Origin of the sequence: Halomonas campaniensis (assembly GCF_014193375.1) — a bacterium.
Classification (GTDB): Bacteria; Pseudomonadota; Gammaproteobacteria; order Pseudomonadales; family Halomonadaceae; genus Halomonas; species Halomonas campaniensis.
This window is the reverse complement of sequence record NZ_JACHZF010000014.1, coordinates 1-55,505: the sequence shown is the minus strand read 5'-3', so window position 1 is coordinate 55,505 and position 55,505 is coordinate 1. Positions and strand designations below refer to the sequence as shown.

Sequence of the window (55,505 nt, the reverse complement as noted above, 5' to 3'; positions counted from 1 at the left end):
GGCGCGTGACGGACGACGGATCGGCGCGTCACCGTCCTCGCGACGACGGCGCGGGGCACGCTCGGGGGCGCCGCGGTCCTCGCTGATCTCCAGGGGACGGCCGGCGACGCGGGCGCGGGCCATCTTGGCCAGGATGCTGGCCGGCAGCGAGCTCGGCAGCTCCACCACGGAGAAGGAGGTGCGGATATCGATGCGGCCGATGCGCGCGCCCTCGATGCCACCCTCGTTGGCCAGCGCCCCGACCAGCTGGCCGGGCTTGACGCCGTCCTTGTGGCCCACGGCGACGCGGTAGCGGGTCATGCCCTCGCTGGGACCGCGGTCCCGGGCACGCGGCGGCTTGCCGTCGCGGGTCGGGCGATCGTTGCGGGCCTCCTTGCGCGGCGCCTGCATGCGGCCGATGGGGGCCTCGTCGGCACGGGCCAGGCGGGCGAAGGCGCAGGCCAGCTCGATGGGGTCGTAACCCTCCTCGACCAGGCGGCCCACCAGGGCGCGCTGCTCCTCGGCACCGGCGGTCAGCGCGGCGATCACCTTCTGGTGGAAGACCTCGTCGCGATGGGCGCGAATGGCCGCCTCGTCGGGCACCTCCATCTCGGTCATCTTCTGGCCGGTGGCCTGCTCGATCCAGCCCGCCTTGCGGCCCTCGCGGAAGCCCACGAAGGTGATCGAGATGCCGGTACGCCCGGCCCGGCCGGTACGGCCGATGCGGTGGGTGTAGGCCTCGGAGTCCTGGGGCAGGTCGTAGTTGAAGACGTGGGTGATACGCGGCACGTCGAGGCCGCGGGCGGCCACGTCGGTGGCGATCAGCACGTCGACCTTGCCGCGCTTGAGGCGCTGGATGGTGCGCTCGCGCAGGCTCTGGTCCAGGTCACCGGAGAGGCTGGCCACGTTGACGCCGCGGGCGGAGAGCTGCTCCATCAGGGTGGTGCAGGCGGCCCGGGTACGCACGAAGACGATGGCGGCATCCACCGGCTCGACCTCGAGGATGCGCGACAGCGCCTCCAGCTTGGCACCGCCATCGACGCGCACCAGGCGCTGCTCGATATTCTCGCCGGTGGTGGTGCGCGACTCGATGGCCACCTTCACCGGGTCCACCAGGTAGCGGTTGACGATGCGCTCGATCTCGGTCGGCAGGGTCGCGGAGAAGAACACCCGCTGGGCGTCCTTGGGGGTATCGGCGACCACGCGCTTGACGTCGTCGATGAAGCCCATGCGCAGCATCTCGTCGGCCTCGTCGAGCACCAGCGAGGTCAGGCCGTCGAGCTTCAGGCTGCCGCGATCCAGGTGGTCGATCACCCGGCCCGGGGTGCCCACCACCACCTGGGCGCCGCGCTTCAGGGCACCCAGCTGCTCGCGGTACTCCTGGCCACCGCACAGGGTCGCCACTTCCAGGCCCTGGAGGTTCTGGCCGTACTTGCTGAAGGAGACGGCCACCTGCTGGGCCAGCTCGCGGGTCGGCGCCAGCACCAGCACCTGGGGCTCGCGACGGGTCAGCTCGAGGCGCGACAGGATCGGCAGGGCGAAGGCCGCGGTCTTGCCGGTACCGGTCTGGGCCTGGCCCAGCATGTCGCGACCTTCCAGCAGGGCAGGAATGGTCTGCACCTGGATCGGCGACGGGGTCTCGTAGCCCAGGGTCTGGACGGCAGAAAGGACGGCAGGCAGCAGGGCCAGATCACCGAAGCTCGGCGAGGCGACAGAAGTCGAGGTCATTAATCACACCTTGGTAGGCCGGGGTCACCGGCAGAATTTCATTGGCGTCCCTGACGCGAGCAATACGGTCAGGCGCGCTGCGCCCTCGAGGGTGGCAGCACGGGACATCGGAGTCGGGGACGCCGGTCGCACCTGGCATCGGGCCCGTGCCATCGGGGATGGCGACCAGGGGCCCTGTGGCGACCGTTTGCGCCGATCTCGCCCGGGTGGCGGGATCTCGGTGGCGCTCCATCTACACAATTCGAACGCTTGTGGCTGGCAGCGTTGGCGCTGGGCCTGGCGTTGCGGCGCCCATGCTGTGTTCGGTCGGTGACCGGCAGCGATGGCGTCGTACATGATGGTGGGGTCAACACATGCGAGGAGCGCGCATGCTACCATCGCCACCCTGCCCTGGCCAGCCTTTTCGGTGGCCGCCCGCGACTTCGAGGAGATGCCATGCCCAGCCTGTGGGTCGATGCCGACGCCTGCCCCAAGGTGGCGCGCGAGATCATCGTGCGCGCCGCCGAACGCACCGCCACCCCCACCTGGTTCGTGGCCAACCATACGGTACCCTTACCGCGCTCGAAGTGGGTCAGGTCGCTGGCGGTAAGCCAGGGCTTCGACGCCGCCGATGACGAGATCGTCGATCGCATTCAGGCGGGGGACCTCTTGATCACCTCCGACCTGCCGCTGGCCATGGCCGCCATCGAGCGCGGCGCGAAGGTGATGACCACCCGCGGCGAGGCCCTCAACGAGAACAACATCCGCGCACGAGTGCAGATGCGGGACTTCATGGAGACGATGCGCTCCAGCGGCGAGCATACCGGCGGGCCCAAGGCCTACTCCGACGGCGACCGCCGCGAGTTCGCCAACGCCCTGGACCGCTGGCTGGCCAGAAACACCTGACCCATGACGCATCTGCACTCGGGCCAGATGCGGCTGATACAAGAGCAGCATGGAGACGATGCGCGCCAGCGGCGAGCATACCGGCGGGCCCAAGGCCTACTCCGACGGCGACCGCCGCGAGTTCGCCAATGCCCTGGACCGCTGGCTGGCCAGAAACACCTGACCCATGACGCATCTGCACTCGGGCCAGATGCGGCTGATACAAGAGGAGCATGGAGACGATGCGCGCCAGCGGCGAGCATACCGGCGGGCCCAAGGCCTACTCCGACGGCGACCGCCGCGAGTTCGCCAACGCCCTGGACCGCTGGCTGGCGAAGAACGCCTGAGACTATTGGCAAGTCCAGTTCATCGCGCGATTGGCAGCTGTGGGAGCCCGGGTCCCCCGGGCGATGGAGGTGTTGGCATTGCCGATCACCCCTCAGACACTGGCAACCCATCCATCGCCCGATAAATCGGGCTCCCACCTGTCGCCTATTGCCTTGGCAGCACTGCTATTGCCGGGCAAAGCACAGTTCCCACCAGCAGGAACCAATGGCGCCGAAAACCGAGGCAGCCCTTTGCAAGCAAAGCAATGGGGCATCGCTGGCTGGCGAAGCACCGTTAACCCTTCTCGCGGATGCCCTGGCCCGGCAGGCGCTCGCGGTCGTGGGGGCGCTCGAGCTCCAGCAGCGGGCCGTGGGGCACGATGCGGGTGGGGTTGATGGTGTCGTGGCTGTAGTAGTAGTGGCGCTTGATGTGGTCGAGGTCCACCGTTTCCGCGATGCCCGGCCACTGGTAGAGCTCGCGCACGTAGTTCGCGAGGTTCGGGTAGTCCTCGATGCGGCGCAGGTTGCACTTGAAGTGGCCGTGGTAGACGGCATCAAAGCGGATCAGGGTGGTGAACAGCCGGATGTCGGCCTCGGTCAGCCACTCGCCGGCCAGGTAGCGATGCTCGGCCAGGCGCGCCTCCATGCGATCGAGCGCCTCGAACAGGGCCACCACGTGCTTCTCGTAGACCGCCTGCTCGGTCGCGAACCCCGACTTGTAGACCCCGTTGTTGATGTGGTCGTAGACGTCGGCGTTGACCGCATCGATGATCTCGCGCAGGTCCTCGGGATAGAAGTCCAGGCGGTTGCCGGTCAGGTCGTCGAAGGCGCCATTGAACATGCGCAGCAGCTCGGCCGACTCGTTGTTGACGATGCGCCCGCCCTGCTTGTCCCACAGCGCCGGCACCGTCACGCGCCCGGTGTAGTGCGGGTCGGTCAGGGTGTAGAGCTCGCGGTGGTAGGCCACGCCGTTGACCGGATCGCCGCTCGAGCCCTCGGACTCCTCATAGGTCCAGCCCTGGTCGAGCATCAGCGGGCTGACATGGGAGAGGCCGACCAGGTCCTCCAGCCCCTTGAGCTTGCGCAGGATCATGACGCGGTGGGCCCAGGGGCAGGCCAGCGAGACATAGAGGTGGTAGCGCCCCGCCTCGGCGCGCAGCCCCGGCTGGCCGTCGGGCCCCTCGCTGCCGTCGCGGGTCACCCAGTCGCGCAGCTTGGCGGACTCGCGCACGAACTCGCCGCCGTGCTTGTCGGTGTCATACCACTGGTCGTGCCACTTGCCGTCGATCAACAGGCCCATGCGTCACCTCCTCCTCGTCTGGCGCCGAACGCCGCTGGATTGAAATCTCCCACAGCATAGAGCGATTTCATCGACGCTTCAGCGCATATTCTGGGCTCAACCATTCGATAAAGACGAACCATCCCCGATCAGGCAGCGACCTGCCTCCCGGGTCAGGGCCGCGGCCATGGCTCGTGTCGCCGGCCCGGCCCGGTCACGGTCGCGGTGGATCAGCTGCACGGGAATCTCCCTCACCCCACCGGCGGAGAGCGGCAGCGGCTTCAGGTGCCCCGCCGCGAGGGCCGCCTGGATACGCGTCTCCGGCAGCCAGGCGAAGCCCAGGCCACGCTGCACCATGTCGATGGAGGTCTCCAGGTGGCTGACCGTCCAGCGCTGCTCGGCCTTGAGCCAGCCCGAATCGAGAGACTGCCGCTGCGCCGAGTCGCGCACCACCAGCTGGCGATGCTGCACCAGGTCGCGCAGGTCAAGCTGGCGATCGAGCCCGTGCAGGGCGTGGTCGGGATGGGCCACCGCCAGGAAGCGCACCGTGACCAGCGGCTCGCCCAGGAAGCCCTGGGCCGAGAGGCCGGAGATCACCAGGTCGGCGCTGCCGTCATAGAGCATCTCGATACCGCCGTTGAGCACCGTCTCGTGGAGCTGGACCCGCACGTGGGGGAACGACTCGGAGAAGGTCTCCAGGGCGCGGGCCAGGGCATCGGAGGGGAAGACCTGGTCCACGGCCAGTACCACCTCTGCCTCCAGCCCCTCCGCCAGTCGCCCGGCCACGTCCTCCAGGGCGGCGGCGCTCTCGATCAGCTGCCGGGCACGGCGCAGCAGCAGCTCGCCGGCCTCGGTCAGCCGCACCTGGCGGCCGACGGGCTCCAGCACCTGGACGCCGAGCAGCTCCTCCAGCTTGTGCACCGCATGGTTGAGGGTGGAGGGGCTCTTGTGGATCGCCTCGGCAGCACGGGCGAAGCCGCCGTGGTCGACCACCGCCGCCAGCATCTGCCATTGGGCCAGGGTGACGCGTGACATTTCGAACTCCTCGAATGAACCAAGCAAAACTATGCGCTTAATCTTCGAAAAAACCGGCCTAGAATGCCAGTCATATCCTCATCACCGTTCGAGGCACTCATATGACATCCCCAGTCCTTCGCCAGGTCGACCACCTTCAGCCCAGCCAGCCCAGCCAGGATGGCGACGGGGTCAAGATCCGCCGCATCCACGACTTCGGCGGCGGCCTGGACCCCTTCCTGATGCTCGATGAGCTGGGGTCGGACCGTCCCGATGACTACATCGGCGGCTTCCCGCCCCACCCCCACCGCGGCATCCAGACCCTCACCTACGTGATCCACGGTGGCCTGACCCACGAGGACCACCTGGGCCACTCGAGCACCATCAACGCCGGCGACGCCCAGTGGATGCATACCGGCCGCGGCATCATCCACTCGGAGATGCCGCTCACCGACCATCATGGGCTGCACGCCTTCCAGCTGTGGCTGAACCTGCCGGCGAAGGACAAGCTGAGCCCCGCCCGCTACCGCGACGTGCGCGCCAGCGAGATGCCGCGGCTGAGCGGTGGCGGTGCCGAGCTGATCGCCCTGGGCGGGCACTGGTCACGCGACGACGGCGAAAGCGTCGAGGGGCCGCTGGATGCCCTCGCCGGCCACGGCGGCGTGGCCCATGTGCGCCTGGACGCGGGTGGCGCCCTCCACCTGCGGGCCGATGCCCCCACCCTGCTGGTCTACGTGGTCGAGGGAGAGCTCGAGGTGGGCGATGCCGCGGTGCCGGCGGGCCACCTGGCACGGCTCGGCGGCGGCGACCAACTGGCACTGGCAAGCGCCGCAGGCGGCCAGGCCCTGCTGCTGACGGGCACCCCCCACCATGAGCCCGTGGCCCACTATGGCCCCTTCGTGATGAACACCCACGCGGAGCTCGAACAGGCCCTGCGCGACTACCGTGACGGCACCCTGACCGGGGCCTGACCCCCGGTTCGCCCGCCGCCCCGCCGCGGGTCGGGGTTGATTTCTCCCCCGACCCGCCCCACCATAGGGGTTGGAAAACAACGTTCTCTTACTCCGACGCCGCCCCCCTTTCCTCCCTGGATGCACGGCTCGGCACATCCCTGTACGTACGTACAGCCTAGGCAGACCATACATCATGGGTTATGGTTCTGATGCCTATTTTCGACTTTTTCATCTATTCACTGGCCTTTACCCATGCTGCGAATCCTCCATTCGCTGCCCCGCACGCACAAGCTGTTATTGTTGCCGGTCGCCACCATGGTCACCGTGCTGGGCGCACAGAAAATCGTCACCACCTACCAGGATGTCCAGCGCACCCATCAGACGCTCGACACCGTGCTCGTTCCCCTCGAGGCCGATGCCAGGCCCGGCCTCCCCTCACTGACCTTCGACAGAAGCCCCGTTGCCGACGCCATCGAGATCGCCACCCAGGCCCTCGATGCCACCCGCTCCCATGTGCCCCTGGCCAGCCTGACGGCCACGGAGATCGTCGACCTGGACCTCATCGAGTCGGCCAGCGCTGCCGGCGCCGACCCCGAGGTGCCGCTGGCCCTGGCCCGCCCCGCCGAGGCGCCCGGCCAGCCGCAGCCGTCACGGCTCGACGATGGCGCCGTGCACATGGCCGTGGTCATCGGCACCATCGGCAGCGGCATGCTCGACCACGACGGCGGCCTGGTTGCCGACGCCACCTCCTACGAGGAGGTGCCCGACGAGGAGCTGGCGCTGTTCGATGAGGGCCCGATCCTGCTGGAGCAGGAGATCGCCGCCGCCGAGCCCTACGTGCCGGAGTGGCAGACCTATACCGTCCAGCAGGGCGACACCTTCGCGGTGATGGCCCAGAACCACCTGGGGCTCGGCTACAGCGAGGTGCTGCGCCTGCTCGACCAGCTCCCCGACCAGAACGCCCTGACGCGCTGGCGCGCCGGCAACAGCTTCGACTACCAGCTCGACGAGGACGGCAGGCTGCTGGCCCTGCGCCTGATGCGCAACGCCCGCAGCGGCTTCCTGGTGGAGCGCGACGAGGCGGACGGCTTCGACGTCGCCACCATCGAGCGCGCCGGCGAGGCCACCCAGCGCCTCTTCGCCGGCACGGTCAGCGGCAGCTTCGCCCGCTCGGCCCAGGCCACCGGCCTCTCGAGCACCGAGGTCACCGAGCTGACCCGCGTGCTGAGCAAGAAACTCGACTTCCGCCGCGACACCCGTCGCGGCGATCGCTTCCAGGTCCTGGTCGAATCGGACATCATCGATGGCGACAGCTTCGACCCGCGGGTGCTGGCGGTGCAGTACGAGGGCGAGCGCCTCGACCTGACCCTGGTGCGCAACGGCACCGACAACAACTTCTACACCCCCGACGGCGAGAGCCTGGACCCGGCGTTCAACCGCTACCCCTTCGAGGGCAGCTACCGGCTGAGCTCGAACTTCAATCCGCGCCGCAAGCACCCGGTCACCGGCCGCATCAGCCCCCACAAGGGCACCGACTTCGCCATGCCCATCGGCACGCCGATCCGGGCGCCGGCAGACGGCCGGGTCGAGAAGGTCGGCAACCACCCGGCCGCCGGACGCTATATCGTGGTGCGTCACGACAACGGCTACCGGACCCGCTACCTGCACCTGTCCCGGCCGCTGGTCAGCCGCGGCGACCGCGTGACCATGGGCGAGCGCATCGCCCTCTCCGGCAACACCGGACGCAGCACCGGCCCCCACCTGCACTACGAGGTGCTGGTCAACAACAGCCAGGTCGATCCCATGAAGGTGAAGCTCCCCGAGAACAAGAGCCTCACCGGGGAGCAGCTGATGGCCTTCCAGCGCCAGGCCGAACCGCTGTTGGCCGCCCTGCAGAGCGGCCAGACCGGCACGGTGGTGGCGCAGGCCCGTCGCGACGAGGTCGACGACTAGCGTCCCGCCCGCCAGACGACCCGCCTGCGCCCCGCCCCGTGCGGGGCGCAGCGGTTGTGGCCCACCCCATCCTCGCTACGGAGTCCCCCGGTGTCTTCCCCCCATATGCGCCGCCCCCGCCCCGCGCCCCCGCCCGAGAATCGCCTGGCGGCCTTCTTCAGCGTGTTCCGCTACAGCCGTCGCGCGCTGGCGCTGGTGTGGCAGACCTCCCGGCCGCTGACCCTGGGACTGGCGGCCTGCACCCTGGTGGCCGGTGTGCTGCCGGCGCTGGCGGCCTGGATCGGCCAGCTGATCGTCGACTCGGTGGTGGCGGCCATGGCCCACCATGCCGAGACCGGCGAGGTCGACTGGTGGCCGGTGCTGCGCTATGTGCTCGCCGAGGCGGTGGTGATCGCCACCATCGCCCTGGCCCAGCGCGGCCTTTCCGCCCAGCAGTCGCTGCTGCGCGCCCTGCTCGGCCAGAAGGTCAACGTGATGATCCTCGAGAAGGCGGGCACCCTGAGCCTGGCCCAGTTCGAGGATTCGGAGTTCTACGACAAGCTGACCCGGGCCCGTCGCGAGGCGTCGATCCGCCCCCTGGGGCTGGTCAACAAGACCTTCGGCCTCGCCCAGAACGGCATCTCGCTGGCCAGCTTCGGGGTGCTGCTGGTGCAGTTCTCGCCCTGGGCGCTGCTGGTGCTGGTGGTCGGCGCCCTGCCGGTGTTCCTCTCCGAGGCCAAGTTCTCCGGCGATGCCTTCCGGCTGTTCCGCTGGCGCTCGCCCCAGACCCGCATGCAGATGTACCTGGAGACGGTGCTGGCCCGCGAGGACAGCATCAAGGAGGTCAAGCTGTTCGGCCTGGAACCGCTGCTGCTCGACCGCTACCGCCGGATCTTCGACACCCTCTACGGCGAGGACCGGCGCCTGACCCTGCGCCGCGAGAGCTGGGGCTTCGTGCTGGGGCTGCTGGGCACCCTGGCCTTCTACGGCGCCTATGCCTGGGTGGTGGTGGAGACCGTGACCGGCGGGCTCACCCTGGGCGAGATGACCATGTACCTGATGGTCTTCAAGCAGGGCCAGGCGGCGCTCTCGGCCAGCCTCACCTCGGTCAGCGGCATGTACGAGGACAACCTCTACCTGTCGAACCTCTACGAGTACCTGGAGCAGCCGGTGCCCGCCGACCGGGGCACCCTCACCGAAGGGGCGCGCCCCGGCGACGGCATCCGCTTCGAAGGGGTGGGCTTCACCTATCCGGGGGCCGAGCGCCCGGCGCTATCCGGCATCTCGGTGCACCTCAGGCCGGGTGAGAGCCTGGCACTGGTGGGGGCCAATGGCTCCGGCAAGACCACCCTGATCAAACTGCTGACCCGGCTCTACGAACCCACCGAGGGGCGCATCCTGCTCGACGGCAGCGACCTGCGCGACTGGGACATCCGCACCCTGCGCCGGCGGATCGGGGTGATCTTCCAGGACTTCGTGCGCTACCAGCTCAAGGTGGGCGAGAACCTGGGCGCCGGCGACGTGGCCGCCTTCGAGGACGAGGCCCGCTGGCAGGAGGCGGCGCGGCGCGGCCTGGCCGACGACTTCATCGCCTCGATGCCCGGCGGCTACCACACCCAGCTGGGCCGCTGGTTCAAGGGCGGCCAGGAGCTCTCCGGCGGCCAGTGGCAGAAGATCGCCCTGTCCCGGGCCTACATGCGCGAGAGCGCCGATATCCTGGTGCTGGACGAGCCCACCGCGGCCATGGATGCCGCCGCCGAGGCGGCGGTGTTCGCCGACTTCCGCCAGCACAGCCGGGACAAGATGACCATCCTCATCTCCCACCGCTTCTCCACGGTGCGCGCCGCCGACCTGATCCTGGTCATCGACGGCGGCGAGATCCTCGAGCAGGGCGACCACGAGAGCCTGATGGCCGCCAACGGCCGCTATGCGCGGCTGTTCCGGCTGCAGGCCAAGGGGTACGAGTAGCCGCCTGGCCGCGAGCGGGTCAGAGCGCCAGCGGCCGGTCGAGGGCCCGCAGCAGCGCCCCGTCGCGCTCGTAGATATCCGGGCGGAAGGCGAGCTCGCCATCCTCGTCGGCATGCACCGTCCAGTAGTGCAGGATCACTGGCATGCGGCTGGCCAGCGACACGTTGCGGGTCTCGCCGCTGGCCACCAGCGAACGCACGTCCTGGTCGCTGCCGGTATCGTCGAACAGCAGCTGGGCGAACTCCAGCACCCCCTGCACGCGGATGCAGCCGGAACTGAAGGCGCGCTGTTCCCGGGCGAAGAGCCCCTGGGCCGGGGTGTCGTGCAGGTAGACCAGGTGGTCGTTGGGGAAGCGGATCACCACCTGGCCCAGGGCATTCCGGGGCCCCGCCGCCTGGCGCAGCATGATGTTGCCGGGGTTCTGCCAGTCCACCTCCCAGGGGTCGAGGGGGCGGCCGGAGGGGCTGAGCACCTGGAGCCGCTCGCGCCACAGGTAGCCGATATCGCGACGCACCCGGGGCAGCACGTCCTCGCGCAGGATCGTGGGCGGTACCGTCCAGGTCGGATTGACGGTCATGTGGGTGATCTCCGAGCGCAGCGACGGTGTGCGCCGGTAGGGTCGCCCGACCACGATGCGCGAGCGCCAGATCTCGCCGCTGGGCCGAAAGTAGCTGATCTGGTAGCCGGCGATGTCCACCAGCACGAAGGCCTCGGGCAGGCCGTGCAGCAGCCAGCGGGCACGCTCCAGGTTGACGCGGATCTGGTCGATGCGCGCCTCCACCGGCACGTTGAGGGCCGCCCGGGTCTGGGGGCCGACGATGCCATCCACCTCCAGCAGGTGGCGCCGCTGGAAGCGCCGCACCGCCGCCTCCAGGGGAGCGTCGTAACGGTTCGCCGGCGGGGCCTCGAGCGCCGCTCCCGGCAGGGTGCCGGCATCCGCCACCATCACCTCGAGCGCCCCCTCCATCGCCAGCCGCTCGCGCAGCATTGCCACCGCCTCGTCCTCGTCCCCCGGGCGCAGCACCCGCGGCTGGTCGGGGAGCGGCGGCCAGCCGCCCAGGCGCTGGATGTTGCGGTAGCGGGCCAGCCCGCTGCGCAGCCGCTCGTAGGGGGCAAAGTCGGGCCGCGCCTCGGCAAAGGCCTGCTCGAAGCGCTGCCCATCCACCGCCCGGGAGATCATCGCCGGGTCGAGGGGAGGCGCCTCGATGGGCACCTCCCAGTCCGGATCCACCTCGCGGGGATCCAGCCGCCCCCGCTGCAGGTGATGCAGCGCGGCCAGCAGCACCCGGGTGGCCTGCAGGTCGAAGCGGGCCCGCGCCTCGACGGCGGCGCCCGCCTCCTCCAGCCGCCGGTGCTCGGCGACCAGCCGATCGGCCCGGTAGTCGCCCGGATCCAGGCCGTCGCCCTCCAGGGTCTGCAGGGACTCGGCGAAGGCCGCGAGCTTGCGGCGCTCGACCCAGGCGGGGCGATGCGCCCGGGCGGCATAGAAGTCGCGTAGCGGGGCTTGTTCATCGGCTGCCAGGCGGGCGATCTCGACCTGCAGCGGATCCTGCGCCGCCATGTGCCTGTCGTCTCCGGCCACGACGCCCGACAGCATGAGCGCAGTGACGGCGAGGATGGCGACAATTCCCTGCATGTTCGACTCCTTTTATCGTTGACAGCTAAATTGGCTTTCCCGCTGCCTCCCCCCATAATAGCGCCAGGTGCGGGGCCGCAGGGAAGTCGGCCCCGCCAGGCATCCTGACGGCCAGGGCGCGAGGGCGCGGCACCCCGCCCGGCCGATGTTGTTCAAGGTACCCTTCGCCATGACCCGATCGCTGCTTCCGCTTCCCCTGCTGGCCGCCGCCGCGCTGCTGGCCACCGCCCCGACCCACGCCGACACCTTTCTCGCCCAGGCGCTCCATCCCGAGGTACTCGACCACCAGCCCCTGGACCAGCGGCTGACCCGCCTGGCGCCGGCGGCCGACCCCCGGGTGCTGTCCCTGGCCGCCAATGCCCTGGCCTGCGCCGACCCGGAGGCCGAGCGCCTGGCGGTGATCGACTACTCGCTGCCCTCCACCGAGCCGCGGCTGTGGGTCTTCGACCTGGGCCGCGACGAGCTGATGTTCGAGGAGCTGGTCTCCCACGGCCGCGGCTCCGGCGATGCCATGGCCACCACCTTCTCCAACGTCCCGGAGAGCTACCAGTCGAGCCTGGGGCTGTTCCGCACCATGAACACCTACTACGGCCGCAACGGCTACTCGCTGCGCCTCGAGGGGCTGGAAACCGGCATCAACGACCTGGCCTACCAGCGGGCCATCGTCATCCACGGCGCCGACTACGTCAGCGAGTCGTTCATCGAGCAGACCGGCCGCCTGGGGCGCAGCCACGGCTGCCCGGCGGTGCGCCAGGAGGTCACCTACCCGCTGATCGACAGCATCAAGGAGGAGCAGTACCTGTTCGTCTACTACCCCGATCAGGAGTGGCTCGAGGGCTCCGCCTACCTGGCCTGCGACCGCGACGACCGCCAGCTGGCCATGCGATAGCCGCCCTGCCTGTCCCTCCAGGCCAGCCGGCGCTATCCTCTCCTGACGCGATGCAGCATGCTCCCCGGCGGAGCCACGAGCGAGGAGGCAGGATGAGCGCACGAAAACGAATCGACCTGGCCCTGCAGGGGGGCGGCGCCCACGGTGCCTTCACCTGGGGGGTGATGGACCGCCTGCTGGAGGACGAGCGCATCGAGATCGAGGGCATCAGCGGCACCAGCGCCGGGGCCATGAACGGCGTGGTGATGGCCGATGCGCTGACCCGCGGTGACCGCGACACCGCCCGCCAGGCCCTGCACGACTTCTGGAAGGCGGTAAGCCGCGCCGGGATGGCCAGCCCCATCCGGCGCACCCCGCTGGACATGGTCACCGGCAACTGGAGCCTCGACCACTCGCCGGGCTACATCGCCATGGACCTGATGAGCCGGCTGGTCTCGCCCTACCAGTTCAACCCCTTCAACCTCAACCCGCTGCGCGAGCTGCTCACCGAGCGGGTCGACTTCGATCGGGTCCGCCGCTGCCCCGAACTCAAGCTGTTCGTCACCGCCACCAACGTGCGCAGCGGCAAGCAGCGGATCTTCACCCGCGAGGAGATGAGCGTGGACGCGGTGATGGCCTCGGCCTGCCTGCCGACGGTGTTCCAGGCGGTGGAGATCGACGGCGAGGCCTACTGGGACGGCGGCTACATGGGCAACCCCTCGCTGCTGCCGCTGATGGAGCACTGCGGCTCCCGCGACATCGTCATCGTCCAGATCAACCCCATCTACCGCGCGGAGGTGCCCACCAGCGCCGCCGGGATCATGAACCGTCTCAACGAGATCACCTTCAACGCCTCGCTGATCAAGGAGGTGCGGATGGTCGCCATGCTGCAGCGGCTGCTGGGCGACCACGGCGTGGACATCGGCTGCTACGCCGGCACCCTCTTCCACCGCATCGCCGGTGACGAGACCCTGGGCAAGCTCTCCGTGTCGAGCAAGATGAACGCCGAGTGGCCCTTCCTTTGCCATCTTCGTGACGAGGGTCGCCGCACCGCCGCGGAGTGGCTTGCCGAGCACTTCGCGGATCTGGGCCACCGCTCCACCCTGGACGTGGAGAGCGTCTATCGCGACACGGAGGAAATGCGCTGACAGACCGTTGGCAGATGCTGCTGTGCAATATGCACATCCGCCGCCATGCTGAGGGTGCTGAGGGCGAGGCGGCACCCTGCCTTCCGGAGAGAGTCGGAAAAACGAGTGTCAAACATCGTGAGCCACACCACAGGAGGTGAGCAGACGCGCCGAGCATGACGGCACCGCCTTCGCCCCTGTCATCCTTTGGACATCGTGCGCCGGCAGTGTCGACGACAAGACGACACCTTGATGACGAGCAGGAGTGCTGCGCCGATGGTACGCATCGACAAGAAGGCCACCCGTCTGTACGTGCTGGACACCAATGTCCTGATCCACGACCCCGCTTCCCTCTACCAGTTCGACGAGCACGAGGTGGTCATTCCCATGACCGTGCTCGAGGAGCTCGACAAGCACAAGAACGGCGTCCGCGAGATCGCCCGCACCGCCCGCCAGGTCAGTCGCACCCTGTCCGACCTCACCGCCAACGTCGACCTCGAGCAGATCCGCGAGGGCATTCCCATCCCGCGGCTCACCGGCCCCGAGGGGCGCCTTCGCCTGCTCTGCTACACCGACCTGCAGCCGCTGGACCCGCTCGAGGCGAGCCCCGACAACCGTATCCTCGCCGAGACCTGCCGGCTGCGCGACGAGCGGCCGGACGCTTCGGTGATCCTGATCACCAAGGACATCAACCTGAGGGTCAAGGCCGCCGCCCTGGGCGTGCCGGTGGAGGACTACCTCAACGACCGCGCCTTCGACGACAGCGACGCTATGCTCGAGGGGGTACGGGTCTATCCGGATGCCGGCAACGAGCTGTGGAACGACCTGGCGCTGGACGTCAGCGTCGAGCGCGATGCCCAGCGGGTCACCTACCAGCTGAGCGGGGAGATTCCCGCCGAGTGGCACCCGGGCATGCTGGTGGCAGACAGCGACGACGAGGGCGGCTTCGAGGCCATCGTGCGCGAGGTGAGCAGCCAGCGGGCGCGACTGGCGCTGCTCACCAACTACCGCCACGGCGCCAGCGTCTGGGGCGTGCACGCCCACGACTGCCGGCAGAACTTCACCCTCAACCTGCTGATGGACGACGACATCGACCTGGTGACCATCGCCGGCAGCGCCGGCACCGGCAAGACCTTCATGACCCTGGCCGCCGCCTTCCAGCAGACCCTGGACACCAAGCGCTTCGAGCGCATCGTCTTCACCCGGGCGCCGATCTCCATGAGCGAGGACATCGGCTTCCTGCCCGGCACCGAGGAGGAGAAGATGTCGCCCTGGATGGGGGCCTTCCACGACAACATGGACAACCTGCTGCGCGACGAGAACGGCGAGTCGAGCTGGGACAACGGCGCCACCCGCCAGCTGCTCGGGTCACGGGTGCAGATCCGCGCCCCGGGCTTCATGCGCGGCCGTACCCTCAACGACACCTTCCTGATCATCGACGAGGCGCAGAACTTCACCCCCAAGCAGCTCAAGTCGCTGGTCACCCGGGCCGGGCGCAACACCAAGATCGTCTGCCTGGGCAACGTCGGCCAGATCGACACTCCCTACCTGACGGCCAACACCTGCGGCATGGCGGCGCTGGTCCAGCGCTTCCGCGACTGGCCCCATGCCGGCCATATCACCCTCAAGAGCGTGGAGCGCTCGCGCCTGGCCCTGGCCGGCGAGGAGCTGCTCTGACACACCCCCGCCCGCTACCGCCTGGGGCCCTCACGGGCCTCAGGCGGCGCTGAACAGCAGCGCCAGGGCGAGCCCCACGGCGACGACCATCATCAGTACCGCCGCATGGCGGCGCAGCCACGCCTCCCCGCGGGTCATGCCGTCCAGGGCCCGGACGGCGTCGCGCTCGCGCGCCACCCACCAGGCCACCCAGGCCCCCTGGGCGAGACCGAGCCGTGCCAGGCACGCCTGCCCCCGACGACGCGATGCCTGCCAGGCCCTCGCCAGCGGCCACCAGAGATCGCCGGGCGGCAGCCGCCAGGTGGCTCGCAGCGGCCGATGCCGCGCCACGCCCCAGGCCGTGACCGAGGCCACCAGCCCCACGGCCAGCGGCCACAGCAGCCCGGGTAGCTCGGCAGGCGGCGGCCCGCCGGGGGTGGCGAGCCCCTCGCCCAGCCACCAGGGCAGGGTCAGCGCGGCCAGCAGCGTCGCCAGCCAGGCCAGCGGCATCGGCGCCACCAGCGGCTCAAGGCCATCCTCCCGGGCCTGCCGCTCGCCCTGCCACTGGCACCAGAGAGTGCGGGCCATCAGCGCGGTAGTGCCCACCGCCGCCAGGGAGAGCCAGGTCACCACCGCCGCGTGGCCACCGTCGTAGAGCACCGACTTGAAGGCCCACTTGGTGGCCAGCCCCGAGGCCAGGGCACCGCCCAGCGACAGCGCCGGCAGCACCAGCAGCGTCCAGAGCAGCCAGGCGGGCAGGCGCGGAGGATGCTCACCGATGCCCACGCCGAGGAACAGCGCCCCCTTGGTCAGGCCGTGGTGGGCGGCGAACAGCACCACCGCCGCCGACAGCGCCGGCCACAGCGCGGGGGCGACCAGGCCCATGGCCACCAGGGCGGTGATCATGCCCATCTGGCTGACGCTGGAGTAGGCCAGCACCGCCTTGGGGTGGCGCTGGCAGACCCCGTAGAGGGCCGCCCCGAGGGCGGCCGCCAGGCCGGCCACCAGCATCGCCCGCCCCAGCCAGGCGAAGGCCTGCCCGGCGCCGGGCTCGCCCAGCGGCAGGGTGGCGAGCCAGCCGACCAGCCCCGCCTTGATCATCGCCCCGCTGAGCACCGCGCTGGCCGGCGTCGGCGCCACCGGGTGGGCCAGGGGCAGCCAGAGGTGCAGCCCCACCACCCCCGCCTTGACCCCGAAGCCGAGCCACAGCAGCAGCCCCATCCAGGCGCCGCCCGGCGCCTCGAGCATGCCCTCGCGCAGGCCGCCCAGGGTGGTGGTACCGGCGCTGCCCGCCCCCCACAGCAGCCCGGCCAGGATCAGGCCCTCGCCCAGCACCGCCATCACCAGATAGGCCAGGCCGCCGGTGCGGGCATCGCGGGTTCCCGAGTGCACCACCAGGCCGTAGGCGGCGAAGGTCATCACCGCAAACCCCAGGTAGAAGCTGGCGATGTCCTCGGCGACGAGCAGCAGCAGGTTGCCGGAGAGCGTCACCGGCCAGAGCAGCGCGAAGCGCGTCAGCCGGGCCTCGGCCGCCCCGTCGCCGGCCACCGCCCGGGCCTGCTCGCCGGCCAGGTAGCCCCGGGCATAGATGCCCGCCAGCAGCCAGAGCAGCGCCGTGAAGGCCAGCAGCGGCCCCCGGGTGCCATCCAGTGCCCAGACGCCGCCGAGCAGCCACCAGTCGAGTGCCAGGGTCCCCTCGCCCAGGCCCAGGACCAGCGCCAGGGCCGGCAACGGCGCGGTGCACCAGAGCCCGTCCAGCGGCGCCGGTGGCCGGCCGCGCTGGGCCAGGGCCGCCTTCAGCGGCAGCCGCAGCGCCAGCAGCAGCGGCCAGAGCAGCGCGGACGACAGCGCCACGGCAAACAGGACATCGCTCATGGCAGGTACTCCGCGTTGGCCACCCCGGTCGCCCACTCCAGCGGGCTGAAGGGCATGCCCGCCAGCACGCCCGCCATCAGGCTGAACAGCGCCGTGACCACCGCCGGCACCAGCAGCCAGGCGTGGGTCTCCAGCCGGCCCAGGCGGCGCTCCTCGGGCCACGCCCCCACCCCGTGATCGGGCCCGGGGCGAAACCACAGCCGGGCGAGGATCGGCAGGAAGTAGGCGGCGTTGAGCAGGCTGCTGGCCACCAGCACGGCGATCACCCAGGGCAGGCCGGCCTGGATCGCCCCGGTGCCCAGGTACCACTTGCTCAGGAAGCCCACCACCGGCGGCAGGCCGATCATGCCCAGCGCCCCCACCGTGAAGGCCAGGCTGGTGAGCGGCATGCGCCGCCCGGCGCCATCGAGCTCGTCGATGCGGTGGATGCCGAGCTCCTCGGCGTAGTTGCCGGCGCAGAAGAACAGGGTGATCTTCATCAGCCCCTGGTGCAGCAGGTGCGACAGCGCGGCGATGGTGCCCAGCGGGCCGAACAGGCCGATGCCCAGCACGATGTAGCTCACCTGGCTCACCGTGGAGTAGGCCAGCCGGGGCTTGAGCTCCTGCTGGGCCAGGGCGCGCAGCGAGCCGTAGAGGATGGTCACCGAGGCCACGGCCACCAGGCCGTTCAGCAGCCCGAGCGCGTCGCTCAGCTCGATGCCGTAGACGTCATAGACCAGCCGCACGATGCCGAAGGCGCCGGCCTTCACCACCGCCACCGCGTGCAGCAGGGCGCTGACCGGCGCCGGCGCCACCATGGCCCGGGGTAGCCAGCCGTGCAGCGGCACCAGCGCCGCCTTGACGCCGAAGCCGGCGATCAGCACCCAGAAGAGGCCCACCAGCAGCGGGCGGCGCTCGGGGCCGAACTCGGCGAGGATCTCCCGCTGGCCGAAGCGGATGTCCCCGGCCAGGGCATGCAGCGCCACCATGCCGATCATCAGCACCAGCCCGGCGGTCAGGGTGAAGCGCAGGTAGACCTTGCCTGCCGCCAGCGCCTTCGCGGTGCCCCGATGCGCCACCAGGGGATAGGTCGAGAGGGTCAGCAGCTCGTAGAAAACCAGGAAGGTGAAGAGGTTGCCGGCCAGGCTGATGCCCAGGGTGCTGGCCACGCAGAGGCTGAAGAAGCCGAAGAAGCGCTTGCGGTTGGGGGAGTCTTCCAGGTAGCCGATGGCGTAGACGGTGGTGAACAGCCAGAGCAGCGAGGAGAGCCCCGCGAACATGATGCCCAGGGGGTCGGCGCGCAGCACGAAGGCCAGCCCCTCGAGGACCGGGAACTCCACGGCGTACTCGCCGCCACGACTGAGCCCCCAGACCATCCAGGCCACCAGGCCCAGCTTGATCAGGGCCGCGCCGAGGTTGAGCCCGGTGCGCGCCCGGAAGGCGCGTTCCGGCAGCAGGAAGATGATCACCGCGGCGAGCAGCGAGCTGCCCAGGGTCGCCAGCAGGATCAGCGCACCGCTCATGGCAGCCCCCCTTCCCGCAGCAGGGCCAGCGGCCACTCGGCGCCGAGCCCCAGCGCCAGGGCCGCCAGCGCCAGCAGCAGGGCGATCAGGTCCATCCCCGCGGGCAGCGGCCGGAAGTCGTGACGGGGCGCCTCCTCGACGAAGGCGCAGCGAAAGACCCGGAACACGTAGGCGGCCGTCAGCAGGGTGCCGGCCACCAGCACGATGACCCACGGCCACTGCCCGGCGAGGATGGCCGCCTGCAGCAGCAGCCACTTGGCGGTGAAGCCGGCACTGGGCGGCAGGCCCATCAGGGTCACCGCGGCGAGGCCGAAGGTCATCAGCGAAAGCGGCAGCTGCCGGCTGGTGCCTGCCAGGTCGGCGAGGCGGCTCTGGCCCACGGAGAGCACCAGGTTGCCGGCCGCCATGAACATGGCGGCCTTGGCCAGGGCATGCCCGGCCAGCTGCAGCCAGGTGGCCTGCCAGGCCAGGGATGCCACCGCCGCCGAGGTGCCGGCCAGCAGCGGGAAGGCCAGCATCAGGTAGCCCAGCTGCCCCACCGTGGACCAGGCCACCACCTGCTTGAGCCGGCTGGCCCGCCAGGCCTGCAGCCCGCCCCACAGCACCGCCAGGCTGCCCAGGGCGCCGAGCAGCCAGGCCGCGGCCTGCGCCTCCGGCACCAGCCGCTGCCACAGCTGCATCAGGATGAAGAAGGAGGCCTTGACCACCAGGGCCCCGTGCAGGGCACTCACCTGGGTCCAGGCGCTGGCATGCACCGGCGCCAGCCAACCGTGGAGCGGGAAGACCGCCGCCTTGAGCAGCAGTCCCGCGGCCAGCAGCGCCATGGCGATGCCGGTCACCGGGCCCGCCTCGGCGTCGGCCGCCAGCCCCGCCAGGTCCAGCCGGCCCGTGGCCCCCAGCAGCAGCGCCACGCCCAGCAACCAGGCCAGCGACCCCACCAGGGCATAGAGCAGGTAGCGCAGGCCCGCCGCCAGGGCCTCCGGCTTGCCGGGCAGCAGCATCATGCCCACCGCGGTGAGCCCCATCAGCTCCAGCGCCGCGTAGAGGGTCAGCAGGTCGGCGGCCACCCAGATCACGCCGAGCGCCGCGGCCAGCCCGCCCAGCAGCGGCCAGAACCCGGCGAAGGCCCGCTCGGCCAGCTCGGTGGCCCGCCGGTGCCCCACCGCGTAGGCCGCACTGGCCAGCAGCAGCAGCTGGGTCAGCAGCAGCAGCAGGCCCGCCAGGCCATCCAGGCGCCAGTGGAGCTGCAGCCCGCCGGGGGCCCAGCTGCCCTCCAGCACGGCACCGCCCGCGACACGCGGCAGCAGCCAGAGGGTCGCCAGCGGCAACGGCAAGCCGGCCAGCAGCACCGGCAGCATGCGTCGCGGAGGAAAGCGCCACGCCAGCAGGCCCAGCAGCGGCGGGACGAGCAGCACCAGCCACAGCAGCGCCGCCTCGGTGGCCGGCGGGGACGCCAGGGGCGCGCTCATGGCCCCGCCTCGGGCTCGTCGCCCAGGGTCACCCGGCCATCCCGCTCATGCAGCCGGCGCAGCAGCGCCGACCCGAGCACCGAGCCCACCAGTGCCACCACCAGGCCGACCAGGATCAGCCCCTGGACCTCGACCACCGGCCCGGCCAGGCCCGCCAGCAGCAGGAAGACCCCCGAGCCCAGCACGTTGAAGGCCAGCAGGCGGCGCAGCAGGTGGAGATGGTGGGCGAAGGCCCACAGGCCCAGCCCCATGATGGCCAGCCCCGCTGCCAGCAGCGGCCGCCGCGCTCCGTCGCCCGGGGCGATGAGCCCGCCGCTCCCGGACACCCCCCACACCGCCGCCCCCGCCAGGGCCAGCCAGACGAGGACGGCCAGCCAGCGCGCCGCGGCCTGGTGGCGGGGACGGCGGTGATGGTCATGGGGCGGAAGGGGGGATGGAGAACCGGCACGCCCCAGCCCGTGGAGCAGGGCCATGCCGGTCAGCAGTGCGCCCAGCAGGGCCTCGGCCAGCGCCAGCCAGGGCGCCGCAAGGCGCCACCAGGCCAGCGCCATCACCAGCGCGAAGGCGATGAAGGACAGGCAGGCGCGATACAGCCGGCGGTCGAGCAGGCAGGCCGCCGCCAGGAGCACCAGCAGGCCGGCCGGGAGCAGTTCACCCGACAGCGACACCGGCGACTCAGCGATTGGCGCGGTTGACGGCCTTCTCGATCAGCGCCTCGCTCTCGCTGCCCGGGCCCTTCTCCAGCACGCTGCAGGCTTCGTGGTAGAGACAGACATAGCTGCCGCAGGAGGCGCAGTGCACCTTGTCATCGGGGTTCTTCACCTGGGAGACCCGCATCAGGTGGCTGCCGCAGCCGGGGCAGGCCACCGGCAGGCGGAAATCGACGGAGAGTCCGGACATGCTCACTTCCTCCATGTGACGGGTGAAAGGGTCACTTCCAACAGACATGGGGGTCATCCCGGCCACTTCAAGGTGGCATGGCCTGCAGGCCCGCTCAGGCGGGGCCGGTGCCGGACGCCAGGGACGCCCCCTCGACGGGGCCGCAGATCCGGTTGCGCCCCTCATGCTTGGCACGATAGAGGGCCTGGTCGGCCAGCGCCAGCACCGCGTCCAGGCTCGCCTCGGGCTCGAGGATGGCCAGCCCCAGGCTCACGGTGAAGCCGATGGTCTGCCCCTCCACGTCCAGTTCGATGGCGGCCACGGCCAGCCGCAGCCGCTCCAGAATCGCCAGGGCCTCATGGGGCTCGCTGTCGACCAGCATCACCACGAACTCCTCGCCGCCGATCCGCGCGAAGAGGTCATAGGGACGCAGGCAGTCGCGGCAGGTCATGGCGAAGGCCTGCAGGGCGCGGTCGCCGGCCGCATGGCCGAAGGTGTCGTTGAGGCGCTTGAAGTGGTCCAGGTCGAGCATCGCCACCGGCACGCGCTGGCCCTGGCGCCTGGCACGTGCCTGGACCGCCTCGCCCTGCTCGAAGAAGGCCCGGCGGTTGAGCGCCCCGGTGAGCATGTCGGTGCCCACCAGGCGCTGGACGCGCTGCTCCACCCGCTTGCGCTCGGTGATGTCGATCAGCAGGCCGTCCCAGAGGGTGTCGCCATCGCGGCGACGCTGGGGTATTGCCCGCCCCTCCAGCCAGCGGACCCCGTCGGCGAAGCCCAGGCGGAACTCGTGGTGCCAGGGTTCCAGGCTCACCGCCGACTGGGTCAGGCTGGTCGCCAGGCGCTGGCGATCCTCGGACAGGACCCGCCCCAGCAGTCGTTCGGCGTCGTCCATCACCAGGTCGGGGGTGAGCCCGGGCAGCGCCTTGACGCCCTCGCTGAGGTAGAGGAACTCCAGCCGCGCCTCGGCGTCCTGGCGCAGCCGGAACAGCACGCCGGGCACCCGCGACAGCGTGCCCTCCAGCCGCGACAGCAGCATCCTGTCCTGAAGGCCACGCTCGCGCATGCCGGTCACGTCCCGCTGCATCACCAGCAGCTGGAGGGACGCGCCGGGTCCCTCCTCCAACGGCTGGATCACGGTGGACTGGTGCATCAGGGAGCCGTCGGCACGACGGCAGAGCAGCACCCCCTGCCAGGGCTGGCGCGTCGACAGGCAGTGGGCGAGGGCCCGGGCGAACTCGCCGTGCAGGGGGTCGATGTCCAGCAGCACCGCGCGCTGCCCCAGCAGCTGCTCCGGCGCATGCCCGGCATGACGCTCGAACCCGGGGTTGACCTCACGCACCACCCCCTCGTGGTCGAGCCGCATGACCGCCCCCGGGTAGTGGTCGCGCAGCAGCAGGCCGAGGCCCGCCGGGGATCGCGATCCCTGGGCCCCGACGCGCCACTGCTGCCATGCTTCCCTGAGTCTCTTCATGCCCCGCACCCTGGGGTTGCCCCTGCCGGTCTGGACGGGCCGCTCCGGGCCCAGCGACTACCCTACCCCAGATTCTCCCGGCGCACACGCGGCAGGGTGCAGGAACTCAGAGGCCCAGACGGTCGGCGACGTAGTCGGCGTCCTTGTCACCGCGGCCGGAGAGGTTGACCAGGATATGCTGGTCGGCCGGCAGCTCAGGCGCCACGCGCATCGCCCAGGCCACGGCGTGGGCACTCTCCAGGGCCGGGATGATGCCCTCGACCCGGGAGAGGGTCAGGAAGGCCTCCAGGCACTCGTCGTCGCTGGCGCTCTGGTAGTCCACTCGGCCCAGCTCCTTGAGGTAGCTGTGCTGGGGCCCCACGCCCGGGTAGTCGAGCCCGGAGGCGATGGAGTGCACCGGCATGGGGTTGCCGGCCTCGTCCTCCAGCACGTAGCAGGCCATGCCATGGATCTCGCCGGGCTTTCCCAGGGTCAGGGTGGCGGAGTGACGCGGGGTGTCGAGCCCCTCGCCGGCCGGTTCCACGCCCACCAGGTGCACGTCCTCGTCCTCGAGGAAGGCGGTGAACATGCCGATGGCGTTGGAGCCGCCGCCCACGCAGGCGGTGACGTGGTCGGGCAGGCGGCCGTGGCGCGCCAGGAACTGCTCGCGGGCCTCCCGGCCGATGATCGACTGGAAATCGCGCACCATCTTCGGGAAGGGGTGCGGCCCCACCACCGAGCCGATGGCGTAGATGAAGTGCTGCGGATCCTTGAGGTACTCCTCGAAGGCGCTGTCCACGGCGTCCTTGAGGGTCGCCGTGCCGCGGGTCACCGGCACCAGGGTGCAGCCGAGGATCTTCATCTTGGTGACGTTGGGGTGCTCCTTCTCGATGTCCACCTGACCCATGTGGATCTCGCAGGGAATGCCCACCAGCGCACAGGCAGTGGCCAGCGCCACGCCGTGCTGGCCGGCGCCGGTCTCGGCGATCACCTTGGTCTTGCCCATGAACTTGGCCAGCAGCGCCTCGCCCAGGCAGTGGTTGATCTTGTGGGCGCCGGTGTGGTTCAGGTCCTCGCGCTTGAGGTGGATCTGCGCCCCGCCCAGCTGCTCCGAGAGCCGCCGGGCATGGAAGATCGGGCTGGGGCGGCCCACGTAGTCGGCGAACAGGCCGGCCAGTTCCTGTTGGAAGTCCTCGCGGACGCGGATCTCCTCGTAGGCGGCGTCGATCTCGTCCATCACCGCCTTGAGCTCGGGCGGGATCAGCTGGCCGCCGAAACGGCCGAAATAGCCCTGGGCGTCGGGGAGGTTGGCGAAGGGGGAAGTGCTCATGGTGTCTGTCCTGGAGGCGTACCGGAATATCGTCGCCGAGTGTGCCGAGCCGCCCCGGCGCTGTCGAGGCGACCTTGGGCGACCATCCCCCGGTCGACACCGCCGGGGAAGGACCTCAGCGCGCCAGGCGCTGGCTCAGCCAGTGGCCGATATCCGCCACCTGCTGGGGGCAGACCGCATGGGCCATGGGGTACTGGCGATAGTGGGCCGGATAGCCCAGCGACTTGACCCGTTCGAAGCCGGCACGGCCCAGCGCCTCGGGCACCACCGGGTCGAAGCTGCCGTGATGCACCTCGATGGGCAGCTGGCGGTTGGCCTCATGGAGCGAGATGGCGTCGGCGGTGGCGAAATAGGTGGAGAGCGCCAGCAGGCCGCCCAGCGGCGCCTCGCAGGAGAGCGCCGCCTGGTAGGCCACCGCCCCGCCCTGGGAGAAGCCCGCCAGCACGATGCGACGGCTGTCGATGCCGTGGTCGATCTGCTCGCGGACCAGGGCCTGGATGCGCCGGGCCGAGGCCATCAGCTGCGGCTCGTCGACGCGACGGTCCAGGCTCATCTCGAGGATGTCGTACCAGGCCGGCATCACCATGCCGCCGTTGATGGTCACCGGCAGGCGCGGCGCATGGGGCAGGATGAAGCGCACGCTGGCATCCGCGGGCAGCGAGAGCGCCGGGACCAGCGGCTCGAAGTCGTGGCCGTCGGCGCCGAGGCCATGAAGGATGAAGACGCAGGCGTCGGCGGGCTTGCCGCCCCTGGGCTCGATGATCAGTTCGCCGGGTTGGCTCATGGGAAAGGGTTCCGTTGGTCGGGTCAATCAGACTCGACACCCTACCGCAAAGCCCCGGCGGCGGCGAGCGTGCGGCGATTCAGAAGGGCCAGACCAGGGGAATCAGCGTCAGCGCCACCACGGCGGTAAGCACGTTGAGCAGCCCGCCCACGCGCAGGAAGTCGCCGAAGCGGTAGCCGCCTGGCCCATGCACCATCAGGTTGGTCTGGTAGCCGATCGGCGTCAGGAAGCTGGCCGAGGCGGCGAACATCACCGCCACCACGAAGGGCATGGGGCTCACTCCCAGGCTCTCGGCGCTGGCCATCACCACCGGGAAGGTGATCACTGCGGCGGCGTTGTTGGTGACCAGCTCGGTCAGCAGCGCCACCAGCAGGTAGGCACCGATCAGCAGCAGCAGCGGGTCGCCGCCGGCCAGGCCCAGGGCACTCCCGGCCAGGGCCGCGGCGGCCCCGGAGCTCTCCAGGGCAGCCCCCAGGCCGAATGAGGCGGCGATGGTCAGCAGCACCTGGGTATCCAGCCCGCGCTTGGCGTCGCCCATCGAGCAGCAGCCGGTGAGCAGCACCAGGGCCGCCCCCAGCATGGCCGCATTCATCATGCTCATCACCCCCAGGCTCGCCAGGGCCACCACGCCGGCCAGGATGCTCCAGGCCAGCCAGGCCTTCTCGTGCACGGGGCGCGCGGCACCGTTGAGCTGGCTGATCAGCAGGAAGTCCCGCGACTGGCGATGACGCTCGATGAAGGGGGGGCGGGCCTCGAGCAGCAACACATCGGCGGGCTGCAGGCGCACCTGGCCGAGGTTGCCGGCGACGCGCTCTCCGCCTCGGCAGACCGCCAGCACGGCGGCACCGTAGAGGGTGCGGAAGTGGCCATCGCGAATGCGCTGGCCGACGAACTGGCACTGGCTGGAGACCACCGCCTCGACCAGTCGGCGCTCCTTGAAGTCCTTCTCCAGGCTCGACTCGCCGTGGCGCGACGGCATCAGGCCGCGCACCTGCTGCAGCTCCACCGCCCCCTCGCTGGTGCCCGCGAACACCAGCCGGTCGCCGCCCTTGAGCCGCTCGCCGGGTCCCACCACGCTGACCACGTTGCCGTCACGCTCGATCTCCACCAGGAACAGCTCCTGCAGGTGGCGCAGCCCCGCCTCCTCCACGCTGCGGTTGACCAGCGGACCGTCCGGGTCGACTTCCATCTCGATGGTGAATTCACGGGGGTTCTCGAAGACCGCCGTGGCGCCGCGGCGCACCGGCAGCAGCCGCGGACCGAGCAGGACGAGATAGGCCAGGCCGATCAGCGCCACCGGCACGCCCACCCAGGCGAGATCGAAGAGGCCCATGGTCAGTTCGGGCGAGCGATCCACCAGCAGGCCGTGCACCACCAGGTTGGTGCTGGTGCCGAACAGGGTAATGGTGCCACCGAGGATGGAGGCGAAGCTGAGCGGCATCAGCAGGCGGTGGGCCGGCAGCCGCATTCGGCGACTCCAGCTCAGCACCGCGGGAATGTAGGTGGCCACCACCGGCGTGTTGTTGAGGAAGCCGCTCAGGGAGGCAACCGGCAGCAGCAGCCGCAACAGGGCCCCGGTCTCGTGGCGAGGGCGGCCGAGCACATGGCGGATGATCAGGTCGATGCCGCCGGTCTGGCGAATGGCGGTGACCAGCACGTACATGAAGGCGACGGTAAACAGGCCGGTACTGGCGAAGCCACCCAGTGCCTGGGCCGGCTCGATGATGCCGAGGGTGAGCAGCAGGATCACCGCGCCCAGCAGGACGATGTCCGGGCCGAGCCGCGAGAGGGCCATCAGGGGAAAGACGGCAATCACGACGGCGAGGGAGATCCAGGCGTCCAGGGGCATGGCGGGCATCCAGTGGTGACAGACCCCCCTATTCTGCCGGCGCCAGGTTATTCTAAAAAGTTCTTTCTGGAAATTCCTTTATTCCACTATGCGTCATATGGTCCGGCCCGCATCGCATCGTCGACCACCGGTGAGCGGCATGGCGCATACGCAAAAGGGCCCGCCGAAGCGGGCCCTTTCAGACTCTCGAGAGAGTCACATCACGATCAAGTGGCGCTTAGCCGATGACCTGGATGTTGGAAGCCTGGAGGCCTTTCTTGCCCTGAGTGACGTCGAAGGAGACCTTCTGACCGTCCTGCAGAGACTTGAAGCCTTCGGCCTTGATCTCGGAGAAGTGAGCGAACAGGTCGTCACCGTTGTCGTCCGGAGAGATGAAGCCGAAGCCCTTGGTGTCGTTGAACCACTTGACGGTACCGGTAGCCATTATCGAATTCCTCTAATAGCGTTTTGATTTGCCGGGAGATACCCGAGTTGCAGTGGGTAAAACAAGAAACTTTTCACCGGGAAATCGATGCCATGAGCGTTTCGATGACCACCTGCGATGTTCGACTTGCTAACCAACTGCGCACAGCTTGCGCCCTTGGAGGACGCACGTCAAACACTATTTGCCATGGGTGACAGGAAAGTTACTCCCCGACCAGGATCCACCCCGCGGCCTTCTCGGCGATCATCAGGGTCGGCGAGTTGGTGTTGCCGCTGGTGATGGTGGGCATGACGCTGGCATCCACCACCCGCAGCCCCCTGACCCCGCGCACGCGCAGGCGGGAATCCACCACCGCCATGGGGTCGTCGTCGCGGCCCATCTTCGCCGTGCCCACCGGGTGGAAGATGGTGGTGCCGATGTCCCCCGCCAGGCGGGCCAGGTCATCGTCGCTCTGGTACTCCAGGCCCGGCTTGACCTCCTCGGGCGAATACCTCGCGAAGGCCGGCTGCACGGCGATGCGCCGGGTGACCCGCAGCGAGTCAGCCGCCACCTTGCGATCCTCCGGGGTGCTCAGGTAGTTGGGCGCGATGGCCGGGGCCTGGCGCGGGTCGGCGCTCCTGATGCGCACCGTGCCGCGGCTGGTCGGGTTGAGGTTGCAGACGCTCGCCGTGATCGCCGGGAAGTCGTGCAGCGGCTGCCCGAAGGCCTCCAGGCTCAGCGGCTGGACGTGGTACTCGATATTGGGATGCACATAGTCGTCGCTGCTGCGGGTGAAGGCGCACAGCTGGGAGGGCGCCATGCTCATCGGGCCGGATCGCCTGAGCGCATACTCCAGGCCGATCTTCGCCTTGCCCACCAGGGAGTTGGCCATGGTGTTGAGGGTCTTCGCCCCGCTGACGCGATAGACCGAGCGGATCTGCAGGTGGTCCTGCAGGTTCTCGCCCACCCCGGGCAGATCGACCGCCACGGGGATCTCATGTTCCGCCAGCAGGTCCGCCGGGCCGATGCCGGAGAGCTGCAGCAGCTGCGGCGAGCCGATGGCGCCGGCGGCGAGGATCACCTCGCGCCCCGCCCGGGCGACCACCTCCTCGCCACCGCGCTCGACGCGCACGCCGGTGCAGCGGGGCTCGCCGCCCTCGCGTTGCTGAAGCTCGAGCCCAAGCACCTGGCTGGAGTGCCACAGGGTCAGGTTGCCGCGGGTCTCGGCGCCACGCAGGAAGGCCTTGGAGGTGTTCCAGCGCCAGCCCTTGCGCTGGTTGACCTCGAAGTAGTCGACCCCCTCGTTGTCGCCGCGGTTGAAGTCCTCGGTGCGCGGGATACCGGCCTCCACGGCCGCCGTGGCGAAGTCGTCCAGTACCTGCCAGCTGAGGCGCTGCTTCTCGACCCGCCACTCGCCGCCGTGGCCGTGGAAGTCACGATGGGCGGCATCGGCCTGGCCGGGCGCATCCAGGCGATGGTGGTCCTCGTGCCTCATGAAGTCCGGCAGGCAGTTCTCCCAGCGCCAGGCGTCATCGCCGGTGAGCTCGGCCCAGCCGTCGTAGTCGCGGGCCTGGCCGCGGATGTAGAGCATGCCGTTGATGCTCGAGCAGCCGCCCAGGGTCTTGCCCCGCGGGTAGATCAGCGAGCGGCCGTTGAGGCCGGGGTCGGGCTCGGTGCGGAAGCGCCAGTCGGTGCGCGGGTTGTCGATGCAGTAGAGGTAGCCCACCGGGATATGGATCCAGTGGTAGTTGTCGCGACCACCCGCCTCGATCAGCAGCACCCGGTTGGCCGGGTCGGCGCTCAGGCGGTTGGCCAGCAGGCAGCCGGCGGTGCCGGCCCCCACCACGATATAGTCGAATTCCTGGTCAGCCATGGCGTACTCTCACTACGGCAAATGGTGGCTCGTACTGCTTATGTCGCAAACTGGCGTGAGCCCTGTTCATGGCTGAGAACTCAATGTGGGAGCTGGACTGTGCCCGCGGTTCGACGCTTCGACGAATGGAGACCGAAGGGCTCCTGGCGGAAGATACTAATCTCACTAACACCGCCGGGCGCCTGCGGCGCCATTCGCCCGGGGGACCCGGGCTCCCACAGGGCAGTTTCATGCTAGCCTGCGAAACCTTATTTGTGGGTCGGCATGGCGAACTCGGCGCCGCCGCGGATGGAATCGGACCAGCGCTGCATGATCGACTTCTGCTTGGTGTAGAAGCGCACTCCCTCCTCGCCGTAGGCGTGGGTGTCGCCGAACAGCGAGCGCTTCCAGCCGCCGAAGCCGTGCCAGGCCATGGGCACCGGGATCGGCACGTTGATGCCCACCATGCCCACCTGGATGCGACGGCCGAACTCGCGGGCCACGCTGCCGCTCTCGGTGAAGCAGCTTACGCCGTTGCCGAACTCGTGGTCGTTGATCAGCTGGATGGCGGTGGCGATGTCGGGGACCCGCACGCAGACCAGTACCGGGCCGAAGATCTCCTCCTTGTAGATGGTCATCTCCGGGGTGACATGGTCGAACAGGGTGCCGCCCATCCAGAAGCCCTCGGCGCAGCCCTCGCCGGTGGTGCCGGCATCGAAGTCGCGGCCGTCGACCACCAGGTCGGCCCCCTCGCTGACGCCCTTGTCGATGTAGCCGGTGATGCGCTGGTGCGCCTGGCGGGTGACGATGGGCCCCATCTCGGCATCGAGCTCCATGCCGTTCTTGACCTTGAGCGCGCGGGCCCGCTCGGCCAGCCGCGGCACTACCTCGTCGGCCACGTCGCCCACCAGCACCGCCACGCTGATCGCCATGCAGCGCTCGCCGGCGGAGCCGTAGGCGGCACCGATCAGCGCATCCACGGCCTTGTCGAGGTCGGCATCGGGCATCACCACCATGTGGTTCTTGGCGCCGCCGAGGGCCTGGACGCGCTTGCCATGGCGGGCGCCGCGCTCGTAGATCAGGTTGGCGATGGGGGTGGAGCCGACGAACGACAGCGCGCGCACCTCGGGGTGGTCGATCAGCGCCTCGACGCTCTCCTTGTCGCCCTGCACCACGTTGAACACGCCGTCCGGCAGCCCGGCCCGCTTGAGCAGGTCGGCAATCAGCAGCGAGGCGCTGGGGTCGAGCGGGCTCGGCTTGAGGATGAAGGTGTTGCCGGCGGCGATGGCCACGGGGAACATCCACATGGGCACCATGGCCGGGAAGTTGAACGGGGTGATGCCGGCGACCACGCCCAGCGGCTGGCGCATCGTCCAGTTGTCGATGCCGGTGCTGACCTGCTCGGTGTAGTCGCCCTTGAGCAGCTGCGGGATGCCGCAGGCGAACTCGACGATATCGATGCCGCGGGCCACCTCGCCCTGGGCGTCGGTGAACACCTTGCCATGCTCCTTGGTGATCGCCTCCGCGAGTTCATTCTGGTGGGCGTTGAGCAGCTCCAGGAACTTGAACATCACCCGGGCGCGGCGGATCGGCGGGGTGTCGGCCCAGGCCGGGAAGGCCGCGGCGGCGGCGGCCACGGCGGCGTCCACGTCACGGCCCGAGGCCAGCGCCACCCGGCCGGTCACCTGGCCGGTGGCCGGGTTGTAGACCTCCTGGCTCTGGCCGGACTCCCCGGTGGACATTTGCCCGTTGATATAATGCTGGATGGTCGCTGTGCTCATGGTGGCCTCGTCTGTTATCGCTCTGCGTGCTCCGGAAGCGCGCCATTCGTCGGCCTCGTCAGGGCAGGCGCACGTCTGTGACTGCCCAGACTAGCGCGATCCCCGCCAGGATCAATTGAGTAATTCAAAACCAGCGTATAAGTTCAGCTGATATCACAGCGAATACCAAGGAGGCTTCCATGCAGGATCTCCAGGCCCTGCGCGCCTTCGTCAGCGTGGCCCGGGAGGGCAGCGTCTCCCGGGCCGCCGAGCGGCTGCACCTGACCCAGCCGGCGGTGAGCCTCAAGCTCAAGCAGTTCCAGGCGGGTCTCGGCCTCACCCTGTTCCGGCGACGGCCCAAGGGGCTCGCGCTCACCGAGGATGGTCAGGCACTGCTGCCCGCCGCCGAGAAGGCCCTGGCCGCCGTGGCCGCCTTCGACCAGAGCGCCCGCGCCCTGCACAGCACCCTCCGCGGCCGACTGAAGATCGGTACCATCGTCGACCCGGAGTTCATCCGCCTGGGCGCCTTCCTGCACCGCCTGGTGGAGCGCGCCCCCCAGCTCGAGACGGAGCTGTCCCACGGCATGAGCGGCAGCGTCCTGGAGCGGGTACGCCGCGGCGAGCTGGACGTGGGCTTCTTCCTGGCCCCGCCCGGCGAGGGCCCCGACGGGGACGCCGCCGAGGTCGCCCACCGGGAGCTGACCCACTTCCACTACCACGTCATCGCGCCGGCCGGCTGGGCGAGCCGGCTGGCCCGCACCGACTGGGCGAGCCTGGCCGCCCTGCCGTGGATCGTCACGCCGGCGGATTCCGTGCACCACAGGCTGCTGCACGGCGTCCTCGACCCGCTGGGCCTCGTCCCCAACGGGGTCGCCCAGGTGGACCAGGAGGCCTGCATGCTCGACCTGGTCCGCGCCGGGGTGGGCCTCAGCCTGGCCCGCGACGCCCTGGCCATGGCCGAGCGCCAGGAGCGCGGGCTGGTAGTGGCCGAGGGGGTTCGGCTGCCCTGCGCGCTCAGCTTCATCTGGCGGCGCGACCGCGGCGAGGAGGCGGTGATCGCCGAGGCGCTGGAAGTGCTCGACGGGGTCTGGGGCGCGCCGCCGCCATGATCGCTAACCACTAGCCATGATCGCTAACCACTAGCCATGATCGCTAACCACCAGGAGACAACACGCCGATGGCCGAGCTTTCCGCCCTCCAGCTGACCCTGATCGGGCTGATCTTCGTGTGGAGCGGCTTCGTCCGCACCAGCCTCGGCTTCGGTGGCGCGGTGCTGTCGCTGCCCTTCCTGCTGCTGGTGCACGACGAACCGCTGGTCTTCCTGCCGATCATCGCCATCCACCTGATGATCTTCTCCAGCTGGATCGCCTGGCGCGGCCACCGCCAGCTGGTGGCCGAGAACGGCGGCCAGGCCCCGGCCGAGGGCAATATCGACTGGACCTACCTGCGGCGCGCCATGAAGGTGATGATCATCCCCAAGCTGATCGGCGTGGTGGGCCTGCTGACCCTGCCCGGCAACGTGATGACCAGCATCATCTTCGTGATCGTGCTGGTCTACGCGGTGGGCTACGTGCTCGACAAGCCCTTCCGCAGCAACAACCGCTACCTGGATGCCCTGCTGCTGGCCCTGGGCGGCTACGTCAGCGGCACCTCGCTGATCGGCGCGCCGCTGATCATCGCGGTGTTCGCCACCCACGTGGCGGCCCACCAGCTGCGCGATACGCTGTTCGTGCTGTGGTTCATCCTGGTGCTGATCAAGATGGTCTCGTTCGTGGTGGCCGGCGTCGACCTGCAGCTCGTCCACCAGCTGTGGCTGCTGCCCTGCGCGCTGGTCGGCCACCTGGTCGGCGAGCGCGCCCATCGCTACATGCTGGCCAGCCGCACCAACCTCTATTTCCGGGTGCTCGGCGCGGTGCTCATCCTGGTCAGCGTGGTGGGGCTACTGGCGCCGACGGGTCAGGCCTGAACATCCTGGCGGGCCGCCTCACGGCGCCGCTTGACCTCGTAGGCAATCGCCAGCAGCACGGTCACGAGGATCAGGATCAGCCCCAGGGCGTTGACCGCCGGGGTGAGCCCCGTGCGCACCTTGGAGGCGATGTAGACGGTCAGGGTAGTGTCGTAGCCGACCACGAAGAGGGTGGTGTTGTAGTTCTCGAAGGACTGCAGGAAGGCGATCACCGCCGCCGACAGGATTGCCGGCTTGAGGAAGGGCAGCAGGATGCGCCGGAACATCTGCCACTGGCTGGCGCCGAGGTCGAGGGCGGCCCGCTCCATGGTGCGATCGAAGCGCTGCAGGCGCGCGGTGACCATCAGCATCACGTAGGCGGCGATGAAGGTGGCCTGCCCCAACACGGTGAGGAAGATGCCCCCGCTCACCCCCCACTGTCGCCAGAAGATCAGCGTGGAGATGCCGATGATCACCCCCGGGGTGAGCAGCGGCGAGAGGATCAGCGCATAGAGGAACGGCTTGGCTCGGCTCGAGACGGTGTTGAGGAACAGCGCGGTGGCGATCCCGATGGGCACCGCCACCACCAGCACGCCGACGGCCACGATCAGGCTGTTGGTCAAGGCCTGCCACATGCCGCCGTCCGCCCAGAGTTCACCGAACCAGCGCAGGGTGGTGCCGTCCCAGGGGGTGACCGTGGGAAAGCGGCTGTCGTTGAAGGTCGCCGCCGCCATGATCGCCAGCGGCAGGAACAGGTAGCCGAAGAAGACCACCACGTAGAAGCGGAGCCCGAAGGCCATCAGACGCTGAGAGCTCATGCCGGTCTCCTCGTCATTTCGCGATGTCTCCCAGGCCCACCTTGAAGACCCGCATCACCAGCGACATGAAGCCGATGCACAGCACCAGCAGCAGGAAGGCGTAGGCCGCCCCCTGGTTCCAGTTGCCGCCCTCGAAGAACCAGTTGTAGATGATCTGGGTGAACCAGCGGCTGCCCGGCGAGCCGAGCAGCGCCGGCACCGCGTAGCTCCCCGCCGCCAGCATGAAGGTCATGATGCAGCCGGTGGCGATGCCCGGCTTGGCGTGGGGGATGACGATGCGCCGATGGGTGCGGATCGTGCCGGCCCCCAGGTCACGGGCGGCCCGCACCTGGTTGTCGTCGAGGCTCTCGATGGCGTTGTAGACGGGGAAGACCATGAACAGGATGTAGGCATAGACCATGCCCACCATCACCCCGCCATCTCCGCTGAGGAAGCGGATCGGCCGGTCGATCAGCCCGAGCATCATCAGCACCTCGTTGAGGGGCCCGCGAAACGCCAGGATGATGAACCAGGAGTAGGTGCGCAGGATCTCGTTGATCCAGAACGGGATGATCAGCAGCAGCAGGCAGAGCGCGGCCTGGCGAGGGGTGGCCACCTTGGCCAGGTACCAGGCCAGCGGGTAGCTGACCCCCAGGGTCAGCAGGGTCACCAGCACGCTCGACCAGAGCGTCTTGAAGAAGATCGCCCGGTGGATCTCGTTGTTGAACAGGGTCGCGTAGTTGGCCAGGGTCAGCCGATCGTCGGGGCCGCCCAGCTGCGCCGGCAGCAGGTTGGGACGCAGCGAGTATTCGATCATCTGCAGCTGCGGCAGGGTCACCATGACGATCAGCCAGATGCCCAGCAGGGCGAGGATGGCCGCCGCCAGCGGCCCCCCGAAGCGGGCACGCAGCTGCCTAAACATGGCTCCCCCCCTCCGCCGCGACCACCTCGCCGGTCGCCGCGTCGACGAGGGACCCGTCGTCCCGCGGCAGCACCACCGTCTCGGCCGGGTCGTAGCCCAGGGTCAGGGAGACACCGGGCGCCAGGCCGTCGGCGAAGGTGCGGGAGACCTCGCTGCCGAGCTGCACCCGCAGGCGCTCGCCGGAGCCATCGAGGCCCACCTGCACCATCAGCGCAGCGCCCTCGAAGTGCACCGCCTCGACGCGGCCGGCCAGGGTCGGGCCCGAGGCGCCGGCGCTCACCGGACGCAGCTGCTCGGGCCGCACGTAGAGCGACACCAGCGCCCCGCCGCCCAGGCCGGCTTCCTTCCCCACGTGCCCCTCCAGCTCGCCCAGGGCACCCGCGTCGAGGCGCACCCGCTCGCCAAGACGCTCGATCACCTTCGCCTCGATGCGGTTGTTCTCGCCGACGAAGGCGGCCACGAAGCCGGTGGCCGGGCGCCGATAGAGCGTCATGGGGTCGGCCACCTGCTGGATACGCCCCGCCGACATGACCGCCACCCGGTCGGACATGGTCAGCGCCTCGCCCTGGTCGTGGGTGATATAGATAAAGGTGATGCCGGTCTTGCGCTGGATCGCCTTGAGTTCGCTGCGCATATGCTGGCGCAGCTTGAGATCCAGCGCGGAGAGCGGCTCGTCGAGCAGCAGCACGCGTGGCTCCACCGCCAGCGCCCGGGCGATAGCCACCCGCTGGCGCTGGCCGCCGGAGAGTTCCGTGACCCGGCGCTCGCCCACCCCCTCCAGGGCCACCAGTGCCAGCAGGTGCTCGGCGGTGGCGCGACGCGTCTTCCTGTCGACCCCGCGCACCTCGAGGCCGAACTCGATGTTGTCGAACACCGACATCAGCGGAAAGAGCGCCAGGTTCTGGAAGATCATCGCCGTGGGGCGGCGGTTCACCGGCACTCCGGCCATGGGCTCGCCGCCGATGAACACCTGTCCCTCGCTGGGGGTGAGGAAGCCGCTGATGAGATTGAGCAGGGTGGTCTTGCCGCAGCCCGAGGGGCCGAGGAAGCTGAAGAACTCTCCCGACTCGATGGTCAACGACGTCCTCTCGATGGCGGTGAAGTCGCCGAAGCGCATCACCAACTCCTCCAGCCGGACGCTTCCGTCCATGGTCACCTCGCTGTCGACGCCCCGCGGTCAGGCGGAAAGGTAGCGGTCCTGATACTCGTTGCGCAGGGCCACGTACCAGGGCTCCTGGATCGGCCACCACCAGAGGTTGGCCAGGTCCTGCTCGGTGTAGGAGTCGGTGAAGAACTGGCGCGTCGCCTCGGGCAACAGCTCGGTGGCCCCCTTGGCGGTGGAGTTGTAGCCGGTGGCCTCGACGAACATCGCGCCCGCCTCGGGGGTGTAGTACCAGTTGATCAGCTCGTAGACGGCATCCGGGTTGCGGGCGTTGCGGGGAATCACGAAGCCCTCCATCCAGGCGAGCGCCCCCTCCTTCGGTGCACCGTAGGCGATCTCCTCGCCCTCCTGCTGCAGGCGGAAGGCGGTGGAGTCCCAGGTCTGGCCGATGATGGCGCCGTTGGTGCGAAAGGCGGCCTGGGCCTCGTTCTCGGTGTCCCAGAACTGCACCAGCATCGCCTTGTGCTTGATCGCCTCCTCGACGATGACATCGAAGTTGGCGCGCATCGCCTCCTCGCTCCTGTAGGAGTCGAGCAGCGGGAACGGCAGCCGGCCCTCGCGCTCCAGCCACAGGCCTATGCCGACCAGCGCCGAATGGCCGCGCACCGTCACCCCCTGGCCGTGCTCGGGGTTCCAAAGGTCCGCATAGCTGAGGTTGGCACGATCGACGTCGGCGAAGCGGCGGTGCCAGGTGATCGCCTCGGTGCCCCAGTCGCTGGGGGCGAAATAGCGCTTGCCGTCCACCACGCCGCCCACCTCGGAGCCCTCGATGGCGCTCTCCAGGGCACCACTCCAGTTGATGCGCGATTCGTCCAGCGGCTGGATCAGGTTGAAGTCCAGATAGCCGGGCACCCGGTCCACGGTGGGCATGATCACGTCGAAGCCGCTGCCGTCACTGGCCCGCAGCGAGTTCATCAGCTCGTCGTTGGTGCCATAGGGGGTGAAGGTGGCGGGTATGCCGGTCTTCTCCGTGAAGTCCTCCAGCATACGGTCGGTGAAGTACCCCGCCCAGGCGTAGATGCGCAGGGGCTCCCGGGCCATCGCCCGATTGATATAGAAGGAGGACGGCAGGGTGGCGGCGGCCCCGGCGGCCAGGGACCCCTGCAGGAAGCGGCGACGCGTGATTGTCATGACGAGGTTCTCCATGAAGATTGGGGACTCGGGCTGCCGCATGCCGGCAGACCCTTGCCGTTATCGCGCGGCAAGGTGTCAGTTGGATGACGGAGCCAGTCCACTGCCTAACCCTAGAGCATCCCCCCTATGCCTTCCGGAATTTCTTCAACGCTGCTGCGGCCCCCAGGGCGACAGTCGCGAGGCGGCCCTGGCCGTCTCCGTGACACCGGGCTGAGGGTCGCCCGCTCGTCGCCTCACATCACCGGCACGCCGGTGACCCAGACATGCAGGTGGAAGGCGAACAGGGTGTAGGCGACCAGGCCGACGACAACGGTGATGGCGGTTCGGGCCAGGCTCGGTGCCGGTGCCGCAGGCGCCGGACGACGCCGGGCAGCGCGGAAGTCGAATACCGCCCACAGCAGGAAGGCGCCGAAGAAGACGATATCGCCAAGCCGGCCGTTGGCCAGCAGGTGGGCGAAGGCCCACAGCTTCACGGCGATGATCATCGGGTGGCCCAGCTTCACCTTGAGGTGGTTGCCCGGCACATAGGCCGCCACCAGCAGGATGAAGGCCGGAATCATCAGCAGCGACACGGCGTGGCGCAGCCCCACCGGCGGGAACCATACCCAGGTGGGGTCGAGGCGCATCTGGCCATAGCCCCAGACCGCCAGCGCCAGGCCGACGATGGAGACCACGGAGTAGGCGGCCTTCCACGGCAGCTCGCCCAGGCGGCGGATCTGGGCGCTGCGCCAGTCGTCGGCGACGATGCGTACCGAATGCACCCCCAGGAAGATCAGCAGGCCGAGAATCATCACGGTCATGGGTCGGGCTCCATCAGCAGAAAGTGGACAGGCCGCCAGACTACCGCACCCGGGTGACCGCGTCGCCCACGCCCCCTTCGACTTTCCCGTCGAGGCAAAGCATCATGGAGGGATGACACTCGATACCACCCATCTCAACCGCCAGATGACCCACTTCGACGGCCACGACGAGATCTGGCTGTTCGGCTATGGCTCGCTGATCTGGAAGGCCGACTTTCCCTACCTCGAGCGCCGCCCGGCCCATATCCACGGCTGGGTGCGGCGATTCTGGCAGGGCTCCCACGACCATCGCGGCACCCCCGAGGCCCCGGGACGGGTCGCCACGCTTGCGCGCGAGCCGGGCGCCCGCTGCCACGGCATGGCCTATCGCATCACCCCCGAGGTGCTGGCCCCGCTGGATGTGCGCGAGAAGAACGGCTACCTGCGCGAGGTCATCACCCTGTGCTTCGACGACCCGGCCGGCGGCCGCGCCGAGGGCCTGGTCTACCTGGCCACCGAGGACAACGCCGCCTTCCTCGGCGACGCCCCGCTCGACGCCATCGCCGAGCAGATCGCCCGGGCCCACGGCCCCAGCGGCCCCAACCGCGACTACCTGCTCCACCTGGCCGAGGCGCTGCAGGCGCTCGGCGTGGAGGATCCCCACGTCTCCGGGCTGGCGCAGCGCCTGCTCGCCGACCCGGTTGCCGCGGGGCGCCACTGAACCCATCCGGGCGGGCTGGCATCCGGCACGGGCCGCCGCGCCATGGCGGGAACCTATCGACGCGGCACCGGTCGGTCTCGGGGTGACCCCAGGAGTGCACGGATGACCCCGCCCATGGATGACGCCCCCCTGCCCGACGTGCTGGCCGGCCCGCTCCTCAGGCGCCTGACGCCCGATCGCCTGGTGATATGGCTGGCCGCCACCCGCCCCCTCGAGCTGACCCTTGCCCTCACTCCGGCGGGCGAGGCGACCCGGCGGCGGCCCATCGAGGCGCAGCACTGCCGGCGCCTGCCCGTCGGGCGCCACGCCTGGCTGCACCTGATCGACCTGCCGCTGGACACGCCGCTGCCCCGGGATACCCTGATCACCTACGACCTCTGCCTTCGGGACGCCGGCCAGGCGCGGGGCATCGCCGACTGGGGGCCCCACCTGCTCGATACCGACGGCGAGCTGCCCGGCTTCGTCCTGAGCAGCCGCCATCACCGCCTGCTCCATGGCTCCTGCCGCAAGCCCCACCACGATGGCCCCGACGGCCTGGTGCGCGCAGAAGCCTGGCTGGCGGAACGGCGCCACCGGCCCGACGAGCGCCCCGCCTGGCTGCTGATGACCGGCGACCAGGTCTACGCCGACGACGTCGCCGGCCCCATGCTGGTGGCCATCCATGCGCTGATACAGCGCCTGGGGCTGTTCGACGAACCGCTGGAGGGTGCCGTGGTGGTCGACAGCCGCGCCCTTCACGGCGAGGCCGCCCACTACTACGACCGCGAGTCGCTGCTGCCCGACGTGGAGAGCAGCGAGAACCTGCGCGAGCGCTTCTTCGGAGGGGTGCGCAAGCCGGTATTCACCTCGGCCAACGCCCACAACCACCTGGCCACCCTGGCCGAGATGGTGGCCATGTACCTGCTGGCCTGGTCACCGACGCCATGGCAGCTGATCGAGATCGAAGCGCCCCCGCTGGCGGAGAAGCACCGCGTGCTGTTTCGTCGGCAGCAGGCCGTCATCGAGTCTTTCGTGGAGGGCCTGCCGGCCTGTGCGCGGCTGCTGGCGCGCCTGCCGACGCTAATGATCTTCGACGACCACGATGTCACCGACGACTGGAACCTCACCGCCGACTGGGAGAGCACCGCCTATGGCCATCCCTTCTCCCGGCGCATCATCGGCAACGCTCTGGTCGGCTACCTGCTCTGCCAGGGCTGGGGCAACGACCCGGACCGCCTGGCCGAGCCGCTGAACGAATGTGCCCGCCTGCTGGAGGCCGCCGCCGCGAACGACGGCTGGCTCGACGGCGAGGCCCTGGACACCCTGATCCGCCGCCTGCTGCGCTTCGAGGGCTGGGAGTACCAGGTACCCGGCGAGCCGCCGCTGGTGGTCCTCGATACCCGCACCCGGCGCTGGCGCAGCGAACGCAGCCCCAGGCGTCCCTCGGGGCTGATGGACTGGGAGGCATTGAGCGAACTTCAGCAGACGCTGCTCGATCACCGCTCGGTGATCATCGTCTCGCCGGCGCCGATGTTCGGCGTCAAGCTGATCGAGGTGGTGCAGAAGCTGTTCACCCTGGCCGGCAAGCCGCTGATGGTGGATGCCGAGAACTGGATGGCCCACCGCGGCGCGGCCAGCGTGCTGCTCAACATCTTCCGCCACTCGCGCACCCCGGGGAACTACGTGGTCCTCTCCGGCGACGTGCACTACTCCTTTGCCTACGACATCCGCGTCCGCCATCGCCGGCAGGGGCCGCACCTGTGGCAGATCACCTCCAGCGGCATCAAGAACACCTTCCCCGACTCCCTGCTCGACTGGTTCGACCGGCTGAACCGCTGGCTCTATGCCCCCCGCTCGCCGCTCAACTGGCTCACCCAGCGCCGGCGCCTGGCCATCACCCCGCGCGACCCGGATCGCGCCAGGGCCGGCGAGCGGCTATGGAACGGCTGCGGGATCGGCCTGGTGGACTTCGACGAGCAGGGCCGACCCCGCGAGATCCGCCAGCTCGACGCTCGCGGCTTCGACGTGCGCTTCCCGCCGACGACTCAGGACGACGCCTGACGCCGCCGCCACAGCGCCAGGCCGCCCGCCATCACCAGCCAGGTCATGGCCGCGGCCACGACGTCATCGAGCACGATGCCGGCACCGCCGGGCACCGCCTCGGCCAGGGTCACCGGCGGCGGCTTGGTGCTGTCGAAGACCCGATAGACCACGAAGGCAGAGGCCATCGCCCAGGGCGCTCGTGCCCCCGCCTGGCCCAGCACCGCCACCGGGAAGGCGACGATCTCGTCGAGCACGATGCGTCCGTCGTCCTTGGCGCCCAGCTGCGCCTCGGCCAGGTGGCAGACCGGCACCGCCGCCAGCAGCAGCGCCAGGGTGACGCCCGCCTGCACGCGGCGGGTGCGCCCCAGCAGCCACCAGGCCAGCGGCAGGCCGAGCAATGAACCCACCGTGCCCGAAGCCCAGGGCGAGAGCCCCAGGCCGAAGCCGGTGGCCAGCGTCATCAGTGCCGCTTCCATCAGCCGGCCTCGCGCGCCTGGTGCTCCAGCGCCGCGGTGACCTCGCCGGGCAGCGCCAGGGCCTGGCCCAGCTGGTCGAGCCAGGCGCGCTCCATGGCATTCTGCTCGTCGACCACCGCCACGCTGATCAGGTACATCTCGCGGGCCGCCTGGGGCGAATCGACCCGGCGAGCCAGGGCCTCGGCATCCAGCGGAGCCGCCAGCTGGCGCTCCACCCAGGCGTGCAGCTCCTGGTCCGCACCCAGGGCATCGATCTGCTGGGTGATCAGCGCCCGCTCCTGGTCGTCGATATGGCCATCGGCACGGGCCGCCATGATCATCGCCTGCAGCAGCTCCAGACTACGCCGCTCGCGGGCCTCACCGCCCAGGCGCTCCACCGGCTCGCCCTCGGCGGGCGACTCGCCGCCCGGCCCGCGCGAGTTCTGCCAGGCCTTCCAGGCCAGCATCCCCACCCCGGCGATGGCGCCGTACTTGAGCGCCTTGCCGCCCAGCTTGCGGCCGCGCTTGGAGCCGACCAGCAGCCCCAGGGCGCCGCCGCCCAGCAGGCTCTTGACGTCCAGCCCCGAGCCACCGCCCTGCCCGGCGGTGCCCCCCTCGCCGCTACCGCCCAGCTGGCGCGAGAGCCCGTCCAGCATGCCCTTGATATCCAGGCCCGAACCGCCCTGGCTCCCGCTGCCGCCCTGACGGCCCGACTGGCCACCGGCCTGCTGCATCAGCTGTTCCAGTATCCTGCTGGCATTCATCGCATGCTCCTCGTGGGTATCACCATGGAAGGGGTGCCTGGATGGACTCTATCCCAGCCGCCGGGGTTCGGTAAGCGTTTCCCTCGCGGGCGGCGCCGGCTTCGACAAGCGTATCGCGGCGACGCATCATGGAGGGCTCAGCCAACCCGGAGCCGCCCACCATGACCGTGACCCTCGACGACGTGCGCCAGGCCGCCGCCCGCATCCGGGGCAGCGTGGAGCGCACCCCCTGCCTGCGCTCGCACACCCTCTCCCAGCTCACCGGCTGCGAGCTCTACATCAAGTTCGAGAACCACCAGTTCACCGCCGCCTTCAAGGAGCGCGGCGCCCTCAACCACCTGCTCTCGCTCAGCGCCGAGGAGCGGGCCCGCGGCGTGATCGCCATGTCTGCCGGCAACCATGCCCAGGCGGTGGCCTACCACGCCTCCCGGCTGGGCATTCACGCCACCATCGTCATGCCGCGCCACACCCCCAACCTCAAGGTGCGCAACACCCGCAACTTCGGCGCCGAGGTGCACCTGGAGGGCAACGGGGTCGCCGAGGCCGGCGACTATGCCCGGCGCCTGGCCGAGGAGCGCGACCTGGTGTTCGTGCACCCCTACGACGACGAACGGATCATCGCCGGGCAGGGGACCATCGCCCTGGAGATGCTCGACGAGGTGCCCGACCTGGAGTGCCTGGTGATCCCCATCGGCGGCGGCGGGCTGATCGGCGGCAACGCCGTGGCCGCCAAGGCGCTCAACCCCGCCATCGAGGTGATCGGCGTGCAGAGCGCACGCTTCCCGGCCATGAAGCAGGCACTGGCCGGAGAGACGATCCACTGCGGCCTGGCCACCCTGGCCGAGGGCATCGCCGTCAAGCAGCCGGGCCGGCTGACCCTGCCCATCGTCCGCGAACTGGTCAGCGATATCCGCCTGGTCGACGAGGCCGAGATCGAGCGCGCCATCCTGCTGCTGCTGGAGATCGAGAAGAGCGTGGCCGAGGGCGCCGGCGCCGCGGGGCTGGCCGCCGTGCTGGCCGAGCCGGAGCGCTATCGCGGCCGCAAGGTGGGGCTGATCCTGTGCGGCGGCAACATCGACATGCTGGCGCTCTCCTCGGTGATCCAGCGTGGCCTGGTGCGCACCGGGCGCATCGTGCGGGTCCGCGTGGCGATCCCCGACGTGCCCGGCTCGCTGGCCGAGCTGACCCGCCTGCTCGCCGAGCAGCGCGCCAATGTCATCCAGATCGCCCACCAGCGCACCTTCACCGACCTCTCGCTGCGCGCCACCGAGGTCGAGGCCACCCTGGAGACCCTGGGCAGCGACCACACCCGGGAGGTGATCGAGGCGCTGCGCGCCGAGGGCTACGACCCGGTGCTGCCGGCCAACGAGGTGCATCCCGACGAGCGCTGGGCGGCCGATCCGGAGGGGCACGGGTAGCACGGCCTACGCCCTTGGCCGCCTGGCGGGAGCCCGGCGGCAGGCGTACCCTGTGCGCATTCTCACAGCGCAGCGGTTTCCATCATCTCAAAAAGGGAAGAGTGATGAGCAGCAAGATCAGAGTCGACGCCCCCCTCGTCATCCTGCACGGCGACGAGATGGCCCAGGTGGCCTTCGAGAGAATCCTAGACACCTTCGTGACCTCCCGACTGGAGATGCCGCTGGTGGAGATCGACCTCTCGGCCGAGAACCGCCTGGTCACCAACGGTCAGGTGATCGTCGACGCCGTCGAGGCGCTGAAGACCCACGGCGTGGGAATCAAGAACGCCGGCATGACGGTCAACCGCACCCAACTCGGTGAGTTGCTCGCCAAGCACCCCGAGATCGACGGCACCCGCCTGCATGCGCTGGCCACCAAGTCGCCCAACGGGGCCATCCGCAAGGGCATCGGCGGCAACATCACCCGCGAGGACATCGAGTTTCGCAACCTCAAGGTCTCGCGCCCCGAATGGATCGACCGCGACATCGAGGTCGACACCATGGAGGCCGGCGGCATCAAGGACAGCTTCAACGAGCTCTCCCGTGCCACCGGCGTGGTCAAGCTGATGTTCGTGGGGGCCAGCGGCGACCCGATGGAGCTGCACCGCCGCGAGGTCAACAAGGGCGACCCCTGGCTGCTGGCCACCAACGACGTGGACGACGTCAGGGCCTGGGCCCACCGCTTCTTCCAGCGCTCCATCGGCGAGAAGCGCGATATCTACCTGGGCCTCAAGGACACCGTGATCGCCGGCTACGACGGCGTGATGCGAGCCGCCATCGAGGAGATCTTTGATCGCGACTACCGCGAGCAGGTCGAAGCGCTGGGGCTCTCCTATCACTACGAGCTGATCGATGCCCAGGCCGCACGCATCGTCGCCAACCCACCGAAGCGCGCGCTGTGGGGCGTGCCGGACAACACCACCGGCCGCAAGCTCTACAAGCTGGTGGAGGAGCTCAAGCGCTACGGCATTCCCGACCGCAAGGCCCAGGTCTCCATCTCGCGCATGAGCGCCGGCGGCGGCGACCAGTACGGCAGCTTCAACGCGCCCGCCGCGGAAGACGGCATCCTCAAGGTGATCGTCGACGGCGAGGAGAAGCACGCGCGGCGGGTCAGGAAGGGCGACGCCATCCTGCTGATGTCCAACGACCAGGCGGCGATCAAGGACTGGGTGCTGCAGGTCTTCCGCGACGCCTCACGCAAGGGCAAGGAAGTCTACTTCGGCCTCAAGCGCGAGTACATGGAGTACGACGAGGTGTTCAGCACGGCGATCACCGACGTGCGCCGCGAGCTCGCCGAGGCCGGCACCCCGCCGCCGTCGTTCATGATCATGCGGCCCTCCAGCCAGCTGATCAAGATGATCACCGACCCGCCCCGCAACGCCCTCTATCCGGCGCAGAACCTGGACGGCGACATCTTCTCGGACATCTCCGCCGCGCTGGGCGGCAGCCTGGCCACCGCCAGCTCGATCATCGAGAGCAAGGACGGCACCATGCTGTTCGAGGCGCCCCACGGCACCGCCCACGACCTCTACCTGAAGTACCTCGAGACCGACGGCAAGGAGGCCCACTTCAACTCCTCCGCCCTGCTCTTCGCCGTGGCCAATGCCCTGGAGACCCTGGGCGAGCGCGGGGAGAACGCCGCCCTGGTCGACTATGCCCACCGCCTCAAGGCGGCGCTGATCGATACCGTGGATGCCGGGATCATCACCGGCGACCTCAAGGGCAAGACCACCGACCCTGCCGCGGAGACCATCGTCGACATGCAGGGCTTCCTCGACGCCGTGGCCAGCCGGTTGTAGCCCCCACCGCCACCGGTCGGGGCGAGGGCCCGCCGCTGTGCAGGCCCCACGCCCCGACTTCATGCAGTGCCACTCCACCACAAGGAGGCCCCCATGGCCGTGATTCTGCAGGTACATTTCCCCTTCGAAGGCCCCTTCGGCGAAGCCATGGTGGAGGCCATGACCCCGTTGGCCCGATCCATCAACGATGAACCCGGCCTGCTGTGGAAGATCTGGACGGAAGACGAGGCAGGCAAGCGCGCCGGCGGCGTCTACCTGTTTGCCACCCGCGAGGACGCCGAGGCCTACCGGCAGATGCACACCGCCCGCCTAGAAGGCATGGGTGTGACCGGCATCGAGGCGCAGATCCTCGAAGCCAACGAGGCCCTCTCGGCAATCAACGGCAGGCCGCTGGCGCGGGAGTGAGGCGCGCCATGAGGTGATCCGGGACGCTCGCTTTCCTACCCGGTGATTGCCACGGCGAGATGCCCCTCGCTTCCGGTTGGCGGACAGGTGCCGTGGCGAGATACCATGCCCGCAGCGCGAGCCACCAACGCCGACGCGCCCCTCAACTCATCACCGGCAGGAGTCGACATGCCCCTACTCGACAGCTTTACCGTGGACCACACCATCATGACTGCCCCGGCGGTGCGCGTCGCCAAGACCATGCGCTCCCCCTCGGGTGACACCATCACCGTCTTCGACCTGCGCTTCAACAAGCCCAACGAGGACATGATGGGCGAAAAGGGCATTCACACCCTGGAGCACCTGTTTGCCGGCTTCATGCGCCAGCACCTGAACGGCGACAGCGTCGAGATCATCGACATCTCGCCCATGGGCTGCCGCACCGGCTTCTACATGAGCCTGCTGGGCAGCCCGAGCGAGCAGCGCGTCGCCGACGCCTGGCTCGCCGCCATGCGCGACGTGCTCGACGTCAAGCGCATGGAGGACATTCCGGAGCTCAACGAGTACCAGTGCGGCACCTTCCAGATGCACTCGCTGGAAGAGGCCCAGGAGATCGCCCGCGGCATCATCGCGCAGGGCGTGGGCGTCAACCGCAACGATGACCTGGCCCTGAGCCCCGACAAGCTCAAGTCCCTGGGCAACGATCTCGCCTGAGCGCCACCCCGCGAGCGACGCCCACTGACGCCATCCCATGGCAGCTCCCCGTGCCCTGACCACCCTCGCCGCCGGCCTGCTGGCCCTGCTGCTGACAGCCGCGCCGGCGGCGGCCAGCTGCCCCGCCCCCTCAAGCGCCGACCTGGCCGCCATCAAGGGCGTGGGCGGCGCCCCGGCCCTGCCCCAAGGCCAGGCGGTGGTGGCCGAGGGCGTTGTGACCGGCGCCTTCCTGGGCCGCGAGCGACTCGATGGCTTCTACCTGCAGCAGGACACCGAGCAGGGCCCCGTGGGGTTGTTCGTCTACATGCCCGCAGCCACCGAGCGCGACATCGCGCGCATCGTCCCGGGCCGCCACGTCCAGCTCCACGCCCGCACCGGCGAGCACCGCGGCCAGGTCCAGCTGCAGCGGGTCGATCGCTATGCGATCTGCGCCCGCGACCGGTTGCCGGCACCCGAGTCGCTGGCGTGGCCCCTCGACGAGGAAGCGCTCTCCCGCCTGGAGGGGCGGCTAGTGAGCTTCCCCCAGCCGCTCACCGTCACCGGCAATGACGAGCTCGCCCGCTACGGCGCCCTGAGGCTCGCCAATGAGCGCCTCTTCCGGCCCACCAACGCGCCCGGCAACGACCAGCAGCGCGCCGTCCTGAGGCTGGACGACGGCAGCTACCGGACCTTTCCAAGCCCGATTCCCTACCTGAGCGACGAAGGCACGCGACGCGTCGGCAGCCGGGTCGCGGGGCTGACCGGGGTGCTCACCCGCGCCTTCGACGCCCACCGCCTGCACCCGACCCAGACGCCTCGCTTTCAGGAGACGAACCCACGCCCGGCACCGCTTGACGAGCCGGGGGAGCGGCTACGGGTGGCGACCTTCAACGTCGAGAACTACTTCACCACCCTGGGCCAGCGCGGCGCGGAAAACACCGACGCACTGGAGCGCCAGCGGGCCAAGCTCGCCGCCGCGGTGGCGGGCCTGAATGCCGATATCCTGGCGCTGGTGGAGGTGGAGAACGCCCCCGGGGCGCTCGCCGACCTGGTCGAGCAGCTGAGCCGGCGCACCGGGGTGCGCTATCGCGCGGTGGGCGGCCGCGCCGATCGCGGCGCCGATGCCATCAAGGTCGCCTTGCTCTACCGGCCGGACCGGGTGGCGGCCGTGAGCGAGCTCCATGCCGACGGCGACCGCGTCCACCATCGCCCGCCCCTGGCGGCCTTCTTTCGCAGCGTGGAAGGCGGCCCCGCCTTCGGCGTGGTGACCGCCCACTTCAAGTCCAAGACCGGCTGCCCCGCCCGGGGCGACATCGACCGCGGCGATATCGATCAGGGCCAAGGCTGCTGGAACGAGCGCCGGGTGGCCCAGGCCCGGGCCGTGACCGCCTTCCTCGAGCGCCTCGCCGCCGAGGGAAGCGATCGGCTGCTGCTGATCGGCGACCTCAATGCCTATGGCGCCGAGGACCCGATCCGCACGCTGACCGAGGCGGGCCTGGTCGACCTGCTGGCCCGGGAGCTGCCCCCCGAACGCCGCTACAGCTATGTGTTCCGCGGCGAGTCAGGCTACCTGGACCACGCCCTGGCGAGCCCCGCGCTGGCCGCGGCCGTGGCGGCGGTGCACCCCTGGCCCATCAATGCCGACGAGCCCCGCTTCCTCGGCTACGATGGCCCGGAGAGTGCCGCGCGCCTCTTCCGCCCCGACCCCTTCCGCTCCTCGGACCATGACCCGGTGGTGGTGGATCTCTCGCCCTAGGCGATGTATCTCCCGTCACCCGGCGATGGGGGCAGCGGCAGCGCTGGCCAGCGGATCAGACGCGATGCGTATCGCCTGTGACGCCAGGTCAGGCTGGCCTCCCTGCACGAACACGGGAAGAAAGGCCGGCGCCCTTCTCCCCGTGTGACTGTCGCTCTGGCGTGACGGCCCTGAGCGCGATCCCTGTTAGCTGAACAGCGGGATCAACGCGGACGGTAGTTGAACTCCTTGAGCGAGATTACGCCGTCATGGTTGCGATCCAGATAGAGGAAATTGGCCGGCAGAGTGCCTGCCTCCGCCTCTTCCGGGGAAATGACCCCATCGCCGTTCCTGTCCAGGGCCTCGAAGCTGTTCTGCCCCGTGCTGGCCGAAGCGGGAGTGATCGGCTGGTTGAAATCAGCGGAGCCCCTTTCGGCAAGGGCGATGCCTGAAACGAGGGAAAGGGCGATGAAAAGTGCGGCTTTCTGGTTTTTCATGAATCAGTCCTGGGTTGGTCAATGTGGAGCGAGCCATCGGTGTGAAGGCATGCGTTGCATTATAAGGACGCTCCAATCATTTAGTAGCAGGCTAATTTTTAACTTTGCGTTTCCCTGAGGAAACGATTAGGGTCCTTTCCTCGGCTCTGGAGACCCTCGCGCCATGCACGACCTGAACGACTACTTCTACTTTCATGCGGTAGTGACTCACCGAGGCTTCTCTGCCGCCTCCCGGCACATCGGCGTCCCCAAGGGGACGCTCAGCAAGCGGGTGACAAGACTGGAAGAACGGCTCCAGCTGAGGCTGCTGGAACGTTCTACCCGCAAGGTCCGTCCCACTGAGGTGGGCCAGGCGTTCTACGAGCATTGTGAAACCATGCTGGCGGGCGTGGAGGCGGCGGAGACCGTGGCGGCCCAGGCGCAGGCCGAGCCGAACGGTATCGTTCGCCTCAGCTGTCCCCAGGGCCTGATTCACAACCTGATCAGGGATATCCTGCCCGCCTTCATGAAGCGGTATCCCAGGGTGAGGGTCCATATGCAGGTCTTCGAACGCCGCGCCGACCTGATCGAGGACCGCCTGGACATCGCCATCCGGGTACGCACCCGCCCGGACATGGCCGATGCCTCCCTGGTGATGCGCCCGCTGGGGCAGAGCCAGCTGGTGCTTGCGGCAAGCCCCGCCATGCAGGCCGAGCATGAACTCCCCACCACCATCGACCAGCTGACCGAGGTGCCGGCCCTCTCCATGGCCGAGGAGTCGGATATGGCCCACTGGGAGTTGCACGGACCCGATGACGAGACCCGAATCTTCGATCTGCGTCCGAGACTGATGTGCAGCAATTTCGATATGCTGCTGGCCGCAGCCCGCGAGGGGCTCGGAGTGGCGCTGCTGCCCAACAACATCTGCCAACCGGGTCTGGACTCGGGTGAGCTGATTCGCGTGCTGCCGGAGTGGCGCACGCCCTACGGGACCATCCAGGCGGTCTTCGCCTCTCGCCGGGGGCTGGTCCCCGCGGTCAGGGCGCTGATCGACTTTCTTGCCGAGGCGATACCCTGCAAGCTATCCATGAACGAGCAATCTGCCGCCGGTTGACTGTTCGCCGGATGATGGCCAACCCCCTGGAGGAAGATTCCGATGATCATTCGTCATGCCAACGAGCGCGGCTACGCCGACCACGGCTGGCTGAAATCTCGCCACACCTTCTCGTTTGCCGACTACTTCGACCCCAACCACATGGGCTTTCGCAAGCTGCGCGTGATCAACGAGGATCGCGTGCAGGGCGGCCAGGGGTTCGGCGCCCACTCCCACCGGGACATGGAGATCCTCTCCTACGTGCTGGAAGGGGAAATGGCCCACAAGGACAGCATGGGCAACGGCGCCATCATGCGACCGGGCGACGTGCAGCGCATGTCGGCCGGCACCGGGGTGATGCACAGCGAGTTCAACAATGCCCCCGACCGGGAGCTGCACTTCCTGCAGATCTGGATCGAACCCGAGCGTCGAGGCATCGCCCCCGGCTACGAGCAGAAGGCCTTTCCCGCCGAGCAGCGCCAGGGCGAGTGGCGGCTGGTGGTCTCCCGGCAGGGGCGCGACGGCTCGGTGAGCGTCAACCAGGACGTCAACCTCTACGTCGGGCGGTTCGATGCCGGCGAGCGGGCACCGACCCCGGAGGTGCGCCATGCCTGGCTGCACGTGGTACGCGGCGAAGCGGAGATCAACGGGCAGCGGCTCGCGGCCGGTGACGCCGCCGCCTTCCAGCCGGGGGAAACCATCGAGGCGGTCGGGACGAAGGATGCGGAGCTCCTGCTCTTCGACCTCGCCTGAGCGGCATTCCCCCCTATGGCGATCAGCCCTGCTGCTTCAGCCAGGCGGCGGTATCGGTGACCTCGGCATAGGCGAAGCCGAGCCCGGCCATGAAGGCCGCGTGCACCTGGGCGGCCGGCACCGTCTCGCCATTGAACACCTGGTCGTGGGTGGCGCAGGCGTCCTGCAGCACCGTGACCCCATAGCCCAGGTCGGCGGCGGCACGGGTGGCGGCATCGATGCACATGTGGCTCATGGCCCCGACCACCACCAACTGCTCGATGCCCTGCTCCTGAAGGTGCTCGTGCAGCGTGGTATTCAGGAAGGCGTTGACGCTGTTCTTGAGGATCACCGCCTCACTTCCGGATTCCTGCGGCGCCATGGAGGCGTGGATGCGCGCCCCCTCGCTGCCGGGCACGAAGAACGGCGCCTCGTCTGAGGGGAACTCGTGGCGAATGTGCACGATGGGCAGCGACTGCTCGCGGAAGTGGGCGAGCACGCCGGCGGCGTTGTCGGCGGCCTGTTCGATACCCACCAGCGGCCACTTGCCGGCCGGGAAGTAGTCGTTCTGCAGATCCACGATGATCAGGGCGGTATGGCTCATGAGGCGCTTCTCCTTGGAAGATGGAGTCAGCATCATGGCAGGCCCTGGCCATGAGGTCGGGTGGCAGGAGTGACACAATGCAGGCAATAAATGACACGCGGCCCCGCCGCATCCGGATCGCGATCCCGACCCTGCCGGGCAGCGCCCAATCGGCCGTGTATGGACTCCAGGACCTGTTCGGCACCGCCAACCGCATCCTGCAGGAGCTGCAGCCAGCGCCCGAGGCACTCTTTGCCGTGGAGCTGCTGCCGGCGGACAGCACGCCCACCGCGCCCCCCGAGATCGCCATCGTGCCGCCAATCCTGGAGGGCGACGCCTACCTGAGCGCCCAGCCCGAGCTCTGCCGGACGCTGCGTGAGTGGCACGCCGCTGGCACGGTGGTGTGCTCCGTCTGTGCCGGCGCCTTCCTGCTGGCCCAGGCCGGCCTGCTCGAGGGGCGCCGGGCCACCACCCACTGGCAGCTCGAGGCACAGTTCCGGGCCCACTACCCCCACCTCGCCCTGGATACCGATGCCCTGCTGGTGCCGGAGGCCGACCTGGTGACGGCAGGCGGCGTCATGGCCTGGATGGACCTCGGCCTGCACCTGGTCGCACGCCACGTGCCGCCCTCCGTGGTGCAGGCGCTGGGCCGCTTCCTGGTCATCGACACCGGCGAGCGCCAGCAGCGCTACTACCGTGCCTTCACCCCCGAGATGGCCCACGGCGACCGGGCGATCCTGCGGCTCCAGCACCACCTGCACGCGCATTTCACCCGCCGCCAGACCACTGCCGAGATGGCCACCACCGCGGGCCTCGGCGAGCGCACCCTGATGCGCCGCTTCCGCCAGGCCACCGGATTCGGCCCCGGCGAGTACCTGCAGCAGCTGCGGCTGCAGCGCGCCAGGGAGCTGCTGGAGAACCGCCGGGACAGCGTGGAGCAGGTCGCCCTGGCCGTGGGCTACGAGGACACCAGCGCGTTTCGCAAGATGTTCATCAAGCACACGGGGCTGACGCCGGGACAGCACCGCGCCCGATTCGGGAAAAGCGGGACGGGGGAATAGCGGGAAAGCGAGTGGAAATCTGGGGGCGTCATCGGCTTTCATGGAATGTTACAGGATGTGTGCTAAATTGATTTAGCAAATTGTGCCCCGAGGGATCAAGGATGATCAGGTCAGTACTTCTCACTGCCATACTTCTTCTGCCACTGACCGCCGAGGCGCAGGTCTATCGGTGTGAAGTGGATGGCCGTACCACCTTTCAGGACGCCCCATGCGGTGACGGTACCGGCTCGGTAAGACGTGACTCACTATCGACCTACCAGGCCCCGCCGAGTCACCAGCGCCCCCTGCAACGTTCCCGGCCCCCGAGGTCCAGCCCACAATCCCCTGCCCGCGCGCCCCAACAGCAGCGACTCCCCAACGCACCAGAAGTCGGTTACATCGACCGTGCCGACCAGCGCAACAACATCACAAGGGCACGCGCCCGTGGCTTGCTGGCGATTGGAATGACAGAGGCTCAAACCATCCAGGTCCTGGGGCATCCGCATAACCACAACACCCAGCGATTCAACAACAAGACATGCAAGACCTATTTCTGGACCAACCCGAGGTTCTCACCGGGAAGGCATGTGGCCACCCTTTGCGATGGCGAGGTTGTTCGTTACTCGGGGCCCAGGCGATAGGGTAGGAATGGGACAATCGGGGTACGTCCCCGATCGCCCAGTGACTGACTGGTTTCCGCTCAGTAGAGGTGCACCGCCTCGAAGCGGGCACGTACCTCGCCCTCTCCGTCGACGAGGGTCAGGGTTTCGCCTTCAACTTGCCAACTGGCCACGGCGTCAAGGGCATCGAGAAATTCTCGCTCTAGCCCCATCACTTCACCAGGACAAGCCATCATGGTGGTGGCCACCTGGCCAAAACGTAACCGGTCGCCGTCACGCTCATACTCGCCCATCATGCGGTTGCAGCCGGTGGAGCCTGCCAGGCGGCTGTCCTCGGCATGCAGTACCAGATGCGCCTCGCGCGCCTCATCGACGACCACCGCCTTGTGCTCACCCACCGTCACCAATTTCCAGTAGGTATTCTCCAGGGTCTCGTTGACGGTAGCGCCGCCGTATGTCGTGTCATACCCGGCGCAGCCGGCCATTGCCAACATGCCGACCAACAACGCCGCAAGCGAATGCTTATGTTTCATCGGGGTCACTCCTTTGCCATCTGGGCAGATTGTAAACCGAAAGCGGCGGCTCCAACCCTGCCTGAGCCACAATGGCGCTTCAGCGCTGCGCCTCGATCAACGCCGGATCATCCTCCACCGGCTTGTTGACCCGGGTGCTTACCGGCCAGTGGGTCAGCTGGTCGTGCAAGAGGTGGTGGACCCGATGGCGAATCGCCTCGCGGTCGGCCAGGTCGGGATCGAGCCAGGGCTCCAGACTCTGCTGATCCAGGATAAGCGGCATGCGTGGGTGGATCGCCTTGGCGACGCCGCGAGCGGGCTCGGTGAGGATCGCGCAGCCAGGCTTGCCGTCCGGGCGCTGCATCCAGATGCCGGCAAACCATAGCGGCTCGCCGTTGTCGACGCCGGAGCTATAAGTCCGTAAATCATCAAAACAGATTGTCCCCCCGACCCGCATGACCTTTCCTTGCTGGTGACCAAACCTGTAAGGACCGCGCCATGCTGAGCCGAGAGGACTTTCTCATGATAAGGCAACTTCACCAGCGAGGCGCCCACCTCGTGGACATTGCACATCAGATCGGCTGTTCCGAACGCACTGTGCGCCGCCATCTGGCCCGCGAGGAGGCTCCCACTGGGCGCCCGGCGAGGCCGCGCGGCAGCAAGCTGGATCCCTACAAGCCGATCATCGATCAGCTGCTGGCGGACAATGTCTGGAACGCCGAGGTGATCTTCCAGCTGATCCGCGAGCAGGGCTATACCGGCGGTGTCACCATCGTGCGGATGTACATCCAGCCCAAGCGGGCCCTGCGGCCAAGCAAGCAGACGGTGCGTTTCGAGACTCAGCCCGGCTTCCAACTCCAGCACGATTGGGGCGAGATCGAAACGGTCATCGCCGGCCAGCGCTGCAAGGTTAATTTCGCCGTCAACACGCTGGGCTATTCGCGGCGGTTCCATGCCTGGGCCGCTCCCAGTCAGGATGCCGAGCACACCTACGAGGCGCTGGTGCAGGCCTTCCGCCACTTCGGCGGCGTGCCGCGCACGGTGCTAGTCGACAATCAGAAGGCGGCGGTGCTGAAGCATGGACGCGACCACCGCGTCATCTTCAATGCCGGCTTCCTGCAACTGGCCAACCACTATGGCTTCGCCCCCAAGGCGTGCCGGCCGCAGCGCCCGCGCACCAAGGGCAAGACCGAGCGCATGGTGGGCTACGTAAAGCAGCACTTCTTCCAGCGCTACCGGCAGTTCGAGAGCTATGCCCACCTGAACCAGCTGCTCCTGCTGTGGCTTGCGCGGGTGGCCGATCAGCGACCGCTGAGGCAGTTCCGCCAGACCCCGGCCGAGCGCTTCTCCGCCGAGGCGAAGGCCCTCCAGTCACTGCCCGCCACCGACTTCGATACGCGTTACCACGACCTTCGCCAGGTCGGCTGGGATGGCTACATCGAGGTCCGTGGCAACCGCTACAGCGTTCCGGAAAGCTACTGTGGCCAGGCGGTGGTGATTCGGCTGAGCCTGGACGATGAGCTGACCGTCTATTCACCGGCCGGTGACGCCATCGCGCAGCACCGTCTGCAAGTGCCACAGGCCGGCTGGCGGACCGTCCCGGAGCACCATGCCGCCCTGTGGCAGCAGACCCTGTCGGTGCAGCAGCGTGACCTGCGGGTCTACGAGGAGGTGCTGTGATGGCCCTGGAACAGCTACTCAACCGCCTGAAGATGGACCACCTCCAGGCCTCGCTCGACAGCCTCTGCGAGCACGCCAGCAAGCAGGATCTGAACTACCGCGAGTTCCTCGAACAGGCCCTGCTACAGGAATGGGGCGGGCGCCACCAGAAGGGGCTGGAGTCCCGCCTGAAGCAGGCGCGGCTGCCGTGGATCAAGACCCTGGAGCAGTTCGACTTCAGCTTCCAGCCCAGCATCGACCATAAGATCGTGCGCGAGCTGGCCGGCCTGGGCTTCGTCGAGCGCGGAGAAAACGTCGTGCTGCTCGGCCCGCCCGGCGTCGGGAAGACACATCTGGCCGTCGCCTTGGCGGTGAAAGCCGCCGAGGCCGGCCACCGGGTGCTGTTCATGACCCTGGATCGCCTGGTCGGCACGCTGATGCGCGCTCGCCAGGAGAATCGTCTGGACCGGCAACTCCAGCAGCTGACCTATCCCAAGGTGCTGGTACTCGATGAGATGGGCTACCTGCCGATGACCCGCGAGGAGGCCAGCCTGTTCTTCCGCTTGATCAACCGGCGCTACGAGCGGGCCAGCACCATCCTCACCTCGAACAAGTCGTTCATGGACTGGGGTGAGATCTTCGGCGATCAGGTCATTGCCACGGCGATCCTGGATCGGCTGCTGCATCACTCGACCACGCTGAACATCAAAGGCGAGAGCTACCGGCTGAAGGACAAGCGTCGAGCCGGATTGGTGACCACACCGACAACGAAGGAGGACGAGACCTCACACGCCCCTGACCCTGTTCCGATGAGTGCAGACTGATGATCACCGGACAATCTGAATTGATGAAAACCGGACAACCTTCACTGACGTTGACACCGTCGCGGTGGGTCAGGTAGTGGGGTTGCTTGCGGCCGTCCACGGCCAGCCACTCGTACCAGCCGTCTGCCGGCACCAGGCAGCGGTGATGGGCGAAGGCACCGCGGAAGTAGGGCGAGGTGGCGACCTTCTCAACGGTGGCGTTGATGGGCTGCGGAGACCTTTCGTCGGCCCAGTGGGGCCGGTAGCCCCACCAGAGCTCATCGAGGCTCAGCTGGCCGCTGTCGTCATGCCGGCGCACCGCCGAAATCCAGGTGCCCGGCGATACGTTGAAGCGAGGCGTCAGCTCGCCCTCGGCCAGCGGCAGCTCGAGCGAGGCCGCCAGGCTGGGGAAGTCGCTGTAGAGGGCGAAGCGGCCGCACATGGAGCACCTCGTCAGCCAGAGGGTTGTTCAGCGGTCGCAGCAGCAGCACTTACCTGCCGATCCTGCCACTCGCCGCAGATCAGTCTGATCTTGCCCAGCAACAGTGGACACCCCGTTAAGGTAGTACACTCAACGAGGTGACCCATGGCCAAGCAAGCTACCCCGATGAAGAAGACCCGTGCCCGTTACTCCGACGCCTACCGCGAGGAAGCTCTTGCCCTCGCTGACCGAGTGGGCACTGCCGCTGCCGCGCGTGAGCTGGGCCTGCAGCCCAGCCAACTCTACCAGTGGCG

Annotated in this window: 53 protein-coding genes (1 of these 53 running past the window's edge); 25 read left to right on the top strand and 28 right to left on the bottom strand. The window is 69.0% G+C overall.

Annotated elements, in window-relative coordinates:
• Positions 1 to 1,707 carry the 5' portion of a DEAD/DEAH box helicase gene (locus BDK63_RS10870; RefSeq protein ID WP_183331798.1) on the bottom strand. 3 nt of this gene lie to the left of the window's left edge, so 1,707 of the gene's 1,710 nt are visible here — the first part of the coding sequence; its start codon is at positions 1,705 to 1,707; its stop codon lies beyond the left edge, outside the window.
• Positions 1,708 to 2,142: 435 nt separating this feature from the next.
• Between BDK63_RS10870 and BDK63_RS10865 the strand changes: the two genes are divergently transcribed.
• From BDK63_RS10865 to BDK63_RS10855, 3 genes are read left to right on the top strand one after another with little or no spacing between them, the layout of a single operon-like run.
• The gene (locus tag BDK63_RS10865) at positions 2,143 to 2,592 is read left to right on the top strand and encodes a YaiI/YqxD family protein (RefSeq protein ID WP_183331796.1); all 450 of its coding nucleotides are present in this window, start codon (positions 2,143 to 2,145) and stop codon (positions 2,590 to 2,592) included.
• Positions 2,593 to 2,641: 49 nt separating this feature from the next.
• Entirely contained in the window at positions 2,642 to 2,755 is a 114-nt protein-coding gene (locus BDK63_RS10860; RefSeq protein ID WP_425485956.1) for a DUF188 domain-containing protein, read from the top strand.
• Between the two features lie 49 nt (positions 2,756 to 2,804).
• Positions 2,805 to 2,918, top strand: a complete 114-nt coding sequence (locus BDK63_RS10855; RefSeq protein WP_425485955.1) for a DUF188 domain-containing protein — start codon at positions 2,805 to 2,807, stop codon at positions 2,916 to 2,918.
• A 274-nt stretch (positions 2,919 to 3,192) separates the two neighbouring features.
• On the opposite strand, the gene BDK63_RS10850 is transcribed toward BDK63_RS10855, so the two are convergent.
• Both BDK63_RS10850 and BDK63_RS10845 read right to left on the bottom strand, forming a co-directional pair.
• The gene (locus BDK63_RS10850) at positions 3,193 to 4,197 is read right to left on the bottom strand and encodes a glutathione S-transferase family protein (protein ID WP_183331794.1); all 1,005 of its coding nucleotides are present in this window, start codon (positions 4,195 to 4,197) and stop codon (positions 3,193 to 3,195) included.
• Between the two features lie 96 nt (positions 4,198 to 4,293).
• A complete protein-coding gene (locus BDK63_RS10845) occupies positions 4,294 to 5,211 on the bottom strand; it encodes a LysR family transcriptional regulator (RefSeq protein ID WP_183331792.1) in 918 nt (305 codons plus the stop codon).
• A gap of 101 nt (positions 5,212 to 5,312) precedes the next feature.
• On the opposite strand from BDK63_RS10845, the gene BDK63_RS10840 reads away from it, so the two are divergent.
• The 3 genes from BDK63_RS10840 (at position 5,313) to BDK63_RS10830 (ending at position 10,043) form a co-directional block, all read left to right on the top strand.
• Positions 5,313 to 6,161 (top strand): pirin family protein, encoded by an 849-nt coding sequence (locus BDK63_RS10840; protein WP_183331790.1) that lies wholly within the window; start codon positions 5,313 to 5,315, stop codon positions 6,159 to 6,161.
• Between the two features lie 234 nt (positions 6,162 to 6,395).
• On the top strand, positions 6,396 to 8,096 hold the full coding sequence (locus tag BDK63_RS10835) for a peptidoglycan DD-metalloendopeptidase family protein (protein WP_183331787.1): 1,701 nt from the start codon (positions 6,396 to 6,398) through the stop codon (positions 8,094 to 8,096).
• Between the two features lie 105 nt (positions 8,097 to 8,201).
• The gene (locus tag BDK63_RS10830) at positions 8,202 to 10,043 is read left to right on the top strand and encodes an ABC transporter ATP-binding protein (RefSeq protein ID WP_183331928.1); all 1,842 of its coding nucleotides are present in this window, start codon (positions 8,202 to 8,204) and stop codon (positions 10,041 to 10,043) included.
• Positions 10,044 to 10,062: 19 nt separating this feature from the next.
• On the opposite strand, the gene BDK63_RS10825 is transcribed toward BDK63_RS10830, so the two are convergent.
• Positions 10,063 to 11,679: a L,D-transpeptidase family protein gene (locus BDK63_RS10825; protein WP_246386042.1), complete on the bottom strand. Its 1,617-nt coding sequence runs from the start codon at positions 11,677 to 11,679 to the stop codon at positions 10,063 to 10,065.
• 169 nt (positions 11,680 to 11,848) lie between these two features.
• Here BDK63_RS10825 and BDK63_RS10820 point away from each other — a divergent pair, with 169 nt between their 5' ends.
• From BDK63_RS10820 to BDK63_RS10810, 3 genes are all read left to right on the top strand, one after another.
• Positions 11,849 to 12,568, top strand: a complete 720-nt coding sequence (locus BDK63_RS10820) for a murein L,D-transpeptidase catalytic domain family protein (protein WP_183331785.1) — start codon at positions 11,849 to 11,851, stop codon at positions 12,566 to 12,568.
• A 92-nt stretch (positions 12,569 to 12,660) separates the two neighbouring features.
• On the top strand, positions 12,661 to 13,695 hold the full coding sequence (locus BDK63_RS10815) for a patatin-like phospholipase family protein (protein ID WP_183331783.1): 1,035 nt from the start codon (positions 12,661 to 12,663) through the stop codon (positions 13,693 to 13,695).
• A gap of 255 nt (positions 13,696 to 13,950) precedes the next feature.
• Positions 13,951 to 15,351, top strand: coding sequence for a PhoH family protein (locus tag BDK63_RS10810; protein WP_183331781.1), 1,401 nt, complete (start codon positions 13,951 to 13,953; stop codon positions 15,349 to 15,351).
• 39 nt (positions 15,352 to 15,390) lie between these two features.
• Here BDK63_RS10810 and BDK63_RS10805 read toward each other — a convergent pair whose 3' ends face one another.
• From BDK63_RS10805 to BDK63_RS10750, 12 genes are all read right to left on the bottom strand, one after another.
• Positions 15,391 to 17,205 carry a complex I subunit 5 family protein gene (locus BDK63_RS10805; protein ID WP_246386039.1) on the bottom strand — a complete coding sequence of 605 codons (1,815 nt, stop codon included), beginning with the start codon at positions 17,203 to 17,205 and terminating at the stop codon, positions 15,391 to 15,393.
• On the bottom strand, positions 17,202 to 18,707 hold the full coding sequence (locus BDK63_RS10800) for a complex I subunit 5 family protein (protein WP_183331779.1): 1,506 nt from the start codon (positions 18,705 to 18,707) through the stop codon (positions 17,202 to 17,204). Before BDK63_RS10800 ends, BDK63_RS10805 begins: the two co-directional genes overlap by 4 nt.
• Positions 18,704 to 20,176, bottom strand: coding sequence for a complex I subunit 5 family protein (locus BDK63_RS10795; protein WP_183331777.1), 1,473 nt, complete (start codon positions 20,174 to 20,176; stop codon positions 18,704 to 18,706). The genes BDK63_RS10800 and BDK63_RS10795 overlap by 4 nt, the downstream gene beginning before the upstream one ends.
• Complete coding sequence (locus tag BDK63_RS18670) at positions 20,173 to 20,844, bottom strand: hydrogenase subunit MbhD domain-containing protein (protein WP_343065309.1); 672 nt, start codon at positions 20,842 to 20,844, stop codon at positions 20,173 to 20,175. Before BDK63_RS18670 ends, BDK63_RS10795 begins: the two co-directional genes overlap by 4 nt.
• Before the next feature lie 7 nt (positions 20,845 to 20,851).
• Positions 20,852 to 21,076, bottom strand: a complete 225-nt coding sequence (locus BDK63_RS10785; RefSeq protein WP_183331775.1) for a hypothetical protein — start codon at positions 21,074 to 21,076, stop codon at positions 20,852 to 20,854.
• Between the two features lie 94 nt (positions 21,077 to 21,170).
• Positions 21,171 to 22,526, bottom strand: a complete 1,356-nt coding sequence (locus tag BDK63_RS10780) for a sensor domain-containing diguanylate cyclase (RefSeq protein WP_183331773.1) — start codon at positions 22,524 to 22,526, stop codon at positions 21,171 to 21,173.
• A 106-nt stretch (positions 22,527 to 22,632) separates the two neighbouring features.
• Positions 22,633 to 23,835 carry a tryptophan synthase subunit beta gene (trpB, locus tag BDK63_RS10775; protein WP_183331770.1) on the bottom strand — a complete coding sequence of 401 codons (1,203 nt, stop codon included), beginning with the start codon at positions 23,833 to 23,835 and terminating at the stop codon, positions 22,633 to 22,635.
• A 115-nt stretch (positions 23,836 to 23,950) separates the two neighbouring features.
• The gene (locus BDK63_RS10770) at positions 23,951 to 24,619 is read right to left on the bottom strand and encodes an alpha/beta hydrolase (protein WP_183331768.1); all 669 of its coding nucleotides are present in this window, start codon (positions 24,617 to 24,619) and stop codon (positions 23,951 to 23,953) included.
• A 79-nt stretch (positions 24,620 to 24,698) separates the two neighbouring features.
• Positions 24,699 to 26,468 (bottom strand): SLC13 family permease, encoded by a 1,770-nt coding sequence (locus BDK63_RS10765; RefSeq protein WP_183331766.1) that lies wholly within the window; start codon positions 26,466 to 26,468, stop codon positions 24,699 to 24,701.
• A gap of 217 nt (positions 26,469 to 26,685) precedes the next feature.
• Positions 26,686 to 26,892, bottom strand: a complete 207-nt coding sequence (locus BDK63_RS10760; RefSeq protein ID WP_040185674.1) for a cold-shock protein — start codon at positions 26,890 to 26,892, stop codon at positions 26,686 to 26,688.
• Between the two features lie 202 nt (positions 26,893 to 27,094).
• Positions 27,095 to 28,744 (bottom strand): GMC family oxidoreductase, encoded by a 1,650-nt coding sequence (locus BDK63_RS10755; protein WP_183331765.1) that lies wholly within the window; start codon positions 28,742 to 28,744, stop codon positions 27,095 to 27,097.
• A 248-nt stretch (positions 28,745 to 28,992) separates the two neighbouring features.
• Entirely contained in the window at positions 28,993 to 30,504 is a 1,512-nt protein-coding gene (locus BDK63_RS10750) for a CoA-acylating methylmalonate-semialdehyde dehydrogenase (protein ID WP_183331763.1), read from the bottom strand.
• A 179-nt stretch (positions 30,505 to 30,683) separates the two neighbouring features.
• Between BDK63_RS10750 and BDK63_RS10745 the strand changes: the two genes are divergently transcribed.
• On the top strand, positions 30,684 to 31,592 hold the full coding sequence (locus BDK63_RS10745) for a LysR family transcriptional regulator (RefSeq protein WP_183331761.1): 909 nt from the start codon (positions 30,684 to 30,686) through the stop codon (positions 31,590 to 31,592).
• Positions 31,593 to 31,660: 68 nt separating this feature from the next.
• Positions 31,661 to 32,449 (top strand): sulfite exporter TauE/SafE family protein, encoded by a 789-nt coding sequence (locus BDK63_RS10740; protein ID WP_183331759.1) that lies wholly within the window; start codon positions 31,661 to 31,663, stop codon positions 32,447 to 32,449.
• On the opposite strand, the gene BDK63_RS10735 is transcribed toward BDK63_RS10740, so the two are convergent.
• The 5 genes from BDK63_RS10735 to BDK63_RS10715 all read right to left on the bottom strand — a co-directional run bounded on the left by BDK63_RS10735 (position 32,440) and on the right by BDK63_RS10715 (position 37,243).
• A complete protein-coding gene (locus tag BDK63_RS10735) occupies positions 32,440 to 33,246 on the bottom strand; it encodes an ABC transporter permease (RefSeq protein WP_183331757.1) in 807 nt (268 codons plus the stop codon). The genes BDK63_RS10740 and BDK63_RS10735 overlap by 10 nt on opposite strands.
• 13 nt (positions 33,247 to 33,259) lie before the next feature.
• The gene (locus BDK63_RS10730; protein WP_183331755.1) at positions 33,260 to 34,147 is read right to left on the bottom strand and encodes an ABC transporter permease; all 888 of its coding nucleotides are present in this window, start codon (positions 34,145 to 34,147) and stop codon (positions 33,260 to 33,262) included.
• Positions 34,140 to 35,297 (bottom strand): ABC transporter ATP-binding protein, encoded by a 1,158-nt coding sequence (locus BDK63_RS10725; RefSeq protein WP_183331753.1) that lies wholly within the window; start codon positions 35,295 to 35,297, stop codon positions 34,140 to 34,142. Before BDK63_RS10725 ends, BDK63_RS10730 begins: the two co-directional genes overlap by 8 nt.
• 27 nt (positions 35,298 to 35,324) lie before the next feature.
• Entirely contained in the window at positions 35,325 to 36,440 is a 1,116-nt protein-coding gene (locus BDK63_RS10720) for a substrate-binding domain-containing protein (protein WP_183331751.1), read from the bottom strand.
• Positions 36,441 to 36,676: 236 nt separating this feature from the next.
• Positions 36,677 to 37,243: an NnrU family protein gene (locus BDK63_RS10715; protein WP_183331749.1), complete on the bottom strand. Its 567-nt coding sequence runs from the start codon at positions 37,241 to 37,243 to the stop codon at positions 36,677 to 36,679.
• A 112-nt stretch (positions 37,244 to 37,355) separates the two neighbouring features.
• On the opposite strand from BDK63_RS10715, the gene BDK63_RS10710 reads away from it, so the two are divergent.
• Together BDK63_RS10710 and BDK63_RS10705 are read left to right on the top strand one after the other, a co-directional pair.
• Positions 37,356 to 37,943 (top strand): gamma-glutamylcyclotransferase, encoded by a 588-nt coding sequence (locus tag BDK63_RS10710; RefSeq protein ID WP_183331747.1) that lies wholly within the window; start codon positions 37,356 to 37,358, stop codon positions 37,941 to 37,943.
• Between the two features lie 102 nt (positions 37,944 to 38,045).
• On the top strand, positions 38,046 to 39,983 hold the full coding sequence (locus BDK63_RS10705) for an alkaline phosphatase D family protein (protein WP_246386037.1): 1,938 nt from the start codon (positions 38,046 to 38,048) through the stop codon (positions 39,981 to 39,983).
• Here BDK63_RS10705 and BDK63_RS10700 read toward each other — a convergent pair.
• Together BDK63_RS10700 and BDK63_RS10695 are read right to left on the bottom strand one after the other, a co-directional pair.
• Positions 39,968 to 40,441, bottom strand: coding sequence for a phosphatidylglycerophosphatase A family protein (locus BDK63_RS10700; RefSeq protein ID WP_183331745.1), 474 nt, complete (start codon positions 40,439 to 40,441; stop codon positions 39,968 to 39,970). The two genes, BDK63_RS10705 and BDK63_RS10700, sit on opposite strands and share 16 nt — an antisense overlap.
• Positions 40,441 to 41,184: a tellurite resistance TerB family protein gene (locus tag BDK63_RS10695; RefSeq protein ID WP_183331744.1), complete on the bottom strand. Its 744-nt coding sequence runs from the start codon at positions 41,182 to 41,184 to the stop codon at positions 40,441 to 40,443. Before BDK63_RS10695 ends, BDK63_RS10700 begins: the two co-directional genes overlap by 1 nt.
• Positions 41,185 to 41,345: 161 nt before the next feature.
• Here BDK63_RS10695 and BDK63_RS10690 point away from each other — a divergent pair, with 161 nt between their 5' ends.
• From BDK63_RS10690 to BDK63_RS10670, 5 genes are all read left to right on the top strand, one after another.
• Entirely contained in the window at positions 41,346 to 42,602 is a 1,257-nt protein-coding gene (locus BDK63_RS10690; protein ID WP_183331742.1) for a threonine ammonia-lyase, read from the top strand.
• Between the two features lie 104 nt (positions 42,603 to 42,706).
• Positions 42,707 to 44,440 (top strand): isocitrate/isopropylmalate family dehydrogenase, encoded by a 1,734-nt coding sequence (locus BDK63_RS10685; RefSeq protein WP_183331740.1) that lies wholly within the window; start codon positions 42,707 to 42,709, stop codon positions 44,438 to 44,440.
• A 93-nt stretch (positions 44,441 to 44,533) separates the two neighbouring features.
• Positions 44,534 to 44,845 (top strand): monooxygenase, encoded by a 312-nt coding sequence (locus tag BDK63_RS10680; RefSeq protein ID WP_183331738.1) that lies wholly within the window; start codon positions 44,534 to 44,536, stop codon positions 44,843 to 44,845.
• Positions 44,846 to 45,013: 168 nt separating this feature from the next.
• Positions 45,014 to 45,538 carry an S-ribosylhomocysteine lyase gene (gene luxS / locus BDK63_RS10675; protein ID WP_183331736.1) on the top strand — a complete coding sequence of 175 codons (525 nt, stop codon included), beginning with the start codon at positions 45,014 to 45,016 and terminating at the stop codon, positions 45,536 to 45,538.
• A gap of 37 nt (positions 45,539 to 45,575) precedes the next feature.
• On the top strand, positions 45,576 to 47,273 hold the full coding sequence (locus BDK63_RS10670) for an ExeM/NucH family extracellular endonuclease (RefSeq protein WP_183331734.1): 1,698 nt from the start codon (positions 45,576 to 45,578) through the stop codon (positions 47,271 to 47,273).
• 203 nt (positions 47,274 to 47,476) lie between these two features.
• Here the strand turns inward: BDK63_RS10670 and BDK63_RS10665 are convergent, their stop codons facing one another.
• Complete coding sequence (locus tag BDK63_RS10665; RefSeq protein ID WP_183331918.1) at positions 47,477 to 47,749, bottom strand: EF-hand domain-containing protein; 273 nt, start codon at positions 47,747 to 47,749, stop codon at positions 47,477 to 47,479.
• 163 nt (positions 47,750 to 47,912) lie between these two features.
• Between BDK63_RS10665 and BDK63_RS10660 the strand changes: the two genes are divergently transcribed.
• Both BDK63_RS10660 and BDK63_RS10655 read left to right on the top strand, forming a co-directional pair.
• A complete protein-coding gene (locus BDK63_RS10660; protein ID WP_183331732.1) occupies positions 47,913 to 48,842 on the top strand; it encodes a LysR family transcriptional regulator in 930 nt (309 codons plus the stop codon).
• Positions 48,843 to 48,884: 42 nt separating this feature from the next.
• Positions 48,885 to 49,574 carry a pirin family protein gene (locus BDK63_RS10655; RefSeq protein ID WP_183331730.1) on the top strand — a complete coding sequence of 230 codons (690 nt, stop codon included), beginning with the start codon at positions 48,885 to 48,887 and terminating at the stop codon, positions 49,572 to 49,574.
• A 22-nt stretch (positions 49,575 to 49,596) separates the two neighbouring features.
• Here the strand turns inward: BDK63_RS10655 and BDK63_RS10650 are convergent, their stop codons facing one another.
• Positions 49,597 to 50,157, bottom strand: a complete 561-nt coding sequence (locus BDK63_RS10650) for a cysteine hydrolase family protein (RefSeq protein WP_183331728.1) — start codon at positions 50,155 to 50,157, stop codon at positions 49,597 to 49,599.
• Positions 50,158 to 50,234: 77 nt separating this feature from the next.
• On the opposite strand from BDK63_RS10650, the gene BDK63_RS10645 reads away from it, so the two are divergent.
• Together BDK63_RS10645 and BDK63_RS18785 are read left to right on the top strand one after the other, a co-directional pair.
• Complete coding sequence (locus tag BDK63_RS10645) at positions 50,235 to 51,197, top strand: GlxA family transcriptional regulator (protein ID WP_183331725.1); 963 nt, start codon at positions 50,235 to 50,237, stop codon at positions 51,195 to 51,197.
• A gap of 101 nt (positions 51,198 to 51,298) precedes the next feature.
• The gene (locus BDK63_RS18785; RefSeq protein WP_425485954.1) at positions 51,299 to 51,817 is read left to right on the top strand and encodes a DUF4124 domain-containing protein; all 519 of its coding nucleotides are present in this window, start codon (positions 51,299 to 51,301) and stop codon (positions 51,815 to 51,817) included.
• A 59-nt stretch (positions 51,818 to 51,876) separates the two neighbouring features.
• Here BDK63_RS18785 and BDK63_RS10640 read toward each other — a convergent pair whose 3' ends face one another.
• Together BDK63_RS10640 and BDK63_RS10635 are read right to left on the bottom strand one after the other, a co-directional pair.
• Positions 51,877 to 52,329, bottom strand: a complete 453-nt coding sequence (locus BDK63_RS10640; RefSeq protein ID WP_183331723.1) for an META domain-containing protein — start codon at positions 52,327 to 52,329, stop codon at positions 51,877 to 51,879.
• 79 nt (positions 52,330 to 52,408) lie between these two features.
• Positions 52,409 to 52,765 carry an SOS response-associated peptidase family protein gene (locus tag BDK63_RS10635; protein WP_183331721.1) on the bottom strand — a complete coding sequence of 119 codons (357 nt, stop codon included), beginning with the start codon at positions 52,763 to 52,765 and terminating at the stop codon, positions 52,409 to 52,411.
• A 41-nt stretch (positions 52,766 to 52,806) separates the two neighbouring features.
• On the opposite strand from BDK63_RS10635, the gene istA reads away from it, so the two are divergent.
• Positions 52,807 to 53,988: an IS21 family transposase gene (gene istA, locus BDK63_RS10630; protein WP_183331719.1), complete on the top strand. Its 1,182-nt coding sequence runs from the start codon at positions 52,807 to 52,809 to the stop codon at positions 53,986 to 53,988.
• Positions 53,985 to 54,791 (top strand): IS21-like element helper ATPase IstB, encoded by an 807-nt coding sequence (gene istB, locus BDK63_RS10625; protein WP_183331716.1) that lies wholly within the window; start codon positions 53,985 to 53,987, stop codon positions 54,789 to 54,791. The genes istA and istB overlap by 4 nt, the downstream gene beginning before the upstream one ends.
• Here istB and BDK63_RS10620 read toward each other — a convergent pair.
• Positions 54,673 to 55,212 (bottom strand): SOS response-associated peptidase, encoded by a 540-nt coding sequence (locus BDK63_RS10620; protein ID WP_183331714.1) that lies wholly within the window; start codon positions 55,210 to 55,212, stop codon positions 54,673 to 54,675. The genes istB and BDK63_RS10620 overlap by 119 nt on opposite strands.
• A 144-nt stretch (positions 55,213 to 55,356) precedes the next feature.
• On the opposite strand from BDK63_RS10620, the gene BDK63_RS10615 reads away from it, so the two are divergent.
• Positions 55,357 to 55,505: transposase (locus BDK63_RS10615; protein ID WP_183331712.1), on the top strand; the 149-nt coding region annotated here is incomplete at its 3' end.

Coding starts and splice junctions, on each gene's coding strand:
- BDK63_RS10710 (WP_183331747.1), top strand. CDS start 37,356: ATGACACTCGATACCACCCATCTCAACCGCCAGATGACCCACTTCGAC.
- BDK63_RS10820 (WP_183331785.1), top strand. CDS start 11,849: ATGACCCGATCGCTGCTTCCGCTTCCCCTGCTGGCCGCCGCCGCGCTG.
- BDK63_RS10715 (WP_183331749.1), bottom strand. CDS start 37,243: ATGACCGTGATGATTCTCGGCCTGCTGATCTTCCTGGGGGTGCATTCG.
- BDK63_RS10815 (WP_183331783.1), top strand. CDS start 12,661: ATGAGCGCACGAAAACGAATCGACCTGGCCCTGCAGGGGGGCGGCGCC.
- BDK63_RS10660 (WP_183331732.1), top strand. CDS start 47,913: ATGCACGACCTGAACGACTACTTCTACTTTCATGCGGTAGTGACTCAC.
- BDK63_RS10650 (WP_183331728.1), bottom strand. CDS start 50,157: ATGAGCCATACCGCCCTGATCATCGTGGATCTGCAGAACGACTACTTC.
- BDK63_RS10865 (WP_183331796.1), top strand. CDS start 2,143: ATGCCCAGCCTGTGGGTCGATGCCGACGCCTGCCCCAAGGTGGCGCGC.
- BDK63_RS10655 (WP_183331730.1), top strand. CDS start 48,885: ATGATCATTCGTCATGCCAACGAGCGCGGCTACGCCGACCACGGCTGG.
- BDK63_RS10805 (WP_246386039.1), bottom strand. CDS start 17,205: ATGAGCGATGTCCTGTTTGCCGTGGCGCTGTCGTCCGCGCTGCTCTGG.
- BDK63_RS10670 (WP_183331734.1), top strand. CDS start 45,576: ATGGCAGCTCCCCGTGCCCTGACCACCCTCGCCGCCGGCCTGCTGGCC.
- BDK63_RS10645 (WP_183331725.1), top strand. CDS start 50,235: ATGCAGGCAATAAATGACACGCGGCCCCGCCGCATCCGGATCGCGATC.
- BDK63_RS10740 (WP_183331759.1), top strand. CDS start 31,661: ATGGCCGAGCTTTCCGCCCTCCAGCTGACCCTGATCGGGCTGATCTTC.
- BDK63_RS10705 (WP_246386037.1), top strand. CDS start 38,046: ATGACCCCGCCCATGGATGACGCCCCCCTGCCCGACGTGCTGGCCGGC.
- BDK63_RS10765 (WP_183331766.1), bottom strand. CDS start 26,468: ATGCCCCTGGACGCCTGGATCTCCCTCGCCGTCGTGATTGCCGTCTTT.
- BDK63_RS10860 (WP_425485956.1), top strand. CDS start 2,642: ATGGAGACGATGCGCGCCAGCGGCGAGCATACCGGCGGGCCCAAGGCC.
- BDK63_RS10830 (WP_183331928.1), top strand. CDS start 8,202: ATGCGCCGCCCCCGCCCCGCGCCCCCGCCCGAGAATCGCCTGGCGGCC.
- BDK63_RS10725 (WP_183331753.1), bottom strand. CDS start 35,297: ATGGACGGAAGCGTCCGGCTGGAGGAGTTGGTGATGCGCTTCGGCGAC.
- BDK63_RS10845 (WP_183331792.1), bottom strand. CDS start 5,211: ATGTCACGCGTCACCCTGGCCCAATGGCAGATGCTGGCGGCGGTGGTC.
- BDK63_RS10780 (WP_183331773.1), bottom strand. CDS start 22,526: ATGAAGAGACTCAGGGAAGCATGGCAGCAGTGGCGCGTCGGGGCCCAG.
- BDK63_RS18785 (WP_425485954.1), top strand. CDS start 51,299: ATGATCAGGTCAGTACTTCTCACTGCCATACTTCTTCTGCCACTGACC.
- BDK63_RS10700 (WP_183331745.1), bottom strand. CDS start 40,441: ATGGAAGCGGCACTGATGACGCTGGCCACCGGCTTCGGCCTGGGGCTC.
- BDK63_RS10745 (WP_183331761.1), top strand. CDS start 30,684: ATGCAGGATCTCCAGGCCCTGCGCGCCTTCGTCAGCGTGGCCCGGGAG.
- BDK63_RS10755 (WP_183331765.1), bottom strand. CDS start 28,744: ATGGCTGACCAGGAATTCGACTATATCGTGGTGGGGGCCGGCACCGCC.
- BDK63_RS10850 (WP_183331794.1), bottom strand. CDS start 4,197: ATGGGCCTGTTGATCGACGGCAAGTGGCACGACCAGTGGTATGACACC.
- BDK63_RS10640 (WP_183331723.1), bottom strand. CDS start 52,329: ATGAAACATAAGCATTCGCTTGCGGCGTTGTTGGTCGGCATGTTGGCA.
- BDK63_RS10825 (WP_246386042.1), bottom strand. CDS start 11,679: ATGCAGGGAATTGTCGCCATCCTCGCCGTCACTGCGCTCATGCTGTCG.
- trpB (WP_183331770.1), bottom strand. CDS start 23,835: ATGAGCACTTCCCCCTTCGCCAACCTCCCCGACGCCCAGGGCTATTTC.
- BDK63_RS10690 (WP_183331742.1), top strand. CDS start 41,346: ATGACCGTGACCCTCGACGACGTGCGCCAGGCCGCCGCCCGCATCCGG.
- BDK63_RS10840 (WP_183331790.1), top strand. CDS start 5,313: ATGACATCCCCAGTCCTTCGCCAGGTCGACCACCTTCAGCCCAGCCAG.
- BDK63_RS10665 (WP_183331918.1), bottom strand. CDS start 47,749: ATGAAAAACCAGAAAGCCGCACTTTTCATCGCCCTTTCCCTCGTTTCA.
- luxS (WP_183331736.1), top strand. CDS start 45,014: ATGCCCCTACTCGACAGCTTTACCGTGGACCACACCATCATGACTGCC.
- BDK63_RS10750 (WP_183331763.1), bottom strand. CDS start 30,504: ATGAGCACAGCGACCATCCAGCATTATATCAACGGGCAAATGTCCACC.
- BDK63_RS10785 (WP_183331775.1), bottom strand. CDS start 21,076: ATGTCCGGACTCTCCGTCGATTTCCGCCTGCCGGTGGCCTGCCCCGGC.
- BDK63_RS10795 (WP_183331777.1), bottom strand. CDS start 20,176: ATGAGCGCGCCCCTGGCGTCCCCGCCGGCCACCGAGGCGGCGCTGCTG.
- BDK63_RS10680 (WP_183331738.1), top strand. CDS start 44,534: ATGGCCGTGATTCTGCAGGTACATTTCCCCTTCGAAGGCCCCTTCGGC.
- BDK63_RS10855 (WP_425485955.1), top strand. CDS start 2,805: ATGGAGACGATGCGCGCCAGCGGCGAGCATACCGGCGGGCCCAAGGCC.
- BDK63_RS10635 (WP_183331721.1), bottom strand. CDS start 52,765: ATGCGGGTCGGGGGGACAATCTGTTTTGATGATTTACGGACTTATAGC.
- BDK63_RS10770 (WP_183331768.1), bottom strand. CDS start 24,619: ATGAGCCAACCCGGCGAACTGATCATCGAGCCCAGGGGCGGCAAGCCC.
- BDK63_RS10760 (WP_040185674.1), bottom strand. CDS start 26,892: ATGGCTACCGGTACCGTCAAGTGGTTCAACGACACCAAGGGCTTCGGC.
- BDK63_RS10835 (WP_183331787.1), top strand. CDS start 6,396: ATGCTGCGAATCCTCCATTCGCTGCCCCGCACGCACAAGCTGTTATTG.
- BDK63_RS10735 (WP_183331757.1), bottom strand. CDS start 33,246: ATGAGCTCTCAGCGTCTGATGGCCTTCGGGCTCCGCTTCTACGTGGTG.
- BDK63_RS10620 (WP_183331714.1), bottom strand. CDS start 55,212: ATGTGCGGCCGCTTCGCCCTCTACAGCGACTTCCCCAGCCTGGCGGCC.
- BDK63_RS10695 (WP_183331744.1), bottom strand. CDS start 41,184: ATGAATGCCAGCAGGATACTGGAACAGCTGATGCAGCAGGCCGGTGGC.
- istA (WP_183331719.1), top strand. CDS start 52,807: ATGCTGAGCCGAGAGGACTTTCTCATGATAAGGCAACTTCACCAGCGA.
- BDK63_RS10810 (WP_183331781.1), top strand. CDS start 13,951: ATGGTACGCATCGACAAGAAGGCCACCCGTCTGTACGTGCTGGACACC.
- BDK63_RS10720 (WP_183331751.1), bottom strand. CDS start 36,440: ATGACAATCACGCGTCGCCGCTTCCTGCAGGGGTCCCTGGCCGCCGGG.
- BDK63_RS10685 (WP_183331740.1), top strand. CDS start 42,707: ATGAGCAGCAAGATCAGAGTCGACGCCCCCCTCGTCATCCTGCACGGC.
- BDK63_RS10800 (WP_183331779.1), bottom strand. CDS start 18,707: ATGAGCGGTGCGCTGATCCTGCTGGCGACCCTGGGCAGCTCGCTGCTC.
- BDK63_RS10730 (WP_183331755.1), bottom strand. CDS start 34,147: ATGTTTAGGCAGCTGCGTGCCCGCTTCGGGGGGCCGCTGGCGGCGGCC.